The sequence below is a fragment of the Arthrobacter sp. Y3221114 genome (assembly GCF_059092625.1).
On the sequence record NZ_JBNHHW010000004.1, the window covers coordinates 339,750 to 395,056 of the forward strand.

Consider the following 55,307-nt stretch of genomic DNA (forward strand, 5'->3'; position numbering starts at 1 on the left):
GGTGCACGCGGACAAGACCCGCGAGGCCTCCGACGGGTTCGACGGCTCCTGGGTGGCGCACCCGGATCTGGTCCCGGTCTGCCGCGAGGTGTTCGACGGCGTGCTGGGTTCGCGGCCCAACCAGCTGGACCGCCAGCGCGAGGACGTGACGCCCGACGACGGTGCCCTCCTGAACGTCGCCGGCACCGAAGGGACCATCACCGAGACCGGCATCCGCACCAACCTGGAGGTCGGCATCCAGTACATCGAGTCCTGGCTGCGCGGCAACGGCGCGGTGGCCATCCACAACCTGATGGAGGACGCGGCGACGGCGGAGATCTCCCGCTCGCAGATCTGGCAGTGGATCCACGCCCACGCCGTGACCGACGACGGCGAGATCATCACCCGCGAATGGGTCCGCGAACTGCTGGAGGAAGAGTTCGCCGCCCTGCCGCGGTTCGACGGCGACCGGTTCGACGACGCCCGCGAGATCTTCGAAGAGGTTGCCCTGGGCGAAGAGTTCCCGGCCTTCCTGACGATCCCCGCTTACCAGAACTACCTGCTGGAGAAGCCGTCGTCGGTCAGGGAGCCCGCCGTCGTCTGATCGTCCGGCGGCGGGCCGGGGTCAATAGCCAGCCCCGGCCCGCCGGCACCAAAAACTTTCCGCAGGGCCGCCAGGTCCACGCTACTTTCGCCACAAGCAGCCCGACGGTCGGGCGGACCGGCGGCCTTGCGGAAGCACAGATGAACCAAAACGCCGGGTGCGGCTCTACGTATAGAGCCACACCCGGCGTTCTTGCAACGTCCCTTCGACGTTTCGGCCCTCAGTGGCCAGCAGAGGGCGCGGCTGTGGGGACGTCTTAGGCGTCGTCCCCGTGCGTCGTTCCGCCTTCGCCTTCCCATGTCTCCAGGCGCCGGATCTTGGTGGCGTTGAATTTGCGGCGCACACCGTACCCGCCGTGGTCGTCGTCGGCTATGAAGTCGACGCCGAACCTTTCCAGGGCGCGGCGCAGCTGCTCATTCTGCTCGGGAGTCAACGCTTGGTTGCCCTTTTCGAAGTCTCGAACCTGCTTCTTGTCCAGGTTCGCTGCCTTGGCGATCACCTTGGATGAGACCTGCGTCAAAGCGCGGGCCGCGCGGGCCAAGTCTGAAGGGATGAACGTCACTGGAATGGTCATACCCTGATCATCCCAGTCTTCGGGCAAAGGTCCAGTGGTCCAGTCCGGTTGCCGTCGCGCAGGCGCAGCATCTTGGTAGAAGCGCGGCGTGGACTTGCCGTCCGGCGGGATTTCACCGGAGGCATGCCCTAAGTTGGAGCCATGATCGTGCAGCAGGTTCCGGAACCGGTCGAGGTGGTCGTCCGGGCCGATGACCCCAACGTGTGGGACGTTCTCGCCTCCCTCGGTCCACTGGCGATTCTCGTCGCCGCCCTCATAGCCGCCTACATCGGTTGGCGCAGCATGCGGGCGCAGGCTGAGGCTGATCGTCGTTCTCAGTGGTGGGCGCGGGCCGAGTGGGCGCTGGACGCCTCGATGTCCACGAGCATGGATCGGAAAGTCATCGGGCTCGGCGTGTTGGCGCTCCTCGCCGAAAGCAATCTCGCCGGCGAAGAAGAGGCAAGGATCCTACGGGTCGCCTCGACCGACAGCTTGAGTCAGAGCGTCTCAGCGCTGGAGGATGTGGAGGCCAAGCCACCCTCCCCCACTTCCACGGCCCTCAGCCAGGAGCATGTCAGGGTCGAAGCCGCCAAGCTCCGGGTGGTGACGGACAAGAAGTTGGGGCAGCGGACACCTCAGTGGATTTTCGAGCTGGCCCGGACGTGACCTACACGTACGACATCGAGATCCTTAACCTGCTGGTGTCACCGGGCCATGCCTACTTTGGCCGGGCCAAGGACGGTGCGGCGGATGTTCCCACCGCTGATCTTGACCGGGTTGAGGTGGTGGCGGGCAAGGGCATCGTCGGAGACCGGTTCTTCGGCAAGGCCGCCCACATGGATGCAGCGGTGACGTTTATGGCCGTGGAGTCGCTCGAGGCGATTGCCTCGGATCTGGGCGTTCCGCCGTTTGACCCGCTTCTGGCCCGGCGCAATGTGGTGTTGCGGGGCGCACAGTTGGCGCCGCTCATCGGCGAGGAGTTCGAGGTGGAATCCCGCGGCCAACGGGTGCGGTTCAGGGGCGGCCGGCACGCACACCCGTGCGCCTGGATGGACCGAATGCTTGCGCCCGGTGCCCATGCCGCGATGCGCGGACGCGGAGGTCTGCGCTGCCAGCCGCTCTCGACCGGCGCCCTGTATCGGGGACCCGCGCTCTTGATCAGTCCGGTACCGCTCCAGCCGGAAGAGGCTGGAGCAGCGGTTCGGGTCCGGCCCGGGCGGCTCCCGTGACGATCGGGGCACTAGTCGTCCGTTCGTCTCCCGGCCACGTGAGAAGTAGTGGGGCAGCCGCCGGGCGAACCAGGGTAGACGGCCAATGATGCTGAAGCGAGCGCCGCCGTCGTTGTTTCCTAGCTCCGGAAGAGTCCGCTGTAGGCGTTGAGGGCCGGCTGGCCGCCGAGGTGGGCGTAGAGCACGGTGCTCTCGGCCGGGATCTGCTTGCTGCTGACCAGGTCGATCAAGGCGGCCATGGATTTTCCTTCGTAGACCGGGTCGGTGATCATGGCTTCGAGCGAGGCGCTCAGCCGCATGGCTTCCAGGGTGGATTCGACCGGGATGCCGTAGAGGTCGCCGGCCCAGCCTTCCAGCACGGTGATCTCGTCGTCGTGCAGTTCCCGCTCGAGTCCGATGAGCTGCGCCGTATTCCGGGCGATGCGGCCGACCTGTTCGCGGGTCTTGGACAGGGTGGCGGAGGCGTCGATGCCAATCACGCGGCGCGGCCGGCCGCCGGCGTCCTGCAGGGCGGCAAACCCGGCGATCATGCCGGCGTGGGTGGAGCCGGTGACAGTGCAGACCACGATGGTGTCGAAGAAGACGCCGAGCTCCTCCTCCTGCTGCTGCACCTCGTACGCCCAGTTGGCGAATCCCAGCCCGCCGAGCTCGTGCTCCGAGGCGCCGGCCGGGATCGCGTAGGGCTTGCCGCCGGCCGCCTCGACCTCGGCGATGGCGTTCTGCCAGGAGTCGCGGATGCCGATGTCGAAGCCGGCCGGGTCGAGCCGCACGTCCGCCCCCATGAGCCGGGAGAGCAGGATGTTGCCGACGCGGTCTGTGAGCGGATCCGGCCAGTCCACCCAGTTCTCCTGCACCAGCACGGCCTTCAGGCCGAGGGTCGCGGCCACTGCTGCCACCTGCCGGGTGTGGTTGGACTGGAAGCCGCCGATGGACACGATGGTGTCCGCGCCCTCGGCGAGGATGTCCGGGACGATGTACTCGAGCTTGCGGGTCTTGTTGCCGCCGTAGGCCAGACCGGAATTCACGTCCTCCCGCTTGGCCCAGATCTGCGCTCCACCCAAATGTTTGCTGAGCCGCGGCAGGTGATGGACCGGGCTGGGGCCGAAGGTCAGCGGGTAGCGGTCGAATTCCGTGATGGCCATGTAGTCCCCGTTCTGTCGGCTGCCGTTTACCGTGCTGCGTCGGCGTTTTCGGGGCCGGTGATGTTGACCATCCAGCTCACGCCGAACTTGTCCTTGAGCTGTCCGTAGTAGTCACCCCAGGGCGCCTTTTCCAGCGGCATCTCGACGGTCGCGCCGTCGCTCAGGCGCTCCCAATAGGTCCGCAACTTGGTCTCGTCGGCCGGGTCCTCTCCGCTGGAGCTGAGGCATATGGAGCCGTTTCCGGTCGCAGGCATCTCGGGCGGCGCGTCCGCGGCCATCAGCAGGAAGCCGCGGTCCACGAACACCGACGAGTGCATGATGTTTGCGCCGGTCTCGGGGTTATCGTCTCCCATTCCCTCGGCGTAGGTCATCTTTTGCAGCTCACCGCCGAACACGGAGTGATAGAACTCGATCGCCTCCGCGGCGTTGCCGCTGAACTGCAGGTAGGGGTTAAGGTCCAGTGCCATGGGTCTGCCTTCCGTAGTGGATGCGGCGCGTTCCGTGCCGCGTTCATTCTTGCGCCTTGAACCGCGCGCGGGAAGGGGTGGCGAGCCATGGCTGCACCTGACCTGAAAGTGGAACGTCCAACCTCGACCTATCATCCGCTTCCGCGCTTCTGCAGCGAGGTCATGGTCAGAAAGAAAGGGTCAGTATGTCCGCTCGACGCCGAACTCCAGCGGGGGCAGCGCAGCTCGACGACGGACCAGGTCCTGGGCGTGGGCTGCCAGCCGCCGGTCTTCGTCTGAACGCAACACCAGTTGCGGAACCTTGGCGGCGTGGCCCGCGTCGTCCCGGGTGACGAAGACGGTCATGCACTGGGTGGTGTCCCGCCAGTCGCCACCGCGCGGATCGCGTGCCCGAACATGGACGGCGATGTGCATGGAGTGCGGTCCGGTGTGGATCATCCGTGCGGAGAGTTCCACCAGATCCCCGATGTGGACCGGGTTCAGGAAGTGAATGCCGCCGGAGTAGACCGCCACGGCGTCGGCGCCGCACCAGCCCATGGCGCAGGCCCTGGCCACCTCGTCGATCCAGCGCATCACGATCCCGCCGTGGGCGTGGCCGCCCCAGTTCACGTCCGTGGGGGCGGCGAGGAAACGAAAGCTTTCGGAGGGCGTCGTCCCCGCATCCGTGTAGGCCTGGGCGCTCATTACCTCGCGGATCTCGCGCCGGGCCTCCAGCCGGCCGGCGACCCCGCGGGCAAGCCGCTCCGACGCGTCGTCGGTCGGCGCCCACGCCGGAACGGGCCGGGGCCGCCGCTGCTCGTCCACCGCGACGAACACCAGGATGCAGTCCATGGCCGGCCGGAACTGCCGCGAGCGCACATCCGCGGCGTCGACGGTGACGACCACCTGCATGCTGGAACGGCCGGTGTGCGCGATGCGGGCGCTGACCTCGATCAGGTCGCCGTTGCGGATGGGTCGGGTGAAGTGCACATTGCCGACGTACGCGGTGACGCAGTAACCGCCCGAGTACCCGACGGCGCACACGTACCCGGCCTTGTCGATCCATTCCAGGACCCTCCCGGCCTGCACCGTGGTCCCGTCGGCCGCGACGTCGGTGGGCGCGGCGAGGAAGCGCAGCGTGATCGAATCTTCCATGGCGCCCATCGTAGCTGCGCGTGCAGGTGGCAGCCGATGCCGGCTTGCGCGGCATGGGAGGCTCTGAGGGACAGGGGCTGGGCTGCAGAGGGACAGAAACAGAAACGTCCGCTCCCCGGAGACCGGGAAGCGGACGTTTCTGTGAAGCTGGCAGCCGGCTCCGCTAGCGCGAGCCGGTCAGGGCGTCCTCGCGGCCTTCGAGCGCCGCCTTCTCCTCGGCGACCTTGGCGTCGTGGGCGGCGCGGATGGCGGTGTGCTCCGGGTTGCGGCGCAGCAGCAGGTAGCCGATGCCGAGCGCGACGAACCAGACCGGGGTGAACAGCAGCGCCGTCAACGTGTCCGGCTGGGTGGTCAGCGCCCACAGGATGAAGGCGAAGAAGGCCATGACCACGTAGGGCATGAACGAGCCGCCCGGCATCTTGAACTTGCTGGCCTCGTGCAGCTGCGGCCGGCGGCGGCGGTACACGATGTAGCTCACCAGGATGATGGTCCAGACGAACATGAAGCAGAGCGCCGAGACCGTGGTGACCATGGTGAACGCCTCGGACACGCTGCCCTCCGCGTAGAGCAGGACCACGCCGGCGAGCAGGAACATGCAGGAGAACAGCAGCGCGCTGCGTGGCACACCGCGGCTGGAGAGCTTGCCGAAGCGCTTCGGAGCATCGCCCTCCAGCGAGAGACCGTAGATCATGCGCGACGTCGAGTAGATTCCCGAGTTCGCCGACGACGTCGCCGAGGTGAGCACCACGAAGTTCACGACGCCGGCCGCGCCGACGAGGCCGGCGAGGGCGAACATGCCCACAAACGGGGATTCGTCGGCGTTGAAATTGGTCCACGGCTGGACGGCCATGAGGATGATGAGGGCGCCCACGTAGAAAATCAGGATGCGGATCGGAATGGAGTTCACCGCCCGCGGCAGGTTCTTCTCCGGGTCCTTGGTCTCGGCGGCGGTAGTGCCGACCAGTTCGATCCCGACGAACGCGAACACGGCGATCTGGAAGCCGGCCACGAAGCCCATGAAGCCGGTGGGGAACATTCCGCCGTGCTCCCACAGGTTCCCGAAGGAGGCGCGGGCGCCGTCGTGCTCGAAGCCGGTGATGATCATGACCAGCCCGACGACGATCAGGGCCATGATGGCGACGATCTTGATCAGCGCGAACCAGAATTCGGTTTCACCGAAGGCCCGCACGGTGGGCAGGTTCAGCGCGAGCAGCAGCAGGATGCAGGCGAGCGCCGGGATCCACAGCGGCAGGTCCGGCCACCAGAACGCCACGTAATGGGCGATCGCGACGACGTCGGCGATGCCGGTGACCACCCAGCAGAACCAATACGTCCAGCCGGTGAAGAACGCCGCCCACGGTCCCAGGATGTCGCCGGCGAAGTCGCCGAAGTTCTTGTACTCGGTGTTGCTCAGCAGCAGCTCGCCCATCGCCCGCATGACGAAGAAGAGCATGAAGCCGATGATCATGTACACGAAGATGACCGAGGGGCCGGCGACGGAAATCGTCTTGCCCGAGCCCATGAAGAGCCCGGTACCGATCGCGCCGCCGATGGCAATCAACTGGATGTGGCGGTTGGACAAGGACCGCTGGAGGTGCGGCTCGTTGGTGGTGCTGGCGGTGCTCATGTGTTCCTTAGGGTGGGACTGCTCATCTGCGGAAGTTTCCGTTGGACGGCCGGGCAATGGCTCCATCGCCATCCGATCAGGCCGCTTGCAGGCTCCCCTCGCCCGTAAGGGCTGGCTGGTGAGCTACGCCACGAAAACCTATCCGGCGCGCCTCCCGCGGGTCAAATCGAGCACAACGTAATGCGGGTTCTCTCTGACGAAGGCATTCCAGTCCGGCCGGGTTCACCAGGCCGAGGCGAGAATCAGCGACTGCTGACCCAGCGAGCAGGTCAAGGTCAGGGCGGTGCCCGGCCGCTCCCCGGAATCCGGAGTGCGGTAAACGGTCAGCGTGAGCGGGCTGGCATCGATGGTGGTGACGCTGCCCTCGGTGGCGGGCACCGCCGTCGTCGTGGTGGGGACGATGCCGCCGGGACCGCCGCTGCCGCGCACCGGGAGGGCGCCGGTTGCCGGCTCGAGCTTCCCGTCCACGTCGCGGAACACCTCCGCGCCCGAACCGCCCCGAATGATGACCGTGGCCAGCGCGACGGCATAGACCGGGTCGGCGCAGGCGTCGTAGATCCAGCGGTCGCCGAGCACCGAGTGTTCCATGGTCCCGGCCAGGAACTGCTCGGCGCCGGTCAGGGGCGCGCCGCGGTACGTCAACGGAACGTGCAGCACCGGTCCGTCGCCGGCCCGGACCAGGTGGGTTTCCATGCCGACTTCCCCGTCCGGATCGTCGAAGCGGAAGGCGCCAAGGTGTTCCAGCTCGGCGGCGTCTGCCCCGAGTTCCTGGAACCACGGCTGCCCCGGCAACCAGGCGGCCAGTAGCTCGAGCTTGGTGGGTTTCAGCACTGCGTCGTAGATGATGGCCATGTTCGTAGCCTACGACGCCGGGGCGTCGCCCGGGTGGTGCCACCGTTGGCGAGCAGGACGAAGGCCGGGTGCGGCTCCCGTAGCAGGAGCCACACCCGGCCTTTAACCTTTCGGAACTAGGAGGCGGTGACCTGCCAGAGGTGATCGTCAGGATCGGCGAAGACGGCCGAGTAACCCCACGGCTGCCGGCCAGGTTCCATGACGACTTTCGCCCCGGCCTGGCGGGCCGCGTCGATTGTCGCGTCCACCTCCTCCGGCGAGGTGACCGGCAGGCCCAACAGGCATTCCGTCTGGTCGCCGGCGGCCATCGGCCGGTTGGCGGTGACCCAGCCGAAGCCTCCGTGCGGAACAAACATCAGCCGCAGGCCGGCGTTCACCTCGAACTGCAGGGGCTCCGGGATGCCGTCGTCGGCGGGTTCACCGACGGCAGTCAGGCCGAGTGCCCGGTAGAAATCGAACGATGTGCGGCGGTCCGCCGTCGGCAAAGCCAGGACGGCGGGCTGGCCGGATGGCACGAGTGACACGGGTGCTCCTTCCGCTCGTGGAATGCCCGGGCTCAGACGGACGCGGGTTCGGCGAGGATGGCGTCGATCTGGCCCATGGCTCCCTGCATGCCCTCGACCATCCCCATCTCGAGCATCTTCTCCAGCTGCTCCGCGGACTCGAACCTGGACTCGGTGGTCATCCGGGTGCGGCCGTTGATGGATTCCAGCGTCACGGTGGCGTAGGTGGTGCCCATGTCCGCCACCGGCTCGCCGTCGTCGTTGGCAAACCCGTCCTCGAAGGTCAGCCGGTGCGGAGCCTCGATCGCGGTGATTTTCCACCAGCCGCCGGCCGTCTCGCCGTCCGGCCCGGTCATGTAGTAGCTGGCCCTACCGCCGGGAGTGAACTCGTGCTTGTCGAAAGTGGCGGGCCACTCCGGCGGTCCCCACCAGCGTTCCAACTGGCGCGGATCTGCCCAGAGCTGCCAAACGCGCTCGACGGGTGCGTCGAACTCGGCCACGATGGTGAACTTCAGGCCCTCGACGTCCTGCTTGGTGTCGGTAATCGGCATGACGGTGTCCTTCCTATCCCTTGGCGAGAATGTCCTGGATCCGGTCAACGCGTTGGCGCCAGAGCATCTCGTATTCGTCGAGCAGGCGACGCGCTCTCCGCACTCCTTCAGGATGAGGCCGCACGATCTGCTCCCTTCCGCGCTTCTCCTTAACCACCAGGGAAGCCCGTTCCAAAACCGCGACGTGTTTCTGTACCGCGGCGAAACTCATCCTGTACCCCGCCGCCAGACCCGACACCGAGAACTCGCCGGTGAGCACCCTCGCGACGATGTCGCGGCGGGTAGCGTCGGCGAGCGCCTGGAAGAGGCGGTCCAACTCGAGGTCACTGACTTGATCTACAACCATTTGGTTGCAGGTTAGTCCTGGTCGGACATAGGGTCAAGGGTTTGGCGTAAATTCTCTCGCGGACGTCGGAGCACGGCTCGCCGAGTCCGGCTCAACGCCCGACTCGGCGAGCCCACCGCGGACTGGAGCAGCCTCTCCCCTATGCAGCTTCAGGTCCCCGGCTGCCCTGCCGCTTCAGGCGCGGGTGCTTCGGCTGTCGTCGCGGATCTGTCCGACGAGCTCTTCCAGCATGTCCTCGAGCGTCACAATGCCGTACGGGCGGCCGGAGCCGTCGATGGCAAGCGCCAGGTGTGCCCCTTCGCGCTGCATGCGGTGCAACGAGGAACGCAGCGCAGCGTTCAGGTTCACCTGCGGCAGGGCGCGCACCAGGCTGGCCGGCAACGGCCGGTTCCTGGCCGTGGCGTCGAGCTTGAGCAGGTCCTTGACGTGGACGTATCCGTCCAGTTCCCCTGTGGCGGACTGAACCGGGAAGCGGGAAAAGCCGTTGGCGGCAACCTGTTCGATCTGCTCCGGGGTGCATCCGGACGGCAGGGTGGTGACCTTGCTGAGCGGGATCACGATGCTCTCGACCGACCGTTCTTCGAACGTCAGGGCGCCGAGCAGGAGCCGTTCATCCTGCTTGTCCAGCAGCCCGCCCTCGCGTGATTCCTCGACCAGGCCTGCCACCTCGTCGCGGGTGAAGGTGCTGGCGACCTCGTTCTTGGGTTCCACCTTGAACAAACGCAGAATCCCGTTGCCGATGGCATTCATGCACCACAGCAGCGGTTGCAGGATGCGTACGACGACGACGAGCACCGGGCCCAGGACAAAGGCCATCCGCTCAGGTCCGGCCAAGGCGATGTTCTTCGGCACCATCTCGGCGAGGACCACATGCAGGAACGTCACGACGCTCAAGGCAATGGCGTAGGCGATCGGGTCGATCAAGGCGGCCGGGACTCCCCAGGCGCTGAAGGGCCCTTCGAGGGCGTAAACCACCATGGGTTTCGTGACGTAGCCCAGCGCCAGGGAGCAGACGGTGATGCCCAACTGCGCGCCGGCCATCATGAGCGAGACGTTCTCGATGGCCCACAGGGTCATTTTGGCGGCCCGTCCGCCTTGTTCTGCCCGGGGCTCGATAATGCTTCGGCGTGCGGCGATGAGGGAGAACTCGGCGCCGACGAAGAAGAAGTTCGCGGCGAGCAGGACGATGGTCAGAATGATTCCGGTGGCATCCATTTAGCGGCCCTCTTCTTCGGTTCCAAGGGGCGTGGCGGTGGCCAGGAGCTTCGAAATCCTTGCACCGTCCATCTCCTCGACGCGCAGCTCGATTTTGGCTGCCGGGTGGCCATGGGACTGCTCCGTCGCCAACTCGACGGTGTCTCCGGCCTCGGCGATACGGCCCAGGTGGAGGGTAAACAGGCCGGCGATGGTGTCGTACTCGGTGCCGTCCGGAATGGCGTGACCCAAGATCTCTGTCGCCTCATCGGGGCGCAGCGCGCCGTCGAGACGCCACACACCGAAGGGCAGCCGTTCACTACTGCCGTCGTCGGGGTCGTGTTCGTCCAAGACTTCACCCACGAGCTCCTCGACGAGGTCCTCCAAGGTGATCAAACCAGCGACGTCACCGGTCTCATCGATCAAAATTGCCATCTGGAGGCCGCCGGCCCGCAGCGTGTCCATCAGGTCGTCGAGTTCAACGGTGTCCGGGATCAGCGTAGGGGCATCCATGATCTCGGTGACGGTGCGGCGGCCGCGGTCGGGAAAGGGCACGGCCAGGCCGCGCCGGATATGCACGATACCCAGCACCTCATGGGAACCGGGCTCCATGACGGGGAAGCGTGAGTGGCCGCTGGCAGCGGCGATGTCGAGCATCTCCTGAACGCTCTGATCGGGGGCGACAGAAACTATCCGCGTTCGGGTAGTCATGGCGTCGTGGCCACGGCGGGCCCCGAACGCGAACGACCGGCGGACCAGTTCGGCGGTCTCCACCGGCAGTACACCCTGCCGGGCCGAATGGCGCACCAGAACGGTCAGCTCCTCGGCGGAACGGGCGGACGCGAGTTCTTCCTGCGGCTCAATGCCCATCGCCCGGACCAGTTTGTTGGCCGTGCCATTGAAGAAAACGAGCAGTGGCTTGGTCGCGGCGCTGAATCCGCGCTGGAAGCCTGAAACGGCGCGTGCGGTGGCCAGTGGTTTGGCGATCGCCAGGTTCTTCGGAACCAACTCGCCGAAAACCATGGTCAAGACCGTTGCCAGAACCAAGGCGATAGTGATGGAAACGGAGCGGGCTGCCGGCTCCGCCAGCCCTGCATCCATGAGCGGGCCCAATACGAGGACGGCAATCGCCGGTTCGGCGAGGAAGCCGATGCCGAGGTTGGTCAGCGTGATGCCCAATTGGGCGCCGGACAGCTGGGTGGACAGCGTGTTCATCGCCTTCAAGACACCGACGGATTTCTTGTCACCGGCGGCTGCGGCGTCCCTGACCGCGTTGCGGTTGACCGTGATCAGGGAGAACTCGGCCGCAACGAACAAGCCACAGCCAGCTATCAGGAGGAGGCCACCGAGGATCGACATTAGTTCCACTTACAAACACCCCCTGCTGCGTTTCTCGGAGTATTTTCGAGGGTCAGCAGGGGGCATGGACTATGCCCCGGACTGTCACCGGGAGTGGACATCAGATCCTCTCAAGATCAAAGACAGAAAAAGTCCGCGACCTGACGTCGTGGACAGCATAATTCTGCCATTGCCGACCCGTCCACTGCAAAAGGACCGCACCCTGCCGACCGTGGAAGCGGGGTGCGGGTGGAACCGGGGGTGGCCCACGGAGGTTGCGGGCCGGGCGTAGAATTGATTGGCCGCATTTTCTGACCGGCCGTCTCCCTCCAGCAAGGTAGTTTCTCCGATGCCGCAATTCGCGTCCGCGCTCGCGCGTGGCCTGACTGTCCGCCACATCCGCTTCATGGCCCTCGGCTCCGCGATTGGCACCGGGCTGTTCTACGGCTCCGCCGCCGCGATCCAGGCCGCCGGCCCGGCCGTGCTGCTGGCCTACGCCGTCGGCGGGGCCGCGGTCTTCCTGGTCATGCGGGCGCTGGGCGAGATGGCCGTGCGGCACCCGGTCTCCGGATCGTTCGGCCAGTACGCCAGCCGCTACCTGGGGCCGTTCGCCGGCTTCATCACCGGCTGGACGTTCGCGTTCGAGATGGCCATTGTGGCGATCGCAGACGTGACGGCGTTCGGCATCTACATGGGCTTCTGGTTCCCCGAGGTGCCGCGCTGGATCTGGATCCTCGCCGTCGTGTTCTTCATCGCCGCCCTCAACCTGGTCAGGGTCAGGGTGTTCGGCGAGACCGAGTTCTGGCTGTCGCTGGTCAAGGTCGCGGCGATCATCGCGATGATTGCCGGCGGCGCCGCGATCATCATCTTCGGCTTCGGGCTGCCGGACGGCGCCAACCCGGGTCTGGAGACCATGCTGGGGTCCGGCGGCTTCTTCGCCAACGGGTTTTGGGGGCTGCTGGCCTCCTTCTCCATTGTGATGTTCGCCTTCGGCGGAATTGAGACCATCGGCATCACGGCCGGCGAGGCAAAGAACCCGAAGAAGGCGATCCCCGGCGCGATCAACACGGTGCCGGTGCGGATCCTGCTCTTCTACGTCTGCACGCTGGCTGTGCTGATGATGATCGCGCCGTGGGACCGGATCGACGGTTCCACCAGCCCCTTCGTGCAGATCTTCGACATGCTGGGCATCCCGGCGGCCGCGCACATCCTCAACGCCGTGGTGATCACCGCGGCCATTTCCGCGATCAACTCCGACACGTTCGGCGCGGGGCGGATGATGTACGGGTTGGCCGAGCAGGGCCACGCGCCGAAGGCCTTCGCGAAGATTTCCCGCCACGGGGTGCCGTGGATGACGGTGGCGACGATGGCCGCGGTGCTGCTGGCCGGCGTCGTGCTCAATGCGCTCCTGCCGGAGTCCCTGTTCCTGATTGTTGCGTCGATCGCGACCTTCGCCACCGTGTGGGTCTGGCTGATGATCCTGCTCTCGCACATCGCGATGAAGCGGGAGATTGCCCGGAAGGGGCTGCCGGCGTCGGAATTCCCGGTGCCGTTCTGGCCCGTCGCGTCCTACCTGGCGCTGGGCTTCATGGTGTTCATCGTGGTGCTGCTGGGCATCATGCCGGACACCCGGGTGGCGCTGCTGGTGGGCTGTGCGTGGATCGCCCTGCTGTTCGTGGCCTACCGCTTCGGCATCAAGGGCGCCGGGCGGCGCCGCGCGGAGCTGGTGGACGAGACCGGCGTGGACGTGGCCGCGGAACCGTCGCGGACGCCGGCGGAGCAGTAGCTCAGGCCCCGATGACCAGGGAGCGAGGGGCGGCCTGCTCGGGGAACAGGTAGGCGCTGATGGCGTGCGCGATCTTGCGTCCGCCCTGGACGGAGGGTTCGATCGGATTCGCGTAGTCGTCGTCTTCGGGACAGATGAGCCTCAGGTCCACCAGCGCCAGCCCCCGGGCGAAGACGGCCCGGGTGATGTGGTCGTTGAACAGGGCGGCGGCCGCCCTGATGATCCGCTGGTCGGGGCCTGAGGGCGGGGTGTCGTAGATGGTGCAGGCTGCCGTCGGCAGGCCGGTGGCCGCCACCGCATCTAGCATCCCGGCATAACCAGCGCCGAACTTGTCCTGGGCATCGGCGAACATGGCCAGGGCCTCGGCCGCCCACACGGCCGGTTCATTGAGCAGGTAGGCGAATCCCAGGGCGTCGTTCCCGCCGACGCTGATCACCAGGTGCGTGGCGTCCCGCGGGAGGGAGCGGAGCTGGCCGGCGACCCCGCTGATGACGGCGCCGTCGAGAGCCAGGAGCGTGGCCTGCCACCCGCGCGGCAGCAGCCCCCGAAGCTGCGTCACGACGTCGGGGCCCCCGGCAACATAGGCAGCGTTGTCGAACACCGAATCGCCGAGCAGCACCACGTGGCCGGTGCCGCCTGGTGCGTCAGATGCCATGTCGCCCTCCTGATCCAGAGTCGGTGGGCAGGTATTTGGCCGGCGAGCAGGCACTCGGCCGGTGAGCACACTTTATCCCCCGTCCGGCCTCAGCCGAAGGGCCGCATCTCCTTCCGCTCCCGGGATCAGCCGCGAGCTGGACCGGCGGAATAGCCGGCCCGCACTCTTTGTTGACGTGTCCATGAAGATTGAGATCTGGTCCGACATTGCCTGCCCCTGGTGCTTCATCGGCAAGCGCCGCTTCGAGACGGCCCTGGAGGGCTTCGAACACAAGGACCAGATCGACGTCGAATGGCGCAGCTACCAGCTGGACCCCACGCTGCCGGAGCACTATGACGGCACCGAGACCGACTACTTGTCCCGGATCAAGGGCATGCCCCAGGACCAGGTCAAGCAGATGTTCGGCCACGTCACGGCGCAGGCCGCCGGCGAGGGCCTGAACTACGACTTCGACTCCGTGGTGGTTGCCAACAGCTTCACCGCCCACCGCTTCCTGCACCTGGCCAAGGAGCACGGCGTGATGGACGGGGCCAAGGAAGCCCTGCTGTCCGGCCATTTCGAGCAGGGCAAAGACATTGGCGACGCCGAGTACCTGGTGGGCATCGGCGTCGAACTGGGTCTTCCCGCAGCGGAGATCCGCGAAACCCTGGCGGGCGACCGCTTTGCCGCGGAGGTCCGCGCCGACATCGCCGAGGCGCGCGAGCTCGGCGTGAACGGGGTGCCGTTCTTCGTGCTGGACCGCAAGTACGGGATCTCCGGGGCGCAGCCCGCCGAGGCGTTCGCGCAGGCGATCCGGCAGGCGTGGAACGAGCGCAGCCCGTTGACCGTGCTGCCGCAGTCGAAGACCGACGACGGCGCGGTGTGCGGTCCCGACGGCTGCAACTGACCTGACCGACCGGAACCGGCGGGCTGCCTTCCTGAGCGGCCCGCCGGTTTTCTTGTGTGCTGTGAGGGACGGTTGCCGGGCTCCCGAAACGATACGTTGCTGAAGGGTGCACCGGGGCCCACGCTTGGAGTTCCCCGTGTCGAAGCTCATATCGCTGCCCACCAGCGTGAAACAGGGACCCGCAGTAGAGTGAAAAGGCTTGGCACCTCGTCGCCGAGGATTCTGCCACGGACCCTTTTGCATCGCCTGGCGGCACACCGCCGTCCCGCGATGGTCCGCTCCCCTTAACTGTGGCGACCGCGTCCCCTGGACGACCGCGGCGAAGCACCCCTGGCTGCGCACTGCGGTTCCATCCGCGTGCGCAGGTGCATGTACTGGCAATGGCTGGCCGAGGCTTCGGCCCGATTGAGAGAGGACTGATAGCGGGATGGATCAGCAACCGACGAGGCTGTGGACCAAGAACTTCATTCTGGCCATCGTCGTCAACCTGTTCATCTCCCTGGTCTTCTACATGCTGATGACCACCATGGCGCTCTACGCCGTGGACCGGTTCCAGGCCTCCGACACCGCCGCCGGTTTCACGTCCAGCGCGTTCGTGCTCGGTTCGGTCATCGCGCGGATCTTCGCCGGCCGGTTGCTGGACGTCGTGGGCCGCCGGAAGATGATCCTGGTGACCATGGCCGTGTTCGTGGCCGCCTCGCTGCTGTACATTCCCACGGGTTCACTGGCCTGGCTGCTGGTGCTCCGCATCGTGCACGGCATGGCCTTCGGTGCGGGCACCACCGCGGTGGCGGCCTCGGCCCAGACCCTCATCCCCCACACCCGGCGTGGCGAGGGAACCGGGTATTTTGGCCTGTCCACCACGCTCTCGACGGCGGTGGGCCCGTTCGTGGGCGTGCTGCTGGCGGGGCTGGGCAACTACGACGCCATGTTCTACTTCTGCGCCGCCGCCTCCGTGGTTGCCCTGGTGGTGGCCCTGTTCCTGCGAGTGCCGGAGTTGCCCGCGGCGAAGCGGTCCGGCCGGTTCCGGATGAGCCTGAGCGACATTTTCGAGACGGCGGCCCTACCCATTTCCTGCATCATCCTGCTGGCCGGGGCCTCCTACTCCGGCATCCTGATCTTCCTGACCTCCTACGCCGAGTCGCGGGGCTCCACCGCCGCGGCCAGCGTCTTCTTCCTGGTCTACGCCGGGGCGGTGCTGGTCTCCCGCCTGTTCGCCGGCCGGATCCAGGACCGCCGCGGCGACAACAGCGTCATGTACCCCACCCTGATTTCCTTCGTGCTGGGGTTGGCGCTGCTGATCCCGGACCCCACCCTCCTGACCATCATCGGCTCGGCGATCTTCAGCGGCATCGGCTTCGGCACCGTCATGTCCGGCGCGCAGGCGATTGCCGTGAAGGTGTCGCCGTCCATACGCATCGGCACGGCCACCTCCACCTTCTTCCTGATGCTCGACGTCGGCTCCGGGCTCGGACCCATCATCCTGGGCACGCTGGTTCCGGTTCTCGACTACCCGGGCATGTACGCCCTGCTGGCCGGGGTGATGGTGCTGACCACCGTGCTCTACTACTTCGTGCACGGCCGCCGGAAGGGTGCCACCGGCGCCGTCGGCGCCTAAACGACCCGTCGCGGCGGTGAGGCGGGCACCCAGGCCAGGCACCGCCGTCGTGCGTGAAGCGCTACTCCTGCTCCGCCGGTTCGCTGGCGTCGGGCGACAGCCGCGGGCAGCTCAGCGTCCCCGGTGTCTGGTCCACCCGGTTGGCCGGCACGAGTTCCTTGTAGCCGGCGCCCACCACCACGTCCACGCTGTCGTCGGTGCGGTCATCGGCCACATATTCCGAGTCAGGGATGTTCCGCTGCAGATTGAAGGCGTTGGCTTCGCCGGCCTTGCCCGACACGACGACGGCGCTCATACCGTAGACGCTCAAGGTTTTGTTGCCGACGGAGCCGATGTCGTAGCCGCGGTCGGACAACGCGGCGGCCACCTTGCTGCCAAGGCCCTCCAGCTGAGTGCCGTTGTAGACGTTGAGCCGGAACGAACCGTTGTCCGGGTAGTCGTAGGTGCCGGTGGGGCAGGTGACCGGTTCCGGGGGCGGCGGCGGACCCCAGCCGGGGACCTTCAGGTCGCCGCGGGCGACGGCCAGGGCCGCGAGCACCGCGGCGATGACCAGGCCGACCAGCAGCACCAACACCACCCCGTGCAGGATCCGCCGGTAGTAGACGTGCGGTCTCTCCACATTGCCGTCGTCAACGAAGACGCGGTCCAGATCCTCTTCGGTGATGACGCGCTGGCCCTGCCAGCTCAGTATCTGCTTGGGCTTGCGTCGGGGTGGCGGCGGAACGCTGGGTTCAGTCATCGACCACCAGGACCCGGGCATGCAGCACGGCCCTCTGGTGGAGCGCCGTGCGGACCGCGCGGTGCAGTCCGTCTTCCAAATAAAGGTTCCCCTGCCACTGCACCACGTGCGGGAACAGGTCCCCGAAGAACGTGGAGTCCTCGGCCAGCAGGGCATCGAGGTTAAGCGTTGACTTGGTGGTGATCAGCTCGTCCAGGCGCACTTGGCGCGGCGGCACCTCGGCCCAGTCCTTAGGGCTGACGTGGCCATGTTCGGGGTAGGGGCGGCTATCGCCCACGGCTTTGAAGATCACCAACCCAGCCTAAGGAAGTCGGCCCGCGAAGGAAACGTGCGTCCCAGCGTGCCGCGGACCCGTAGCCAAAAGGTTACGGACCGCGTGCTGCACGTGTTGGGGTGTCTGGCGCCTCCACGCGGGTCAGGCCGCGGTGATGGGCACTTCGCGGACGCCCACGGTCTCGGCGGTGATCCAGTCCTCCCACTCGACCCGCAGCCGGTACTCCCCCCGCTCCGGCGGATGCAGCATCACGTCGTACCGCTCGGCCGCCCCGAAGGCCAGCACGTCGGTCATGAGCGGGTATCCGGACTCCCGACAGGTCGGTGACGGCGCACCGGGGACGGAGGTGTCACGGAACGGCCGGCCGTCGTGGGCGATGAGCTCGGCCATCCGCACGGGCTCCCCGTCCACGGTCGTGAAGTACATGCGGTTGGGCAGGTAATTGGCGTTCAGGATGCGCAGCAGCGTTGGCTTCTTCTCACCGCCGGCCACGTTGGCCCGCAGCGCCGACAGGCTCCACACCCGGTTGTCGCCGGAGCGCCGGCGGATCAGCTCGCCGCCCATCAGGTAGAAGTGCCTGGGCTCGTACCGGTTCAGCCCCACGTCTTCCCCGGACAGCCCGGCCGCGTGGTGCATCTCGTGCCAGCGCGGATCCACCGAGTACGGAATCAGCATGGACTCGGTGTCGATGTCGTACTCCGGCCCGTCCACGAACGCCCGCCGCGCCCCCGGCGTCACCGGATAGTCGGGGTGCACCACCGGATCCACGATCACGGGGCCGAACATCCCCATCTGCGCGTGCAGCACGGTGTTGACGTGGCAGTGGTAGAAGTAGGTGCCGGCCGCGCCGTAGTTGGGATCTCCGGGCCGGCCCGGTTCCGGCGCCCACTGGTACGTGTACGTGCCGCCGATCTCGAATGAGGTGTGGCCGACGCCGTCGTTGCGCGGGTCAGGTTCCAGCCCGTGCCAGTGGATGGTGTGCGGCCCCATAGAGGGATGCACGGTGGCGTGGAAAATCTGCCCCTCCAACGGCCGGATCAACGGGCCGGGAAAGCCGCGGCCCGACTCCCTCGAGTCAAAGCTCCACATCTCAAACTGCGCGCCGTCGTCGAACCGCAGGTCCCGGTTAAAGACCTCCAGGTAGACAGACGAATGCGGCGTCTGCCGGAACTCGGTCACCGGGCGGTCCAGATCCAACTGGTCCGAGCTGAAGTCCACCTGGCTCCGGAAGCGGTGGCGCGGGCGGTCGTCGTCGCTCGTGGGACGCGGGCTCGGCGTCGGCTGCCCGGTGGGCTGGGTCGGTTCCCCGGTGGGGGACGACGTCGGTGCCTCCGTTGGTTCGTTGGTTGGCTTCGGCGTCGGTGCGGCGGTGGGATGGCCCGTGGGCGAGGTGGTCGGTTCCAACGTGGGCGCCGCCGTCGCCGTGGGACGGGGTGTCGCCGACGGCTTCGGGTTTGCGGTCGGTTTCGGCGTCGCGCTCGGTTTCGGTTTCGGCGTCGCGCTCGGTTTCGGTTTCGGCGTCGCGGTCGGTTTCGGCGTCGCGCTGGGCGTGGACCTGGCCCCGTCTTTGCGGTTGTCCGCCGTCTTCCTGTTCCGTTGTTCGGCTTCCCGCTTCTTCCGGTCCTCCTCGCGCCGACGGGCAGCTTCGTCCTGCTTCCGCTCGGCCTCGGCCCGCTTGCGCTGCTCTTCGGCCCGTTTCGCGGCTTGGCTCTCGGCGCGCAAGGGGACTCTCGGGTTGCTCATCATCCCTCCCCGGGAATCGGTGCCTTCAGGTTCCAGTGCGCCACCAGCCCGCCCGGATACATGCCGCCGGCGGCGGTTTGCGAGGGCTCGGCGTGGCAGTGCATCGGGTACTCCCAGTCGGTGGTCCGGGCGAACCAGACCGGATCCAGGGCATCCGGCGGCCGCTTGACCGGCATGATGCAGTCCTTGCGGTCCATCGGCTGCAGCTCCACCACGTCCTCCCACTGCTGCAGCACCACGTGGCCCTGCTGGTCCACGTACCCGTCGCGCCGCGGCCAGTGGTAGTTGTTCCGCCGCACGGTCCACAGGTGGTTGCCGTGGAAGTGGATCTGGTGGTACACGATTCCGGGGTTGATCAGCCGCACCAACTGGCCGCCGCGGAGGGTGCCGGCGGCGGTGCCTTCGCCGAACTGGCGCACATCGAGCTGGCGCGGATACCCGGAGACCAGGGTTTCCTCGTCGCTGGCCAGGTTGAGCGCCTCGTTCCGGGTCATCGCCAGCGACTCGTAGCCGCTGCGCCCGTTAAGCGTGAAGTACCGCGGTACCGCCTTGGTCTGCAGCGGGTCAACGGTGCCGCCGGCGGCCTCGATGGCAGCCCAGTTCGACTCCACCGCGTGGCAGATCCAAACCCACTGCCGTTCGAAGCTGGCCCTGCCGGGCGTGATGTCCCACTGGCGCACGGGATCCATCACCACGAGCGCGCCGAAGAGCCCGAGGGTCCGCTCAACCGGCGCGTTGGTCGGATCGCTGTAAATGTACGAGCCGGCCGGCGGGCAGGGCAGCTCCAGCAGTGCGCTCCCACCCGGCGCAATCGGACCGGTCCGGGCGTCCGCGTGGCCTGGTCCGACGTCGTGCAGGACAAACTCATGGTCCTTGGCCAGCCGATTGTGCACCCGGAAGCGCAGCGTCGAACCGACCTCGGCGATGATGCTGCGCGCGGGGAAGTAGCTGGCCCAGTGGTTGCGGCGGATGAAGTACTGCCCGGGGTTCGCCGGGTCCGGGCCGTATGGCTGCGGGGTGCCGCGCGGCGGCAGCGCCGCGCCCAGCGGATAGCTCCGCGACTCCACCAGCCGCCCGTCGGCGGTGAACACCTTGGGCGTCACGGCCAGGCTCGGCGAGGCGTCCCGCAGGCCTGTGGGGCGGTCGCCGAAACCGCGGTGGTAGACCAGCGAGTCATCCACCATCTTCAGGTAGCCCTCGTTGATGTACAGGTCCAGCACGCCTGGGATGGGCACGACGGCGGAGCGCCGGGTTGGGGCGCGCCGCACACCTGCCAGCGGCGCAGCGGCGGCGGCTGCCGGCGCCGGTGCCGCGGCGGCACTCGCGGCCTGCGCCGCAGCGGCGGCATTGCCCGTCCCGCCGAGGGCAAGCGCGCCGAGTCCGGCTGCTGCCCCGTATTTCAGGAAATCCCAGCGCCCGACGCCGGATTTCCCGGCACCGATCTGGCCCAAGGTGTCCTCGCCCACGCTGTTCGGACTCACGCTGTCCCGGCCCGCGCTGTCCTGGCCCACGCTGTCTTGGCCCAAGGCGCCGCGGTCCGGCTCCGGCACGTGCTCAGTCATGATGGCCGCCCTCGTTCAGCCACCCGGGCCTAATCGCCACCCGCGGCAGGCCAAGCTGCAACGGCGCCGCATGCAGCCACGGATCCGTGAACTCCGCGGAGAAGCGCTGCGCGTCCGCCGGCACCAGAAAGCTGATCCAGAAGCGCTCGGCGCTGACGGGCGCCAGCGCCACGGCGTCCCCCGAGTCCCGGTTGGTCACCGTCGGGCCGCCGTCGCCGACCCTCAGCCGCAGCTGTCCAGGGGCGAACAGCACCTCGTCCTCCGAGGCGTTCTGCACCTCCAGCTCCACCAGCAGGTGGTCGCCCCACGTCATGTTTGCCGGCTGCGGGGCCGCCGCCACGATGGCACCGTGGCCGGCGTGCCCGAATCCACCCGGGTCAGTGCCCCGACCCGAAGCAGCGCCGGCCGCTGCCGGCCGCGCCGCAGCGGAGGACTCCGCGCCCGTGGCGGGAACACCGCCGTCGTACGCCATCCGATGCTGGCGCTCCGCGGACACCAGTCGCACGCTCCCGAAGGACGTTTCCGCGCCTCCCGAACCCAGGTTGCCCGCCCGCAGGTGGCTGGCCGTGAGCAGGCCTGCACCCCCCGCCACGCCCGCGACGCCGGCTCCAACAAGTACCCCAAAAACACGGCGCGAAAGGCCGGACGGCAGGCTCGCGCTGCTGTCCGGCCCCGGCACGACCGCGCTATCCCCATAGAGCGTCGTCATTGCTTTACCGCTTCCCGTCCCCCATGCCTGTAGGCACTCATCCTTGCCGCGCGGGCTTGGGAAAAACTGGTGGGATGCAAACGGCCCTGCCGCCCCGTCATACTGGGACCATGAGCCTCACAGCCGGTCTCCCTGCCCGCCCGGACCAGCCGCCCATCGGACTGCTGCTGGACGTCGACGGCCCGGTTTCCTCGCCGGTGACCCGCACGGTGCCCTCGGAGATCATCCACTCGCTGCTGGTGATGGCCAAACGCGGCTGGCCGATTGTGTTCAACACCGGACGGTCGGACCTGTTCATCCGGGAGCAGGTGATGGAGCCGATGCTGGCCGCCGGGATGCCGCCGGGGGTGCGCTGCTATGCGGTGTGCGAAAAGGGCGCCGTCTGGTTCAGCTTCACCGCGGCCGGCCCAGGCACCGTCCACGTGGACCATTCGCTGGCCCCGCCGCAGGAGTTCGCCGCCGAGGTGCGCAAGCTGGTCAGCTCCGGCTACTCCAGCCACATGTTCTTCGACGAAACCAAGCGGGCCATGGTCTCCGTGGAGCAGGTGGTGGGAACGGAAAACCGGGAGTACCGCCAGGTGCAGGAAAAGTTCGACGCCGAGGTCCTGGCTCTGATGAGCAGGTTCGGCATGGGTGCCACCCGCCTGGATCAGCACCTGCCGGACAGCGACGACCGGATTGACTACCGGGTGGACCCGAACATCATCGCCACCGACATCGAGTCGGTGCAGCTGGGCAAGGACCTGGGAGCCGAGCGGGCGCTGGAAATGCTGGCCGCGGACGGCGTGGTGCCGCACGCTTGGCGGACGATGGGCGATTCGCGCACCGACTACGCGATGTCCGACCTGCTGCACCACAACGGGCACGCGGTGCTGCACGTGGATGTCCGCCCGGACGACGGGGTCCCGCAGAAGCCGTACCCGGTGCTGACCGCGGCGCACCTGGGCTTCCCGAAGGCCGTGCACGAAGAGGCCGGCGCGGCGTTCCTGCGTACGTGGGCGGCAATCGCCCAGACGCTGTAGGGGCGTAACACGGCGAAATACGGGGCGCATTCCACGCCGATTTCGCTTGCGAGTCAAGCGAAACTTCGCGGCCGCAGCAAAACGTAACGTCCGTAACAATTGACTCCGGGCCCGGTGCTAGTCTGCCTTCCATGAACGCACTTCAGGGGAGCATTCCAGTACTCGACATGAGCACCGCCCGGTTGGCGGACGGCAGCTTCAACCCGGACTTCATCGACCAGCTGCGCGACGCCGCGCACCGCGTCGGGTTCTTCCAGATCACCGGCTACGGCGCTGCCGAGGGCCAGGTGGCGGAGCTCTTCGACGCGATCAAGCGCTTCTTTGAGCTGCCGCTGGAAGAACGGCTGAAGCTGGACAACCGAAACTCCCCGCATTTCCGCGGCTACACCCGCATGGGCACCGAGCGGACGCAGGGCCGCGCCGATGCCCGCGAGCAGCTGGACTACTCGCCCGAGAGCGAACCGGTCGCCGACTACCCCGAGGACCAGAAGTACTGGCTGCTCCGCGGCCCGAACCAGTGGCCGGATGCCGTGCAGCCGGACCTGCGCGAGAAGGCCATGGCCTGGGCCGAGCTGATGTCCACGGTGGGCCATGACCTGCTCTCGGCCATCGGCGTCGGACTGGGCCTGCCGAAAGACTACTTCGACGAACCGTTCGCCGGCACGCCGCACTGGATGGGCAAGCTGGTGCACTACGTGGGCGGCGTCGTGGAGGAAGCCGGCGACCAGGGCGTGGGCGTGCACGCCGACTACGGCTTCGTCACCCTGCTGCTGCAGGACATGGTCGGCGGGCTTGAAGTGCGGCCGCCAGAGTCCGACGAGTGGCTGCCGGTCGAGCCGATCGAGGGTGCCCTGGTCGTGAACCTGGGCGAAATGCTGGAGGTGGCCACCGACGGCTACATCACCGCCACCGTCCACCGCGTGCAGGCTCCGCCGCCCGGCGTGGACCGCTACTCCGTGCCGTTCTTCTGGTCTCCGCGCCTGGATGCCGTGATCGACCCGGTCCCGCTGCCGGACGAGCTCAAGGCCGAGTCCCGCGGCCGCACCGACGACCCGACCAACCCGATGCTCTCCAGCTTCGGCGCCAACATGCTCAAGGGCCGGCTCCGCGCCCACCCGGACGTGACCGAGAAGTACTACCCGGAGCTGCTCGCCAAGAAGTAAGCGCGCAAGCTCGGGTCGGGCTGCCGGGCTGCTTTCCGGGGGCTCGGGCCGCCGAGCCGGGCCTTCGGCTGCGTGCCTTCCGGGGCTGCAAGGCTCCGGACCCCCGGGTTTCCCGAGCTTCCGAGCCTCCGGGCTGATGTCCCCCATGGTGTGTGCGAAGTCGACTTCGCACACACCATTCTTTTGAGTGCAGGCTCTCCCCACCCCCAGTGCGCTGCCGTTCCCGCTCACCCATAATGGGCTGTGTGGGCAACATCCTGACCCGCTGGCGCGGCGAACTGCGCGGCACATTTTCCGGACAGAGCGACACGGTCCCGCAGTGGGAGCTGGATCTGGAGAACGGCGACGACGAGGGCTACTTCGCGCCCGATTCGGCCGTCTGGGCTGTCCACGGCTCGATGCCCACGCTGGTTGCCGGCATCCGTTCCCTGCTCACCCAAACGCTGCATCCCGGCGCGTTGGCCGGAGTGCACGACTTCTCCGCCTACCGCGAGGATCCGCTGGGGCGCCTGGCCAACACCATCCGGTGGATTTTCACAGTCACCTATGGGGACACCGCGGCGGCGCGCTCCGCCTGCGACCTGGTGCTGCGCCTGCATGAACGCGTCCGCGGCACCTACACCGACTCCACCGGCGGGCAGCAGCCGTACTACGCCAACGATCCCCATCTGCTGCGCTGGGTGCACCTGACCTTCACGGACGCCTTTGTCACCGCGCATCTGGCCTACGGCCGAAGGCTCCCAGGTGGTCCGGACCGCTATGTGGCCGAGTGGGCGAAGGCTGGTGAACTCATGAACGTCACGGATCCGCCCCGAACTTACGCGGAACTGCGCACCCAACTGGCCGGCTTCGCCCCGGAGCTCGCCGCGTCGCCCACTATGAAAGAGACGGTGGAATTCGTCCGGCGGCCACCACTGCCCCGCTCTCAACGGCTGGGTTACCGCATCCTGTTCGCCGCCGCCGTCGAAACGCTGCCCGAGGAGTACCGCCGCCTGCTGGGGCTGCGGCCGACCACCCCCCTGCCGCTGCGGATCCTCATCAAGCCCGCCACCCAGATCGTCCTCGGCGTCGTCCGGCTGGGCCTGAGCAAGACCGGTCCCAGCGAATCCGCCGCGCGCCGCCGCCTCGCCCGGCTCCGGCAGCAGGCCTGACGGCGCGACTCACGGGTCGCAACTGTCCATGTTTAAAACGGCCCTCGAATAAACCCGCAGGTCAGGGGCTTGTCGTTCTCCAAAACGTGGACAGTTAGGCCTAAACATGGACAAAAGCTGACTGATGTAGCCACCCCAACGCATCGCACGGCTCCGGCGCTTGCTCCATCCGTGCACTCAACCACGCCGCGCATTCCTTGCCGGAGCGGAAAGTCATTCTGTAGACTTTCCGTTATGGAAAATAACTTTGACGGGCACCCGTCGGTCGAGGAGGCCGCTGCCAGCCTCCGCAACCTCGCTTCCGACCGTCAGGCACTGGCCGACGGCGTGCGCGTTCCCAAAACACTGCTGGCCGCACTCGGGGGCGTGGCGGCCTGGTGGGTGGCAGGAGCCGCGACAGCCACCCCCGGGGAGAACTACGAGCCCCCGGCTTCCGGCTGGTTGGGCCTGGTCGCCGTTCTAGTGATTGTTCACCTGATCCGCCGCGAAACCGGAATCCGATTCCGTAAGATGGGCCCACGCGCCGTGATGGCTGGGATCGCGGTCCTCTTGGTTTGCCTAACTCTTTTCTCGGTCTCACTCGGCCTGGTTTCCTTGGGCGTCGGCTGGGCCGTGGCGCTGGCCAGCCTGTGCGCCTTTGGCCTGGTTACGTGGCTCGCAGGAATTGCCTACCGCTCGGCGCTGGAACAGCTGCGTCGTGATTAGGGCCCGGTTCGACGACGTCATCCACGCGCCGCTACGGTTACGGATTTGCGGAGTACTGCGGCCTGTGGAGCAGATGGACTTTGCTGTGCTGCGTGACACGCTGGACGTCTCGGACGCCACCCTCTCGAAGCACCTGAAGACCCTGGCCGAGGCCGGATACGTCAGCCTGACCAAGGCCGCATCGGCGGCGCGCAAGGATGCGCGCCGCCTGACTTGGGTGACTCTCACCCCAGTCGGGCGGAACGCCTTCGACGGGCACGTGTGTGCACTGAGGGAAATAGTAGGCACTGCCCACTGAACGCCGATCCGACTCGCGAGCCCACTCCTATCAGGGGTCCGGGAGTTCCTGCGAGGCAAAACAAAAGCGGCCCTGCCTAGGTTTTCCCTAGTCAGAGCCGCTTTCTTGCTGGCGGAGGATGGGGGATTTGAACCCCCGAGGGCGTGAACCCAACACGCGTTCCAGGCGTGCGCCATAGGCCGCTAGGCGAATCCTCCAGATGTTTGCTCACAAGAGCAGATACCAGAGTACCCGAAAGCGGCCCTATGTGCCGAATCGGGCGGGAGCCCCGGGGCTGAGCCTAGGAGTTCAAGGAGCTGGAGCTCGGGAGTCCACGGGGCTGCGGCGCGGGAGTCCGAAGAGCTCGGTCGCGCGCTGCCAAGGGGCTGGGCGGGAGTCCAAGGGGCTGGGGCACGGCAGTCCAGTGGCTGAGGCGGGGCGATCAAAGCTCACCGGAGACGGTCGCAACCCGGACCGGGACGCGCTCAAAAATTGAATCCGAGACCCGGCGGGCACCTCCGCCCTTTAGCTCTGGAAGGCTGCGACCGGCAGTGGCAAACTTACGCCATGGGTGAGGTGAAGGGCTGGGGGCAGGCCCTTTTCCAAGGGGACTGAACAACATGGCCACCGGTACAGAGTCAGCGGTAGGCAGCGTGCCACCGGCACACATCTTGGACTGGCTGCTGGCCGGGGATGCGTCAATCCGGTTCCAGACCCTGCGCGATCTCTGCGACGCGCCGGAAGGCGAAGTGGCGGCCGCGCAAGCCCAAATCGCCGGCTCCGGCTGGGGCGCGCTGCTGCTGCAGGCGCAAGACCCGGACGGCAGCTGGGGCGGCGGCCTCTACAACCCCAAATGGACCTCCACCATGTTCACCTTGCTGCTGTTGCACTGGCTCGGGCTGCCGCCGGGGCACCCGCAGGCCGTGGCCGGCTGCCGGAGGCTGCTGGACGGGGCAGAGTACTTCGACGGCGGGCTGACCTTCGGCCGGCATCAGGACCGGGCCGAGAACTGCATCACTGCCATGGCCGTGCTGGTCGGCTCCGAGCTGGGCCAGCGGCTCGACGGCGATCCGCGGATCGACAAGGCAGTGTCGTGGCTGCTGGCCGAGGAACTGGACGACGGCGGCTGGAACTGCGAGGCCCACAGCTCACCGGCCAAGCACGCCTCGTTCCACACCACCATCAGTACGCTGGAGGCGCTGTCGGCCTACCGGCACAACGGCGGCTCGGTCAGGGTGGACGTTGCCGAGGCCCGCGGCCGCGAATTCCTGCTGATGCATTCGCTCTACCGGTCACACCGGACCGGGGCGGTGGCGCATCCTTCGCTGTCCCAGTTCCGGTTCCCGCCGCAGTGGCACTACGACATCCTGCGCGGCCTGGAGTACTTCCGGGCCGAGGGCTGCCCGCACGATGACCGGATGGCGCCCGCCATCAAAGTGGTGGCCCACGGACGGCGCAGCCCGGGCAGCTGGGGCGGGTACCGCCCGTATCCGGGGCGGATGTGGTTCCGCTGGACGGCCGAGGACATTGGCCGTTGGGCCACGCTGCGATGCTCCCGCGTGCTGCGCTGGTGGGATGCTCCCGACGCCGCCCCCAACACCGCCGCCGGCTCCCCGACGAGCCCCGGCAGTGATTTCGGGCCGCCGCCCGAAGTCGGGTAGACTGTTCGTCGGCCCCTCATGCGGTGTCATCCTGTGAACTCCCCCAGGACCGGAAGGTAGCAAGGGTAAGCGGGCTCTGTCAGGTGCATGAGGGGTCTTTACTTACCCCCATGCTGCCTATCCCCAGCCCGGCCGTTTCGGCGTGCACGGGCCCAGTTTCAACCGATAGGGTTTGATCGTGAGTACAGCCCTTTACCGTCGCTACCGCCCGGACACTTTCGCGGACGTTATCGGGCAGGAACACGTCACCCACCCGCTGATGGCGGCGCTGCAGAAGAACCGCGTCAACCACGCGTACCTGTTCTCCGGCCCGCGCGGCTGCGGCAAGACCACCTCGGCCCGCATCCTGGCCCGCTGCCTGAACTGCGCCGAGGGCCCCACGCCCACCCCCTGCGGCACCTGCGACTCCTGCGTTGAACTCGGCCGCGGCGGACCCGGCAGCCTTGACGTCATCGAGATCGACGCCGCGTCCCACGGCGGCGTGGACGACGCCCGCGACCTGCGCGAGCGGGCCACTTTCGCCCCGGTACGCGACCGCTACAAAATCTTCATCATCGACGAGGCCCACATGGTCACGTCGGCCGGCTTCAACGCCCTGCTCAAGATCGTCGAAGAGCCGCCGGAACACATCAAGTTCATCTTCGCCACCACGGAGCCGGACAAGGTCATTGGCACCATCCGCTCCCGGACCCACCACTATCCTTTCCGACTGGTCCCGCCGGAACCGCTGATGCAGTACCTGGAACTGCTGTGCCGGCAGGAGAACGTTCCGGTGGCCCCGGGTGTCCTCTCGCTCGTGATCCGGGCCGGCGGCGGCTCGGTCCGCGACTCGCTCTCCGTGCTGGACCAGTTGATGGCCGGTGCCGGACCGGACGGGCTGGACTACGAACTGGCCGTTTCCCTGCTCGGCTACACCCATGCCTCCCTGCTCGACGACGTCGTCGACGCCTTTGCCGCGGGTGACGCTTCCACCGTGTTCAGCGCGGTGGACCGCGTGGTGCAGACCGGCCACGATCCGCGCCGCTTCGTCGAGGACCTGCTCGAGCGCTTCCGCGACCTGATCATCGTGCGCGCCATGCCGGAAAGCGCCCACGCGATCCTGCGCGGCGTCCCGGAAGACCAGATCGCCCGGATGCAGACCCAGGCCAACCAGCTGGGCGCGTCCGAACTCTCCCGGGCCGCGGACATCACCAACCAGGCGCTGACCGAGATGACGGGCGCTACCTCCCCGCGCCTGCACCTTGAACTGCTGTGCGCACGCATCCTGCTGCCCGCCGCAGACCAGGGCGAGCAGGGCGTCGCGGCCCGGGTGGACCGGATTGAGCGCCGGCTCAGCTACGGCGGGGCCCCGGTTTCCTCCCCGGCAGCCGGCCAGGGGCAGGCGCCCCCCGTGCATGCCGCCGCGGAGCCCCCGCTCTCCGGGCCCGAGGCTGCGCGCGCCGCGCTCCGGGGAGCCAACGCCCACAAGGCCGAGCCCGCCCGACCGGACGCGGAGCGCGTCACTCCCCCGCGGGTGAGCACCACCGACTGGCCACGGGAAGACCAGCAGGGTCCCGCTGCTCCCGCCGCCAACAACTCCCAGCCCGCAGGCCAGCCTGCCCAACAGCACGACGGCGGAGCTCCCGCTGGCTCCGGGGGGACGGCACCTGCGTCGGCCGGAAGCTCCGGATCTCCGGCTGCGGCCGGCTCCGAGGCCCAAGCGTCTTCCGCCCAGCCGCCTTCCGCTCCGGCATCCGCCGCCGACCCCGGCCGTCCGACCGTCCCGTCGTCGGTGTTCGGGAACCCGCGCGACGGCAGCAGGCAGGACGCCGGCGTGCAGGTCACGTCCGGCGCGGCCGGTCCGCAGGAAGCTGCTGCAGGATCCTCCGGCGAAAGCTCGGCGGACTGGGGTGGCAGCTGGGGCGCCATGCCGGAGCAGGCTCCGGCGCCCGAAGCCCCGCGACCCGCTCAGTCGGCTGGCAGCCAGGCTCCTGCATCGGGCCAGCCGACTCAATCTCCCCGGAACACGGCAGCGCCGACAGCGGCGTCCGACCAGCGGCCCCAGGCACAGGACCAGTCCCCGGCGCAGCAGCCCGGAACGCGGACGCAGGGAGCACCGCAGGCTCCGGCGCGCCCGGAACCAGTCGCACCCCGGGCGCAGGCCCCGGCCCAGCAGCAGACACCGGCACGGCAGGAACCGGTTGCACCACACGGGCAGGCTCCCGCCCAACAGTCTCCGGCGCGCCCCGAACAGGCCGCGCCACCGGCACAAGCTCCGCACCAGGGCCAAGCCGGTCCCCAGGCCTCCGGGCAGATCGAGATGATCCGCCGCGCCTGGCCGGAGATCCTGAACACCCTCAGCGGCATCCGCAAGGTGACGTGGATGAACGTCAGCACCAATGCCTCGCCGCTCAGCCTCGACAACACGGCGCTGACGCTCGGTTTCAAGAACCAAGGTTCTGCCACCAACTTCAACAACGGCGACCACGCGGACAACGTGCGTCAGGCCATCCAGCAAGTGCTCGGGATCGACCTGCAGATCCAAACCGTCGAAGACGCGTCGGTGACAGCGGGTGAGTCAAACCCAAAAGTACCTACTAGCCGGCCGCAGCCGGCAGACGGAGGTTGGTCCGCCAACGCCGCGACGGTAGGTGCGCCCGCGCCGGTTTCGGAACCGGTTGGGCAAGCCATTCATCAGCAGCCCGCACCGGCCGCTGCCGGGATGGCCGGTTCCACGGCCGGCCCCGGCTCGGCGCCTTCTGCGCCTTCTGCTGAACCGGCGATTCCGGGTGCCCCGGCCACGCCGGTTGGCTCGGCGATGTCGGCTGGCTCCGCCTCCGGCTTCTCGGGTGGCTCTGCGTTGTCTGGGAGATCCGGCGAGTCCCCTGCTTCGACTGTTTCCGGTCCGGCTGCCCCCAACGGGGTCCCCGCGCCTGCGGGCCTTTCGGCAGCAAGCGGGATGTCGGCGCCCACCGCGGCTTCAACCGCCAGCGCTATCTCCGCGGCCTCAAGCTTGTCGGCGCCCACCGCCGCTTCAGCCCCCAGCGCTATCTCCGCCGCCTCAAGCTTGTCGGCGCCCACCGCGGCATCAGCCCGCAGCGGTATGTCCGGGGCAACCGCCGCGTCAGGGGCATCAGCACCCAGCGGCATGTCCGCAGCCACCGCCGCGTCAGCGCCGTCGGCCGAGTCGCCGAACAGCGCCTCCGGCAATGGCCAGCGACCGCCGGCCCTGCCCGGGGAGAAGCCGGTGTTTGCGAAGTTGGCCGAGCGGATGGCAGCCCCGGGGGCTCCAACCGCTGTCCCCGTGGCAGCCGGTGCACCATCGGCTTCGAACCACTCCGGTCCGGCGCTGGCCGGCTTCCCCGCCCCCGCAGTCCCAGCATCTTCCGCAGTCCCAGCAGCGGCGGTGCCCGGGGCTGCCGCCCAAACGAACACGCACCCCACCGGCCCCCTGTCGGCGCAACCAAGCACGTCCGCCCCCTCCGCTCCGGTACAGCCGTCTCCGTACGACGACATCCCGTATGCCAACGACGAACCGCCTGCCGAGGAATGGGAAACGACGCCGGACCGGCACATGGCCGGGCAAAAGCGCAGCCGCTACCAGCAGTTGCTGGACCAGGCGAAGGCCACGCAGGCAACATCGGCCGCCGCGGCGCCGTCCCCGGCAGCCCGTGACCTAAACTTGAAGTACGTCGAGGACATCCCCAGCGAAGACGACGAGGCCATCGAAGATTCCGGACTGGTGGGCCGCGCTGCCATTGAAAGGCTCCTCGGCGGACGCCTGATCGAAGAACGAAGCCTCGACGGTTCCTAACCGCCCGCGGAGATTGAAGGTTCAGTGTACGAAGGTGCTGTCCAGGAGCTGATCGACGAGCTCGGCCGCTTGCCTGGAATCGGCCCGAAGTCCGCCCAGCGAATCGCGTTCCACATTCTGGAGTCCGATCCGGCCGACATGAAGCGGCTCGTTGACGCCGTGACACACGTCAAGGAGCGGGTGAAGTTCTGCTCCATCTGCGGGAACGTCTCCGAACAGGACACCTGCAACATCTGCCGTGACCCGCGCCGGGACCCGACGGCCATCTGCGTGGTGGAAGAGTCCAAGGACGTCATCGCGATTGAGCGGACCCGGTCCTTCAAGGGCCGCTACCACGTGCTCGGCGGCGCCATCAATCCGATCGGCGGCGTCGGCCCGGAGCAACTGCGCATCCGTGAGCTGCTCAGCCGCCTCTCGGACGGGCAGATCGAGGAAATCATCATCGCCACCGACCCGAACCTCGAAGGCGAGGCGACGGCGACCTATCTGGGCCGGATGCTCAAGACCATCGGCATCCCCGTCAGCCGCCTGGCGTCCGGCCTGCCGGTCGGAGGCGACCTCGAGTACGCGGACGAGGTTACCCTGGGCCGCGCCTTCGAAGGCCGCCGCGCCCTCACCTGACACCCGCCCGGCACCGTCGTCGTTGTTACCCGGGCCAGTCATACTGCCCGCCCGCATTCTCTGCAGCACCCCCTGCGGCGCTAGAATGGCGGTTGCCGCGCGGTGCGCAGCCGGGACCCGCGGCAGCAATCCATGAGCCCGGCGGCGCGCCCCGAGCGGCCGCAGTCCGGGCCCCAACCCAGGAGTTGTTTAGAGAACACATGAGCCTGATAGTGCAGAAGTTTGGCGGTTCCTCAGTATCGGACGCGGAGGGGATCAAACGCGTGGCACAACGCGTCGTCGACACCCAGGCCGCCGGCAACCAAGTTGTCGTCGTCGTGTCCGCCATGGGAGATACCACCGACGAACTGCTTGACCTGGCCGACCAAGTCTCCTCCAACAGCAGCGCCCGCGAAATGGACATGCTGCTGTCCGCCGGCGAACGCATCTCCATGTCGCTGCTGGCCATGGCCATCCAGGAGTTCGGCTCCAAGGCCCAGTCCTTCACCGGCAGCCAGGCCGGCATGGTCACCGACGCCATCCACGGCCGGGCACGGATCATCGACGTGTCGCCGCACCGGGTGATGACGACCATCGAAAAGGGCGAGATCGCCATCGTGGCCGGCTTCCAGGGCATCAGCCGGGAGAGCAACGACATCACCACGCTTGGCCGCGGCGGTTCCGACACCACCGCGGTGGCACTGGCGGCCGCTCTGGGCGCCGACGTCTGCGAAATCTACACGGACGTCGACGGCATCTATACCGCCGATCCGCGGGTGGTGCACAGCGCCCGGAAGATCGATACCATCTCCAGCGAGGAGATGCTGGAAATGGCGGCCTCCGGCTCCAAGATCCTGCACCTGCGCTGCGTCGAGTATGCGCGCCGCTTCGGCGTGAAGCTGCACGTGCGCTCGTCCTTTAGCACGAACGAGGGAACCTGGGTACTGCCCGACCCCGACGACAAGATCAAGATTCAAGAGGGAGAACCCTTGGAACAGCCCATCATCTCCGGCGTTGCCCACGACCGCTCCGAAGCCAAGGTGACCATCCTGGGCGTGCCCGACATTCCCGGCAAGGCCGCGGAAATCTTTGGCATCGTGGCCGGCGCGCACTCGAACATCGACATGATCGTGCAGAACATCTCCACCCGCGGTACCGGCAAGACGGATATCTCCTTCACGCTGCCCATGGTGGAGGGCAAGGAAGCGCTGGAAGCGCTCAACGCGGCCCAGGACGTGGTGGGCTTCGAGGGCATTCTCTACAACGAGAACGTCGGCAAGCTCTCGCTGATCGGCGCGGGCATGCGCTCCAACCCCGGCGTCTCCTACAAGTTCTTCGAAGCCCTGCACAAGGCCGGCGTGAACGTGGACATGATCTCCACCTCCGAGATCCGCATCTCGATTGTCACGCACGCCGATCTGCTGGACACCGCGGTCCGCGCGGTGCACGCGGCCTTCGACCTGGACACCGATGAGGAAGCCACGGTCTACGGCGGCACCGGCCGCTGACGCCGTACCGGCGGAATCGTGAAGGGGCTGTCAGCAGTTGGCTGACGGCCCCTTCGTCGTGTGTCAGGCCTTGCGCGGCCTGCGGTATGCGTAGGCGTGGCCGGGACCGCGCTCCACTTCGATCTCTGCCAGTTGTTCCTCCGACGCCTTCTCGGCCGCGTCGTGCCGGTGCACCACCGGGGAGTCAGACTCGATCCGATCGGCAGGGCCCCAGACCTTCGCCGCCTTCTCCGTGGCGCGCATGAAGCGGTCCATGAAACGCCCATTTCCAGCCATCTGAATCACCTTCTTGCTCAGAAGAATCCGTGGCATCAGTTTAACGAGGACCGGTACGCAAGAATAGAGCGCGCCTAGGCCGGCTTCTTCGGCACGATGTAGGTGCTGCCGTCCGCCCGCGTGACCGTTTCCCACTGCGACGCTTCTGCCTCGCGCTGCTTGAGCAGGGTTTTGTTCTCCTCGGTCATGGGATGGTCCACGCCGCTCTTCTGGGCCGGGCCGAAGACGATGCGGAACTTTCCGGTCGCCCGCATGAACGCGTTGACGCGGGACTTCTTCTCGGCCATGTGCGTGATCCTTCTTCCGGTGCCCGGTGGACTATGTGGGCGCTTAACCCCAGAATAGGGCATGAACAATTAGCGCACGAACCTATGGAGAGTGATGGCCGTGACAGCGACGGCGGGGACGACGGACGACCTGCTGCTGGAGCACCAGCTGTGCTTCGCGCTGTCGGTGGCATCGCGCAGCGTGGTGGCCTCCTACAAGCCGGTGCTGGAGAAGCTGGGCCTCACGCATCCGCAGTACCTGATGATGCTGGCTTTGTGGGAGCAGAGCCCGCGGATGGTCAAGGATCTGTCCGAGGCGCTGCAGCAGGAACCCGCCACCCTGTCCCCCATGCTCAAACGGCTGGAGCAGGCCGAGCTGGTGACCCGGGAGCGCGTGGAAGGCAACGAGCGGGCGCTGGCCGTGGGCCTGACCGACGCCGGAGAGGCGCTGCGGGAGGAGGCCCTGGCCGTGCCCGGCACCATGCTGGCGCGTTTAGGGCTCGAACGGGAGCAGTTGCGCGAGCTGAACGCCTCGATGCATGCGCTGATCAAGGCCGCGCGGGCGGCCAAAGACTAGCGCCGAGGCACGGTCCCTGCCGGTAGATGCGGCGGGAGGGTGGCCGGTGGACGTTTCCACCGGCCTCCCTCCCGTTTGTTCAGGTGTTGTCAGCGGCCAGGACCGCGTGTTCCGCTAACGACCCGAGCGCTGCCCGGGCTGGGTCGAGACGCTGCCGTCGACTATCACGGCGGCACCTTCAGCTGCCGGCGCCTGCGCGGCGGCCCCGTTGCCGGAGACGTTGACAGTCACCGCCGTGGAGGAGCCGTCGCCGAACTTCACCAGGCCAACCCAGCTGCCGGCGGTCAGGCCGGACCAGGCGGCGGTTACCGTGCCGGTCTCGCCGTTGGCCAGCTCCAGTGGATCCGGGCTGACCGCCAGGTTGCCGGCGTCACCGCTCAGCGCCACCGTGTCGATGGTCCCCTTGCTCGCCTTGCCGTCCGGGCTGCTGTACAGGTGCGCGATGGCGTAGTAGGTGCCCGGTGCCGGATTGTTGATGACCAAGGACTCGCTTGCCGAGGCCGTGGCCGCAGAGATCACGGTGCCCGCGGGGGTGAAGACGTACAGATCCCAGTCTGCCCCCGGGTCGGCCGCGGTGATGGAGAACTGCGCCAGCGTGGCACCTGCCGGCACCGCCTGCGGGGCATATCCGGTGCTGCCGTTGGAACCGATCACGGCTGGCTGTCCGGGGACCTTCTCCACCTCGGTGGCGTTGGCCTTGGCCAGGCCCTCGACCGCCAGGTCGATCGGCGAGTTGGTGCCCGAAGTGACCTCGATCGAACCGGTGCCGTCACCGCCATCGGAAGCGAACGCCACGCTGGCGGGTGCCACCGCTGTGACCGGCCGGACGGCGATGGGTGAGGCAACCACGTGCTGCCCGCCGCCCCGGGCGGCGCCGGGCTTGCCGGCCTTGCCCTCTTCGGTCCAAACCAGCTCGCCCATGGTGAACTGGTCCAGCGGCGCGTCCGCGTTCTCGAAGGTGACCTTGAACGTGCGTTCCTGGCCGGCCTTCTTGAACGTCAGCTTCGCGGGCGAGACCTTCACGTTCACACCCGGCAGGTCCACGTCCGCCGTGTAGGTGCCGGGCTCCAGGGCGGTGAGCGTGCGCTCCACGGTGACCTTGCCGGCCAGCTTCCCGAGGGCGAACGACGGAACGTTGATGTCCTTGGATTCGACGGTGTCCCGCTTCTTCAGACCCAGGTCCACGCCGGTGCCCTGGATGAAGCCCAGCCAGTCGTTGACATCGGCGTCGTAGGCCAGGCCGGGATCGCCCATGCGGGCGGTATCCACGTGGCCGGCGCCGGTGGCGAAGCGGTCTTCGTTCACCGAGCCGTCCTCGGTGACCAGGTCGCCGGCGGTGGTCATCATCGCCGACTTCACGGTGGCCGGGGACCACTTCGGGTTCTTGGCCAGCAGCAGCGCGCCGAGGCCGGCCACGTGCGGTGCGGCCATCGAGGTGCCGGACATGAAGCCGCTGGTTTCGCCGCCAACCACCGGGGAAACTCCGGCGAGCACGTTCACGCCGGGGGCCGCAACGTCCGGCTTCAGCAGGTTCGAGTCCACCGCGGTGGACGGACCGCGGGAGGAGAACTCGGCGACCTGCGGGACCGGGCTCTGGGGCAGTCCCGTGGTGTCACGGTCGCGCAGCGCCGCGGTCAGCGACGGATCTGCCGCAACCTTCTCCTTGATGGACGGGTCGTCGATGTGCACGGTGGGGACGGCGTGCAGGTCCAGGTCGAGCGACCCGGGCGTCACGTTGACCAGCACCATGCCGACACCGCCGGCCTGCTCGACGGCCACCGACTTGTCCGCGCGGGCGATCACGCCGCGGTCGCAGATGACGATCTTGCCTTCGACCTTGGCCGGATCTAGCTTGCCGGGGTAGCACAACCGTGCCTCGTCCCCGGTGGCACCGGCCGCACCCGCCTGGGCGGAAAGGATCAGCGCCGTCTGCGGAACCTCTCGGTTCATGATGGACGTGCCGCGGTATTTGGTGCCGTCCGAGAGTTCAACGGTGCCCTGCAGTTCGTTGGAGAACGTGCTGGCGGCCACCGTGGTCACCCAGGGCGCGCTGTGGTTGACGGTGGCGGGAGCCGGGCCCGAGTTGCCGGCGGAGGCGGAGACGAAGACGCCCACTTCGGCCGCGCTCAGGAACGCCACCGACACCGGGTCCAGCACGGAGTTGTTGTTGCCGGAGATGGAGTAGTTCAGCACGTCCACGCCGTCGAGAATGGCCTGCTCGATCGCGGACACGGAGGCCGAGGTGTAGCAGCCGCCGGTGGCGTCGTCGTTGTCCTCCCAGCAAATCTTGTAGACGGCAACCTTGGCGGCCGGAGCCACACCGTTGCCGGTGCCGAAGTCGCGGCCGTCAACCGTCTGCGTCACGCCGCTGTTGCCGGCGGCCGTGGTGGCGGTATGGGTGCCGTGGCTGGCGATGTCCAGCGGGGAGATGGACTCCTGCGGGTGCCTGTCTCCCGGCGGGACGTAGGCCAGGAAGTCGTCGGCGTAGTAGCGGGCGCTGAGCACCTTGGAGTTGCATTCGGTGCCGTCGAAGCCGGAGCCTTCCTGGCCCGGCTGGCATTCGCCCAGGAACGTGCTGCCGTCCGCCTTGAGCATGGCGATCTTGCCGTCCGGCGTCAGGTAGGGTTCGCCGACCTTGGCCTTGCCGCTCAGCGGCTTGACCTCCTCGCCGGCCAGGAAATCGCTCTCCGGGTAGTAGCCGGTGTCGATCACGCCGACCACGGTTCCCTTGCCGGCGTTCTGCGCGCCGCCATACTGTTCGGCCCAGACGCCGTTGCCGCCGGGCAGGTCCAGGAAATCAGTGCTGGAGTAGTCCGGGTGGTGCTGCTCGTCCGGAGCTACCGCCGCCACGCCCGTCTTCTTGGCCAGCTCGGCTGCCTGCAGCCCGGTCAGCTCCGCCGCGAAGCCGTTCACCGCCGTCGTAAAGCTCTTCCCGATCTTCACGCCCTCGGAGGCAGCGACGTCGTTCTGCTGCTCCTGCAGGTGTGCCCGGTACTTCTTGGCGTTGGCGCTGTTTGCGTTCAGCTTCTCGCCGGGCGCGGGCTTCGTTGCCGCGATGCCGGACACGCCGCCCTCATAGGTGGCCAGCGGATCGCCCGAAAGCATCACGATGTAGCGGCCGTCCTCGTAGACGGCCTGCTGCCCGTCCGGATTCGAGGTGATGGTGCGCGCAATGTCGGCGGGTGCGGCCGCCGCCGGGCCGGCAAGCCCGGAGAGGATCAGCGGTATCCCCAGTGCGAGTGCTGCGGCAGAGCGCAATCCCTGCCGGTGCACAAAGCTGCTGCTTTGCTGTGTCATGAGAAGGAAATGCCTTTCATCCGGTGGACCGACCGCTTTGGACGGCCCGCAGACGCAGCCGAATGCCTATCCTGTGGGCCGTACGGCCCACAGGGTATTGGATTTCCCCGGCGTGCGAGGCCGGCCCCATCCCCAACTGTGACAACAGCCACATTGGTGCGTCTGTGGGATCAAAGTACCGCACCGGGAGGTCTGAAAGAACCGTTTCACCCTAGTTTTCTGTGCCGCGGCGGAAATCTCCTGCGGGTACTTCCCTGCCGAGGCCGGCGGTGCTATAAGCCGGGTGCCAATCTGCCCCGTCGGCTGGAACAATGGAACTATGGCGCGGCAGGTCCTCCTCGACCGGCTCCGGGTGCTCGAACCGGAGCAGTGGCTGCCGCGCGCCCGGGCCCACCGCGAGCGCGCCCGGCGCTTCACCCAGCCGTACCTGCAGCGCCGTTCGGCCGGGCTGAAACACCCGGTGGAAGACTTCCTCTTCACCTATTACAGCCTCAAGCCGGGCCAGCTGTTGCGCTGGCATCCCGGCGCGGGCGTGGTGTTGACCGGCGCCGACGCCGGCGAGCGCCGCGGGTGGAAGTTCTACCGGGCGCTGAACGCCGCGGAGTGCCGCACGGCGGGTGTGGAGCACGACGCCGGTGCCGTCACCTTCGACGCGGAGGCTTTCCTTGCGGCGCGGGGAACCGCGGTGGCGTTCACGCGGGAAATCCTGGCCGGTGCGGCGTCGCGGCCGGCCCGGTTCGGCTGCTTCGGGCTGCACGAATGGGCGATGGCCTACAAGTCGCGGCTCAACGGCGTCCGGCACGACTACCTGGACCTGCGGCTCGGCGCCGATGGGACGGACCGCGTGGTGGACAGCAGCCGGATCAACTGCTCGCACTTTGATGCTTTCCGGTTCTACACGCCGCAGGCCGTACCGCTGAATACGCTGCAGCCCACCCGCGAGAACCAGCGGCAAATGGAGCAGCCCGGCTGCCTCCACGCCAACATGGACCTGTACAAGTGGGCTTACAAGCTGGCCCCGGCGCTGCCCAGCGAACTGGTGATGGACTGCTTCGAGCTGTCCTGGCGGATCCGCGAGCTGGACATGCGGGCCTCGCCCTACGACCTCTCGGGCTGGGGCTACGAACCGGTCAGGATCGAGACCACCGAGGGCCGCGCGCAGTACGTGGCGGCCCAGCGGGCGTTTGCCGACGAGGCCCAGGTGCTGCGCCTGCGGCTCCTGGAAGCGCTTGATGCGCTGGAGGCGCTTGATGCGCCTGACCGTGGGACGGAGGGGGACTCGTCGTCGCACCGTGCCGGCGCGCGGCACACCGCTCCGGGAATTATCCGAACGGAGGACTGATCATGGCGGTTGAGGCGAAGCGTCCGGGGCCCGAGCGGGCACCCCGTCAAGCGGCCGTGCTCCTGTCCTGCCTGCTCTTCCTGCCCTGGCTGGCGGCCTGCGCCCAAGACGGCCAGCCGCAACCTTCCCCCGGCATCGAGGTTCCCGCGTCCCCCGGCGACGGCGGCACCTCTTCCCCCTCGGAACCCGCCACTTCGAAGCCCGCCCCGTCGGAACCCGCACCCTCGAAACCGGCCCCGTCGGAACCTGGCCCATCGGAGCCCGCCCCGACAGACGACCAGAAAGGAGTGGCCGTGGACGCCGAACTATCCATCATGCTGACCTCCGCGGACAGCACCGCCCGGTTTGAGCAAGTGCTGGTGTGCCGGGATTCCCGTCCCGCCGCAGGTTCCACGGTCAGCGACGCGGAGGCGGCGTGCGCGGCGCTGGCCAAGCACGGGGACAAGGTCTTCTTCGAGCTGCCCGATCCCAACCGCCTCTGCACCCAGCAATACGGCGGTCCGCAGCAGGCCCACGTCACCGGCACCTTCAACGGCCGCGAGGTGAACAAGCATTTCTCCCTCACCGACGGGTGCAAGATCTCAGAGTGGAACGCCATGGCCGCCCTGCTGGGCAGCCGCGCCGGCGAAGCCTGAGCCTGGCAGCGGCACCCGGCTGCCCGCCCAAGCCCGGCTCGACGTATTGATGTTCGACGAGGGCGGTGTCAGCCAGCGCAGCCTCGACCAGGTCAGCGCCGGCCGTCGCGCATGATGTCGCTCACCCGGCGGTCAAGATCCTGGCTTGCGGCACGGGCGGTCCGCCGGTCTTCGCGCTTCGTTTGGATGACCATCCGCCCAAGGCCGCCCAGCACGACGGCGGCCAGGATGGGCAGCAGCATGGATTGCGGCTTTTCAGTCATAGAGCCATGCTACGAGCCCCGCTCGTCAACGGCACGGTTTTTGCCGGGTTCCGCCGTCGTCGTCCCGTAAAATCAGCACCCCGTGATGCCGGTAGAATGGTGCTGCAAGCTCGCGGAGCGCTGGGTCAGCGTGAGACGGCACCAATTGTTGGATTGACACTGCACTGAGTTCCGCGCGCCTCGCTTCGTTTGAAGAGCACAATCCAAGCACAGGAGTGGCCGGATGCCCCGGATCGTTGTTGATGTCATGCCCAAGCCCGAAATCCTTGATCCGCAGGGCAAAGCCATTGCCGGCGCGCTGAACCGCCTGGGCCTGGCCGGCTTCAGCGAAGTCCGCCAGGGCAAGCGTTTCGAACTGACGGTTGACGGCGAGGTGACCGAGGAACTTCTGGAACAGGCCCGGCATGCTGCCGCCACGCTGCTCTCCAACCCCGTGATCGAAGACGTTACCCGGGTGGAGGTCATCACCGAGGCGACCATCGGGGCCGGCGAATAATGACTGAGACTCCCCTGATCGGCGACTTCTCGCCCGCCCCCGATGCCGGCCTCTCGGGCGCGCGCATCGGCGTCGTCACCTTCCCCGGCACGCTGGACGACCGCGACGCGGCCCGTGCCGTGCGGATTGCCGGCGGCACGGCGGTCAGCCTGTGGCACGGCGACCATGACCTGCAGGGCGTGGACGGCGTGATTATCCCCGGCGGCTTCTCCTACGGCGACTACCTGCGCGCCGGCGCGATCTCCCGCTTTGCCCCGCTGATGGAGCAGGTCGCCGATGCCGCCAACGCGCAGCACGATCCGCTGCCGGTGCTGGGCATCTGCAACGGCTTCCAGGTGCTGACCGAGGCACACCTGCTGCCCGGCTCGATGATCAAGAACAACCACCTGCACTTCCTCTGCCGCGACCAAAGGCTGCGCGTGGAGAACAACACCACCGCCTGGACCAGCCAGTACGAAGCGGGCGCGGAGATTGTGGTGCCGCTGAAGAACCAGGACGGGCAGTACGTCGCGGACGAGAAGACCCTGGACGAGCTGGAAGCGGAGAACCGCGTGGTGTTCCGCTATGCGGACGGGAACCCGAACGGGTCGCGCCGCGACATCGCCGGAATCAGCAACGCCGCGGGCAATGTGGTGGGCCTGATGCCGCACCCCGAACACGCCGTGGAGGCCGGCTTCGGCCCGGACTCCTCCGCCTTCGGTGACGTCGCGCTGCGCGGCGGCACCGACGGCCTGGGAATTTTCACCTCCGTTTTGACGAAGATTGTGGCAGGTGCCAAGTAAATGACCGAGACCAATCCGACCAGCACATCAGTGGATACCCGGCTGGAAACCGAGGCCGAGGCCCGCAATGAGCACGTGCAGAGCTACGGCGGGGCCGCCGACGCCGTCGAACGCGTCGAGGGGCGCCAGTTCAACATCGACACCGTGGAGCATGCCGCCCAGACTCCGGACACGGAATTGCCCTGGGCCGAGCTGGGCTTGAAGCGCAACGAGTTCGACGAGGTCGTCAAGGTGCTGGGCCGCCGCCCGACCGCCGCCGAGCTGGCCATGTATTCGGTGATGTGGTCCGAGCACTGCTCCTATAAGTCCTCCAAGGTCCACTTGCGCCAGTTTGGCGACAAGGTCACCGAGGACATGAAGAAGCACATGCTGGTGGGCATCGGCGAGAACGCCGGCGTGACGGACCTGGGTGACGGCTGGGCCGTGACCTTCAAGATCGAGTCGCACAACTCGCCGACCATGGTGGAGCCGTACCAGGGCGCCGCGACCGGCATCGGCGGCATCGTGCGCGACATCATTTCCATGGGCGCGCGTCCGGTGGCCGTGATGGACCCGCTGCGCTTCGGCGCGATCGACCACCCGGACACCGCCCGCGTGGTCCACGGTGCGGTCGCCGGCATCGGCGGCTACGGCAACTCCCTGGGCCTGCCGAACATCGGCGGCGAGGTCGTCTTCGACTCCGTCTACCAGGGCAACCCGCTGGTGAACGCACTGGCCGTGGGCGTCATGCGCCACGAGGACATCCGGCTGGCCAACGCCTCCGGCAAGGGCAACAAGGTGGTGCTGTTCGGCGCGCGCACCGGCGGCGACGGCATCGGCGGCGCCTCCATCCTGTCCTCGGAGTCCTTCGACGACACCAAGCCCTCCAAACGCCCCGCAGTCCAGGTCGGCGACCCGTTCGCCGAGAAGGTGCTCATCGAGTGCTGCCTGGAACTGTTCAAGGGCTCGCTGGTCGAGGGCATCCAGGACCTGGGGGCCGCCGGCATCTCCTGCGCCACCTCGGAACTGGCCTCCAACGGCGACGGCGGCATGGACGTTGAGCTGACATCGGTGCTGCTGCGCGATCCGACCCTGACGCCGGGCGAAATCCTGATGTCCGAGTCGCAGGAACGCATGATGGCGGTCGTCTCCCCCGAAAACGTCGAGGCGTTCGAGGCCGTCATGGCCAAATGGGCCGTGGAATACTCCTGGCTGGGCGAGGTTACCGACACCGGCCGCCTGGTCATCAAGTGGGACGGCGAGACCATCGTCGACGTCGATCCGCGCACCGTCGCCCACGACGGCCCGGTCTACAACCGCCCCTACGCCCGCCCGGAATGGCAGGACCGGGTCCAGGCCGGCAGCTTCCGCGCCTCCGTGGCCAGCGCCAACCCCCCGGCCAGCGCCGAGGACCTCAAGGCAGCGGTGCTGGAACTGATGGCATCCCCGAACATGTGCTCGAAGGACTGGGTGACCAACCAGTACGACCGCTACGTGGGCGGCAATACCGCACTGGCCATGCCCGACGACGCCGGAGTGGTCCGGGTGGACGAGGAAACCGGTCTCGGCGTTGCCCTGGCGACCGACGCCAACGGCCGCTACACCTACCTGGATCCCTACCAGGGGGCGCAACTGGCTCTGGCCGAGGCCTACCGGAACGTCGCTACCGTCGGTGCCGTGCCGATGGCCGTGTCCGACTGCCTGAACTTCGGCTCCCCGGAAGACCCGGACGTCATGTGGCAGCTGGCCGAAGCGGTCCGCGGCCTGTCCGACGGCTGCATGGAACTGGGCGTCCCGGTCACCGGCGGCAACGTCTCGCTGTACAACCAGACCGGCAACACCCCGATCCACCCGACCCCGGTCGTGGCGATGCTCGGCAAGCTCGACGACGTCGGCCGCCGCACCCCGTCGGGCTGGCGCGAGGACGGCCAGGCGATCTACCTGATGGGCACCACCCGGGACGAGCTGGACGGCTCCGAGTGGGCCAACCTGCGCGGACACCTGGGCGGCAAGCCCCCGGTCTTGGACCTGGCCGCCGAGAAGCTGCTGGGCGAGCTGCTGATCAACGCCTCCCGGGACGGCATGATCGACGCCGCCCACGACCTCTCCGAAGGCGGCCTGGCCGCCGCCCTGGCCGAGATGGCGCTGCGCTTCGGCGTCGGCGCCCGGATCGGCCTGGGCGAGGTCTGCGAGCGTGACGGCGTGGACCTGTTCACGCTGCTGTTCAGCGAATCCCAGGCACGCGCCGTCGTGTCCGTTGCGCGCAGCGAAGAGGTCCGCTTCAAGGACATGTGCGGCGCGCGGGGCTTCCCGTTCATGCGCATCGGCGTGGTGGACACCGAGAACGGCGCGCTGGACTTCCAGAGCGAATTCTCCGTGCCGCTGGCCGAACTGAAGGAAGCCCACGAGGGCACCCTGCCGAAGTACTTCGGGTAGGTTCCGCCCTGCCCAGGGGCGGGCGCAAGAGGGATGTTCCCAGCACCGCGGTGCAGGGAACATCCCTCTTCGTCTTCCCCTCGAGGACCGGCCCCGCAGCGCTGCCGGATATCCGTATCTGTATGCTGTGCCCATGACGGCACCGCAGATCTATATCAGTTTCCCCGGCACTGCCCGCGAAGCACTGGGTTTCTACGCAGAGATCTTTGGCGGCGAGCTTTCCCTCCACACCAACGAGGACTTCGGTAACAGTGAGGGACCGCCGGGGCACATAGCCCATGGAATGCTGAACGGCGTGGTCGCCCTGGCCGGATCGGATGCGGCACCCGGCGAGAAGAGCGTCCGGCTCGAGGGCGTCATGCTCTCGTTGCTCGGGACGGCCGAGCCCGAGGTGCTGCACGAGTGGTTCGACAAGCTCGCCGTTGGCGGCCGGGTGGTCGATCCCCTTGCCCCGAAGCCGTGGGGCGCCTCCGATGGCCAGGTGATCGATCGTCACGGGCTTCACTGGCTCGTCGGCTACGAACCAGTAGGCCCATAGGGAAAGCAGCAGGCGGCCACCGCCGGTGACCGCCTGCTGCCGACTACGAACAGGTCACTTCAGTATTTTCTCGCTCTCGAGGTTGGCGTCGAGCTGTTCCGGGTAGAGGTTTTCCGTCTTGCATTCGAAGTCCGCGTACATCTGCAGTTGATCAGCGTAGTGCGGGGACTTGGTGCCGTCGGGAGCGATGAAGCCGCTTTGGCCGGGCGGGGCGACGGTGCACATCTGGGCCTGCGAACCGAAGAGCGAGACGATGTCGTTCTGGGAGCCGCGGTTCATGTAGTCCGGCCCGGTCAGGTTCTCGTTCGGGTTCGCTTGGGGGACGCCGATAAAGTTCTTGTAAGAGAACTCATGCTGGGGCGTGGGCGCGGTCCAGTTGTTGCGGTCGGTGCCCTGTTCGGCCTCGAGCTTCTCCAGCGCCTGCTGGTAGGTGTCCAGCAAGACTTGCTTCTTGTCCGCGCCATTGAAGAAGTCGACGTGCTGTAAAATGCCGGCGTCTTTGCCCAACAGGGCGTTGTAGACGAGCTTGCTGCCGTTTGCGGGACGGGCGAGACCGGTGCCCTGCGAGTAGCTGGCAAAAACGGAGGCCGGCAGGTCGTCCTTGAGCACCGCCTCGAACAGGATCGGCAGCCAGGCGTTCATGATCGCTGCCTCAGGGCCGTCGAGCTTGCCGTCGCCGTCACTGTCACGGCGCTGGCCATCCCATCCTGTCAGAAGCCGGACATCCTGGACCACCGGGTCCTTGGCGGGCAGCGTTTTGACGGCTTCCTCGAGGAACGGGCGGAAGTAGCGGATGTTCAGGTCCGCGAACGAGGTTTCTTCGTTGATGTTCCAGATCTCGTCGGTCGTGAACTTCTGCTGGTCCTCAAGCCGCTCAATGATCTCGTTGACGCGGTCCACTGGCGACCAGTTTCCTGAGCCTGCGTTAAAGCCGGCACCGGACTGGTTGTTCCAGTTCACGATATAGCCCTGCTTGGGGTTGTAGACCTTGGGGTTTTCGGAGAAGTCCCTGATTCCCTTCCACTCCATGGACCCGTCGCCGACGGCGGGGAGCCGCGGGTCGTGCCCTTCGGCGCGGATCGGCAGCTTGCCTGGGGAGACGTAGCCAATGTTGCCTTTTTTGTCGGCGTAGTACCAGTTGATCGTAATGCCCACCTTCTCCGCCTGGGCCAGGTACTCCTCCCAGTTCTGGGCCTTCATGATCTTGATCCAAGCCATGAAGGACTGGATTTCGGTGCCGGTCCAGCTGCGTTTCTTTGAGTAGGCCGTGTTGTTCGCTTCGTCAAAGCTGGTCACGAAACCGTGGATGGTGGAGTAAACCTGCTGTTCGATCGGTTCCTGCCCGGCGACCTCGATCTTTTCGGTGCGGACCTCCATCGGTACCCAATCGCCGTCGTACTTGTACTCGTGAGGGTTTTCCGGGTTTAACTGCTCCTGGTAGACGTCGTTGACGTCCAGCGGTCCGGCGGTGGATCCCCAGCTGATGTTCTTGTTGGTGCCGAAGAGGATAGTGGGGTGAGCGAAGGGTGTATTGCCCGTCACATCGTAACCGGCCCCGTGCAGGCCGATGCCGTAGACGTAGGAGGGATTGAACCAGGAGAACTGGGGGCCGTTGAGCAGCACCGAGCCTTTCTCCTTGCTCTTCTTGCCGCCGACGATCCAGAGATTGCTGGCCTCGGGCTGTAGGTTCGGCCAGTCGCCGCCGCCGAACTGCTTCATCCGCTCCAGGCCGTCATCCTTCAGATCCTGGGAAACTTTGTTGAGCTTGGCCATCTGCGAGGGGCTGTCCGAGGCCAGCTGGTTCGGGCGCTTTTTATCCTCGCGCGGCACGGTGGTGGGGGCGGTAGGATCTTCGATCCACTGCAGCTGATCGAAGAGGAGCTGGCCCTGCTCCGCGCCGTGTTCGGCGGTGAGCTGCTGGAGGACCTGCAGGCTGGAGAGCTCCCCTGCGCTGTCCGAGAATCGGTTGGCCATGGTGCCGACCCAGATCATCGCCACGTCGTACCCCGACCAGCGGGAGGGCTCGAAGCCGTAATCGGTGAACTGCTTCGGCAGCAGGGCGCCTGGATTGTCCATCACCTCGGCAATGCGCTTGTTGAAACCGGCCGCGTAACCGTCGAGGATGTCCCGGTCTTCGGCGGGCAGGGCCGAAATCTGCTCCCTGATGGCTTCCGGGTCGAAGGAGGCACGGGAGCGCTTGTCGATCTCGACGTAGTCCGGGCCCAGGACTTCGGCAGAGGTGCCCAGAACGGCGCGTTTGGCCATTTCCAGTTGGAACGTCCGGTCCTCAGCAACGGAATAGCCGTAGCCGTAGAACAGATCGCGGGTCGTGTCCGCGTAGACGTGCGGGACGCCGTAGGTGTCCCGCTTGACGGTGATAGCACCCGATCCGAGGACCTTTTCACTGCTTTGCTGCACGGTCTCCGTGGTGTCGGCCGCCGTAGCACCGGGGGCGGCAAGGCCTCCCGCCAACCCGGCCGAAAGAACCAATGAAAGTGCCATGAGCGCTGGTTTCGTCTTCTTCACCTGACTCCTCGTCGAATCAATTGCGATGGAACTGCATGCGAATGCCGTCGGCAGCCCCTACCTGAACGGCACTGGTTGCTTGGCGGCAACTTAGTGTCACAGCGCCGCTAGGGGGCTGGCAATGGTTGCTGGTCTTAATTCCCGTCCAAACGTTCATTTTGTATCGACGTGGGAATCGGGCGCCTTCGCGCCCGTGTTTCTGCCGGGATTGCTGCAGCCATAGGCTTATAATCGCCGTCGTGTGCACCGGCGCGGGCGGCCTTGTCTGCCCTCGCGCTTGCAGGAGCCCGAGGTGGTTTCCTACACCTCGCCAGTCGTGGCTGCCGACGGCGGCGACCTCGCGGGATTCGCCGGGTCTGGCCAGTGGGATGCCGGGGCGGTCGATGCTGTGCGTGCCCTCGTCCTCGTTGCCGGTCACGGTGGTGGCAATCTCCCCCCGCGCGACGGCGTTCATCGTGATGCCGTGCCGGCCCAGCTTGCTCTCACCAAGGACGACGGCGCGGCGCACCTTCCGGTGCACCGCGCCGTTCGTTTGTACGTCGCGTTAGGTCTCTGGACGTCAGGCGCCAGCCCGCAGACGCTCCACGTCTGCCAGTCGCGGGTACGCGGCCTGGGTTCCCTTTTTCGTGGCAGCCAGGGCAGCAGCGACCGAAGCGAACGCCGCCGCCTCGGCCAGGGTCTCCCCTGCGGCAAGCCGTGCCGCGAGGGACCCGGTGAAGGCGTCGCCGGCGCCGGTAGTGTCCACGGCGTCAACCTGGGTGGGGGCGATCCGGGTGAAACGGCACCCCTCCTCGGCATGCGAATCCAGCACGATGGAGCCGGCGGCGCCCAGGGTGACCACGACACGGTCCAGCCCCTTCGCCGCAAACTTCAAGCGCACCCGCTCCCAGTCGGCAACGGCGGCGTCGGCGCAGGGCATTTCGGCGCCGCCGAGGAACTGCGATGCCTCGTGCGCGTTGACCAGCAGGACGTCGATGAGTTCGGCCAGGCTTCGCGGCACGGGCGCGTAAGGCGAGAGGTTAAGCAGCACCGTTGCTCCGGCGTCGTGCCCTGATCTTGCTGCCGCCTCTACGGCGTCGAGGCCGACCTCGAGGCAGAGGCAGACCACGGCGGCGCCATCGAAAACGTCCCCGGCTGTGACTACGTCGTCGGGAACTACGGTGCCGTTGGCGCCAGGGGATATGACGATGCTGTTCTCCCCCGCGGTGTCAACGGTAATGACGGCGACGCCGGTCTCGACGTCGGCGGCGCGGCGCACGCGGGAAACGTCCACGCCGGCCCCTGCAACGGAGGCCAGCAGCATGTCCCCGTTGGAGTCCTCGCCCACGGCGCCGATCAGGGCTACGTTGCCGCCGAGCCGGCCGGCGGCCACGGCTTGGTTGGCGCTCTTGCCGCCCGGGTTCACGGCGAAGCCTTCGCCGTGGACGGTTTCGCCGGGGTTGGGCAGCCGCTCCGTGTAGATCGTCAGGTCCGCATTCAGTGAACCCACGACGACGATGCGTCCGGCTTGCGGACTCACTTTTTCACCTCGGCATCGACGGGCTTGGGGATCAGCAGCGAGGCGGCGAAGGCCGCGACCGTGATGACCAGGCCTACCACCACCGTCGTGAGGTAAGAGGTGCGGTCGCCCAGCGCCGAGGTGCCCACGAGCACCGCCGGCAGCACCAGGAAGCTCAGCCCGGCGCCGAGGTTGAAGGCTCCGGCGTTCATGCCCGGCAGGAAGCCGGGGTTGCCCGGGGGCGAGAGGACCACGCCGAGCCCGTTGAGCATGATGTTTGCGGTGCCGGCGTACATGATGCCGAGCAGTGCAGTGGCGGCGACCATCAGCGGCAGGCTGTCCAGGCCGAACAGCACAATGATCACCAGGGAGACGATGCTGCCGATCATGCCGATGCGCAGCACATTGGTGTAGCCGAGTACCGGGGCGAGCCGTCCGCTGATCGGGCCGAAGATCCAGCCCAGCAGCGCGTAGGGGGTCAGGATGAGCAGCGCCGTTTCGGTGGGGCCGATGCCGAAGCCGGGTGCGGCGGCCTGTACGTAGGCGGGGACAATCCCGTTGATGACGGCGAAGATGCCGGTCATGGTCAGGACCGTGGTCAGCAGTGGCGCCCACGTGGAGCGCTGGCGCAGATGGACAATCTCCACCATCGGCTGCTTCGCGCGCTTTTCGGTGACCCAGAAGGCGGCGAACGCGGCGGCGGCCACGGCGATCAACACCAGCGAGAGGACCAGGGTTTCCGTGGAGAACGCGCCGACCAGCTTGGCGGCCTCGTTCAGCGCGGTGAGCAGGGCACCGACTGCGACAACAATAAAGACGACGCCGGTCCAGTCCATCCGCGTCCCGGCCTGCGGTTTGCTCTCGGGCGTCAGGACGGCGACGAGAACAGCCGCGATCACGGCGAGGACCACCATGAACCAGAAGATGCTGCGGAAGCCGTAGTGCTCGGCCATGTAGCCGCCGAGGAAGGCATCGACGCCGGCCACGCCGCCGTTGACCGCGAGGATCACGCCCATCAGCGTGCCGTAGGTGCGCAGGTTGGGCACGGCGGTGCGCAGCATGATGAGGCACAGCGGCACGGTGGGGCCGCTGACACCCTGGATGATCCGGCCCACGAATAGCCACGTAACGTCCGGGGCCAGCGCGGCGATCACGGAGCCAACGGCCGTCAGCAGCATCATCCCGACGAGGATCCGCTTGCGGCCGACAATATCGCTCAGCCGGGGCAGGAACAGGGAGAACAGCGCGGCTGTGGTGAAGAACCAGGTCTGGGACAGGCCGATCGAGGCCTGGTCGGTCTGCAGTTCCTCGCCCATGGTGACCAGGGCGGGGCTGAGCATGGAGGCATTGAGCTGGAAGGCCACGCAGGCCGCCAGCAGGGCGACCATCAGGGCGGTGGTGCCGCCGCGGGTTGCCTTGGTCTCGTTCAGAACGGCGCTCATTTCGCTGCCATCCCGGAGGTCTCGGGCGCCGCGGAGGGGGGCGCCGCCGTCGTTGTTGTCGTGGCGGTTCCGAGGTCTACCTCGCCGATCCGGACCAGTGCATCGGTCACCAGGTTCCAGAACTTGGTGCGGTCAAGGTCCACGGCCACCGAGGTGTGGCAGTCGTCCGGTGCGGGGGCGCGGAAGTCAGCGACGGTCATGCCGAGGGTCAGCTTGCCCTGCAGTTCGATGTCGACCGGGACCTTGCGGGTGGTCATCACCGTGGGGTCGATGACGTAGGCGACGGCGCACGGATCGTGGACCGGCGGGTGGTCGAAGCCCTGTGCGTCCTTGTAGGTTTGGGCGAAAAAGTCCATCAGTTCGCGGACAAAGCGGGCCGGACCGGTGCCGACGGCTTCGATCTGCTCGACGACGTCTGGGGTGGCCAGCGCCTGGTGTGTGAGGTCCAGTCCCACCATGACCACCGGCCACTTCTCGTTGAAGACGATGTGGGCGGCCTCGGGGTCGATCATGATGTTGAACTCGGCCACGGCGGACCAGTTGCCCACGTGGTAGCCGCCGCCCATCAGCACGACTTCCTTGACCCGCTCGACGATCCGCGGCTCTTTGCGGGCGGCCATCGCGATGTTGGTCAGGCCGCCAGTCGGGACCAGGGTGACGGTGCCGGGTTCGTGCCCCATGATCGTGTCGATGATGAGATCAACGGCGTGGCGCGGGTCCAGCTCAATGCTGGACTCCGGCTGCGCGGGGCCGTCCATGCCGGACTCGCCGTGGATGTCCGGCGCGGTTTCGATGGTGCGCACCAGCGGGCGGTCACAGCCGGCGGCGAACGGGACCCCGGTGATTCCGGCGATCGTTCCCACCGCCAGAGCGTTCTTGGTGACCTTCGCCAGGGTCTGGTTGCCGACAACGGTGGTCACGGCAAGCAGTTCGATGTCAGGGTTGCCGTGGGCCAGGAGCAGCGCCACGGCGTCGTCGTGCCCCGGATCGCAATCCAATATGATCTTTTTCGGTCCAGGCGTCGCGGAAGTGGCGTCCATGTTTTTCTCTCCACGTCATCGGGGTCCGCCGCAGCGGGGATTCAGTCTCAGGAAGTGTGACACCCCCTTCCCGTTCACGTCAAACGCTTTACGTAAAAAGCGTCAAGCGCTTGATGCACTGTGGTGCTTGATCGCGCTTATCATGGGCTCATGGATTCCGCCCGCCCTCCCCAGCACCCGCCGCGCGTCGGTGGGCGGGTGACCGCGGCGATGGTGGCCGCCCGCGCCGGCGTCTCCACGGCGACGGTTTCTCTGGTGGCCAACGGCAAGACGCGCGGGCGGGTGTCTGCGGACAACATCTCGCGGGTCAGCCAGGCCATCGCCGAACTCGGATACGTGGTGGACAGCGTGGGCAGTTCGCTGGCCAAGGGGGTCAGCTCCATTGTGGTTCTGGTGGCGCCGGACATTTCCAACCCGTTCTTCGCCAAGGTCGTTGCCGGCGTCCGGAAATCCCTCGGCGCGGACTTCCAACTGCTGCTCTCCGTCACCGAAGCCGGTGAATTCCCCCGCGCGGATGACATCCGCCGGATCCTCGCCCTGCGCCCGGCGGGCCTGTTGGTGGATGCCCCCGATGCCGCGTTCCTCGAGGACCTCTCCGCCACGGGCCCCTTGGTGCTGCTCGACGCGCCCGGGCTGGAGGCTTATGCGCCGTCCGTCAACCTCGATGTGGCCCACGGCGCCCGCGAACTCGCGGCGCATCTGGCAGCCTCCGGCCACCAGCGGGTGGCGTACCTGGACAGCGTGACCGGCACAGCCACCTTCACCATTCGCCGGATGGCCTTCCTGGCGGAGGCGGTCGCGCGCGGGATGACCGTGGACCCGGCCCACCTGATCAGCACCACGATCGACGTCGGCGCGTCGGCCGAGGCGTTTGCCGCCGCCTGGCCCCGGTGGCAGCGATCCGGTGTCACCGCCGTCGTCTGCGCCACCGATACCCACGCGTACGGCGTGCTGCAGCAGGCGCGCGTCGCCGGCGTGCGGATCCCGGACGAACTCGCCGTCGCCGGCTTCGACGACCTGCCCTACTCCGCCACTAGCAACCCCGGCCTCACCAGCGTCCACCTTCCCGCCGCCCGCCTGGGCCTCAAGGCCGGCGAACAGCTGCGCGGCCTGATCGAAGGCCGCGACCTCGAGCAACCGCAGCTCACCTTGGAGGCCTCGCTGATTGTGCGCGGCTCCACGGAGCGGATCGCCGCCAACTAACCAGCGACGGCGCGGCTACACCTTGCGCCAGTCGTGGCCGGTCACGGCCGCCCCGGCCTGCGGTCCCATCTGCAGCATGCCGCCGTCCACCACCCACGACGCCCCGGTGACGTAGCCGGCTTCCTCGGACGCCAGGAAGGCGATCACGGCGGCGACCTCGCGGGCGTCGCCGGGCCGGGCCAGCGGTATGCCGGGGCGGTCGATGCGGTGCGGGTCTTCGTCCTCGTTGCCGGTCATGGCGGTGGCGATCTCCCCCGGCGCGACGGAGTTGACCGTGATGCCGTGCCGGCCGAGCTCCAGCGCCATGTTCTTCACCAGCCCGCCGAGGCCATGCTTGGCGGCGTCGTAGGGGGCGGCCCCGATCATCGGCTGGTGCTCGTGCACGCTGGTGACGGCGATGATCCGGCCGCCGCGGCCGGCCTCCGCCATCCGCCGGGCTGCCCGCTGCATGCAGACAAACGCGCCGTCCAAGTCGGTGGCAACCACTCTCCGCCACGTCTCATAGTCCAGCTCCAGGAACGGCTCCGAGGCGCCCGTGCCTGAGTTGTTGACGAACACGTCCAGCCCGCCGAGCTGCTCCGCGAGCGCGTCGACTACGTCCCCGCAGCCGGGCAGGTCCGTGGTGTCCAATTGGACGACGGCGGCGCTGCGGCCGAGCACGCGGACCTCCTTCGCCGTGTCCTCGGCTCCGTCCCGGTCCGAATGCCAGGTGATCCCGACATTCATCCCGGCACGGGCCAAGGCGACGGCGGCGGCCCGGCCGATGCCGGAGTCGGAACCGGTGACAATGGCTGTGCGGGGTGTGAACTGTTCCATGCGCCCTATTGTGGCGAAGAACCTGCCGCTTGCCAGCCCCTCCGGCGGCCGGGCCCGCTACGCGACGGTCATTTCACCCATCAGGTCCCAGTCGTCGCCCTCGACCTGCCGGCTAATGATCCGCGGGGTCTCCTGCAGGTACTGTGGCTGCTCCTGCATGGCCTTCTGGAAGTGGTCGCTCTTCACGTGAGCTTCGGCCGCGTCGTCCCGGAAGGCCTCCACGAGCACGTAGGTGTTGGCGTCGTCCACGCTGCGTGACCAGTCGAACCACAGGTTGCCCGGCTCGGCACGCGTTGCCTCGGTGAATTCGCGCACGAGTTCGGGGAAGCTGTCGGCGTACTCGTCCTTGACCTTGAACTTGACCACAATAAATATCACGCGGCATCAGCCTTTCTTCTTTGGGATGTCTTTTCATCCTGTCATGCACCGCGTGGTCCGTCAGGTCAGGTGCGGCCAGGCAGGATTGGCCCAGCGTCAGTTGGCGTCGCCACCCGGCCTGTCCGCCAGCCCGCCGGTGCGTATCGACGGCCAGTCAGTTAGCGGCGCTGCCCAGGCCGGCCCGCCTGCCCGGCTTGTCCGCCGGCGAGCGCCCTGGCTGCCGAAATATAGCGACGCGTGACCAGCCGCTGGGCGGCTTCCGCCACCGGCGCGCCTGTCCGGTAGAACCAGTTGGAATGCCGGCTGAACGCGAACACCTCGAAGACCACCAGCCCGCTCCCCTCCAGCACAGCCACAAACCCTTCTTCCCCCGACTCCGGATGACCGGGCAGGGTGCCGTAGCCGAACCCCGTCCGCGTTGGCGTCCGTTCCGTCCACACCACGCGGCACGGGATGGCGAGCCGCAGCGGCCCGACTCCGAACCCGCACACCACCTCCACGCCTTCGGCGGCCACCGGCCCCGTGGCATCCACCCGCAGCCCGGCCAGCCGATGCACTTCCCACCCCATCAGCCCTTCGACCAGCCGATGAAAAGCTTCTTCCCCCTCACCGACACCGACCCGCTCGTCGACGACCCGGTATCCCGGCGGCGAGGTGCGTTCCCGGCTCAGCCCCACGCCGTCGTACGTCAAGCGCGCTCCGCCCAGGTTCTTGGCCTTCACCCTTCAGCCCTGCCGCGCATCTTCGCCCCTGGTTAGGCCCATCCAGCCCAGCATTTCGCGGTCGCGGCGCGGCAGTGATGCCACCACCAGATCGTAGGAGTCCTCGATCATGTCGCGCAGCATGTCGTCGGGCAGCCCACCGTCGCAGCGCACGCCGTTCCAGTGCGTTTTGTTCATGTGATAGGCACCCGTGATCTCCGGATGCGCCGCGCGCAGCTGCTGCGCCAGCACCGGTTCACACTTGAGGCTGATGCTCAGCTGCGGCGCCTGCAGGTCGGAGAGCGCGAACATCTTGGCGGCCCGTCCCGCCGCCCTGACCTTGAACACCGATACCTCGGGGCCAAACGGGAAATCTTCGAACGCCCCGGGCAGGGACAGGCAGAATGCGCGCAGCGCGGTTGCGTCCATAGGCATGAGCCTACTGCTCCCCGCCCGCGCCGGTCACGGTTCTGGGGAACCACGTGGCGGCCCGCGCCCATGCCCCGCGACCGCCCGAGTCCGCGCGGTGCGCGGCGGCAACTTCGGTGGCAGGATGGTTTCACAGTTGTTTCACGGGGAACGACGGCGGGGCTTCCGTGCCGCCGGCGGGTTTCGGAATGGGCCACGGCTTTGGAGAGGAGACCCATGGCAGACACGGGCAGGGAAGCGAAGCGGGCGGCCGGCAGGGCTAAAGACAAGACCGAGGACGCTGCCAATTCCAAGCTTTTCGAGCGGGTAGCGCGGTTCGGATACGTGGCCAGCGGCCTGCTGCACGTGCTGATTGGCGCAATCGCGCTCCGACTGGCGTTCGGCGGAGGTGGCGAGGCGGACCAGACCGGGGCCGCCTCAAGCCTGGCGCAGCGCCCGGGCGGATTGTTCCTGCTCTGGGCGGGCATGCTTGCCGCCGCGGCCTTGGCCTTGTGGCAGATCAGCGAAGCGGTGTTCGGGGGCCGCGGCCGCCAGGCTAAGAAGAAATGGGGCTACCGGGCTAAGTGCGTGGGACTGGCCATCGCGTACACGGTGGTGGCGGTGTCGTTCGGCAGCTTCGCGTTGGGCTCCGGCGCCGACAGCAGCCAGAGCTCCCAAGACGCGAGCACCAGGCTGATGCAATGGCCCGGCGGTGTCGTTGTCCTGTTCCTGATTGGCGCTGTCATCATGGGCGCCGGCGTCTTCTACGTGTTCAAGGGCCTGAAGAAGAAGTTCCTGAGCGACCTTAAAAGGCTCCCCCGGGGCAGCACCGGCACCGCCGTGACGTGGCTCGGCGTCGTGGGTTACGTGGGCAAGGGGCTGGCACTGTTCGTGTTGGGGCTGCTGCTGGCGGTGGCCGCGGTGCAGCACGACCCGCAGGAGGTCAAGGGGCTGGACGGGGCGCTCAAGGCGCTGCGCGACCAGGCCTTCGGCCCGGCCGCACTTGCCCTCGTCGCCGTCGGCCTGATTTGTTACGG

Annotated in this window: 54 protein-coding genes, 1 tRNA gene and 1 other RNA gene (2 of these 56 cut by a window edge); 25 read left to right on the forward strand and 31 right to left on the reverse strand. The window is 67.5% G+C overall.

From position 1 onward, the window contains the following. On the forward strand, positions 1-583 hold the 3' portion of the coding sequence (gene aceB / locus AC5RV3_RS11145; protein WP_494122187.1) for a malate synthase A. The gene continues 1,061 nt to the left of window position 1, outside the view; only the last 583 of its 1,644 coding nucleotides appear in the window; the start codon falls outside the window, past its left edge; it ends in the stop codon at positions 581-583. A 256-nt stretch (positions 584-839) separates the two neighbouring features. Here aceB and AC5RV3_RS11150 read toward each other — a convergent pair whose 3' ends face one another. After that, complete coding sequence (locus AC5RV3_RS11150) at positions 840-1,157, reverse strand: helix-turn-helix domain-containing protein (RefSeq protein WP_494122188.1); 318 nt, start codon at positions 1,155-1,157, stop codon at positions 840-842. Between the two features lie 141 nt (positions 1,158-1,298). Between AC5RV3_RS11150 and AC5RV3_RS11155 the strand changes: the two genes are divergently transcribed. Next, positions 1,299-1,802: a hypothetical protein gene (locus AC5RV3_RS11155; protein ID WP_494122189.1), complete on the forward strand. Its 504-nt coding sequence runs from the start codon at positions 1,299-1,301 to the stop codon at positions 1,800-1,802. Beyond that, positions 1,775-2,365: an MOSC domain-containing protein gene (locus AC5RV3_RS11160; protein WP_494122190.1), complete on the forward strand. Its 591-nt coding sequence runs from the start codon at positions 1,775-1,777 to the stop codon at positions 2,363-2,365. Before AC5RV3_RS11155 ends, AC5RV3_RS11160 begins: the two co-directional genes overlap by 28 nt. A gap of 119 nt (positions 2,366-2,484) precedes the next feature. Here AC5RV3_RS11160 and AC5RV3_RS11165 read toward each other — a convergent pair whose 3' ends face one another. The 10 genes from AC5RV3_RS11165 to AC5RV3_RS11210 form a co-directional block, all read right to left on the reverse strand. After that, the gene (locus AC5RV3_RS11165; RefSeq protein WP_494122191.1) at positions 2,485-3,507 is read right to left on the reverse strand and encodes a 1-aminocyclopropane-1-carboxylate deaminase; all 1,023 of its coding nucleotides are present in this window, start codon (positions 3,505-3,507) and stop codon (positions 2,485-2,487) included. Between the two features lie 26 nt (positions 3,508-3,533). Then, positions 3,534-3,974 (reverse strand): VOC family protein, encoded by a 441-nt coding sequence (locus AC5RV3_RS11170; RefSeq protein WP_494122192.1) that lies wholly within the window; start codon positions 3,972-3,974, stop codon positions 3,534-3,536. Positions 3,975-4,154: 180 nt separating this feature from the next. Next, positions 4,155-5,108, reverse strand: coding sequence for an acyl-CoA thioesterase (locus AC5RV3_RS11175; RefSeq protein ID WP_494122193.1), 954 nt, complete (start codon positions 5,106-5,108; stop codon positions 4,155-4,157). 163 nt (positions 5,109-5,271) lie between these two features. Further along, positions 5,272-6,735 carry a D-serine/D-alanine/glycine transporter gene (gene cycA, locus AC5RV3_RS11180; RefSeq protein WP_494122194.1) on the reverse strand — a complete coding sequence of 488 codons (1,464 nt, stop codon included), beginning with the start codon at positions 6,733-6,735 and terminating at the stop codon, positions 5,272-5,274. Between the two features lie 222 nt (positions 6,736-6,957). Further along, positions 6,958-7,587 (reverse strand): CG0192-related protein, encoded by a 630-nt coding sequence (locus AC5RV3_RS11185; protein WP_494122195.1) that lies wholly within the window; start codon positions 7,585-7,587, stop codon positions 6,958-6,960. Positions 7,588-7,703: 116 nt separating this feature from the next. Beyond that, complete coding sequence (locus AC5RV3_RS11190; RefSeq protein ID WP_494122196.1) at positions 7,704-8,111, reverse strand: VOC family protein; 408 nt, start codon at positions 8,109-8,111, stop codon at positions 7,704-7,706. 32 nt (positions 8,112-8,143) lie between these two features. Further along, positions 8,144-8,641, reverse strand: a complete 498-nt coding sequence (locus tag AC5RV3_RS11195) for an SRPBCC family protein (protein ID WP_494122197.1) — start codon at positions 8,639-8,641, stop codon at positions 8,144-8,146. Between the two features lie 13 nt (positions 8,642-8,654). Then, positions 8,655-8,987: an ArsR/SmtB family transcription factor gene (locus AC5RV3_RS11200; RefSeq protein ID WP_494122198.1), complete on the reverse strand. Its 333-nt coding sequence runs from the start codon at positions 8,985-8,987 to the stop codon at positions 8,655-8,657. A 174-nt stretch (positions 8,988-9,161) separates the two neighbouring features. Beyond that, a complete protein-coding gene (locus tag AC5RV3_RS11205; protein WP_494122199.1) occupies positions 9,162-10,202 on the reverse strand; it encodes a hemolysin family protein in 1,041 nt (346 codons plus the stop codon). Next, positions 10,203-11,549 (reverse strand): hemolysin family protein, encoded by a 1,347-nt coding sequence (locus AC5RV3_RS11210; RefSeq protein WP_493988613.1) that lies wholly within the window; start codon positions 11,547-11,549, stop codon positions 10,203-10,205. It abuts the gene before it with no gap. Between the two features lie 319 nt (positions 11,550-11,868). Between AC5RV3_RS11210 and AC5RV3_RS11215 the strand changes: the two genes are divergently transcribed. Continuing rightward, positions 11,869-13,305, forward strand: a complete 1,437-nt coding sequence (locus tag AC5RV3_RS11215; protein ID WP_494122200.1) for an amino acid permease — start codon at positions 11,869-11,871, stop codon at positions 13,303-13,305. Between the two features lies 1 nt (position 13,306). Here AC5RV3_RS11215 and AC5RV3_RS11220 read toward each other — a convergent pair whose 3' ends face one another. Beyond that, positions 13,307-13,960, reverse strand: a complete 654-nt coding sequence (locus tag AC5RV3_RS11220; protein WP_494122201.1) for a GDSL-type esterase/lipase family protein — start codon at positions 13,958-13,960, stop codon at positions 13,307-13,309. A gap of 181 nt (positions 13,961-14,141) precedes the next feature. Between AC5RV3_RS11220 and AC5RV3_RS11225 the strand changes: the two genes are divergently transcribed. Together AC5RV3_RS11225 and AC5RV3_RS11230 are read left to right on the forward strand one after the other, a co-directional pair. After that, complete coding sequence (locus AC5RV3_RS11225) at positions 14,142-14,846, forward strand: DsbA family oxidoreductase (protein ID WP_494122345.1); 705 nt, start codon at positions 14,142-14,144, stop codon at positions 14,844-14,846. A gap of 427 nt (positions 14,847-15,273) precedes the next feature. After that, entirely contained in the window at positions 15,274-16,464 is a 1,191-nt protein-coding gene (locus tag AC5RV3_RS11230) for an MFS transporter (RefSeq protein WP_494122202.1), read from the forward strand. A 61-nt stretch (positions 16,465-16,525) separates the two neighbouring features. On the opposite strand, the gene AC5RV3_RS11235 is transcribed toward AC5RV3_RS11230, so the two are convergent. The 5 genes from AC5RV3_RS11235 to AC5RV3_RS11255 form a co-directional block, all read right to left on the reverse strand. Next, positions 16,526-17,203, reverse strand: coding sequence for a LytR C-terminal domain-containing protein (locus AC5RV3_RS11235; RefSeq protein ID WP_494122203.1), 678 nt, complete (start codon positions 17,201-17,203; stop codon positions 16,526-16,528). Further along, the gene (locus AC5RV3_RS11240) at positions 17,196-17,495 is read right to left on the reverse strand and encodes a type II toxin-antitoxin system VapB family antitoxin (protein WP_493977152.1); all 300 of its coding nucleotides are present in this window, start codon (positions 17,493-17,495) and stop codon (positions 17,196-17,198) included. The genes AC5RV3_RS11235 and AC5RV3_RS11240 overlap by 8 nt, the downstream gene beginning before the upstream one ends. A 123-nt stretch (positions 17,496-17,618) precedes the next feature. After that, on the reverse strand, positions 17,619-19,220 hold the full coding sequence (locus AC5RV3_RS11245) for a multicopper oxidase domain-containing protein (protein WP_494122204.1): 1,602 nt from the start codon (positions 19,218-19,220) through the stop codon (positions 17,619-17,621). Next, positions 19,220-20,782 carry a multicopper oxidase domain-containing protein gene (locus AC5RV3_RS11250; RefSeq protein WP_494122205.1) on the reverse strand — a complete coding sequence of 521 codons (1,563 nt, stop codon included), beginning with the start codon at positions 20,780-20,782 and terminating at the stop codon, positions 19,220-19,222. The genes AC5RV3_RS11245 and AC5RV3_RS11250 overlap by 1 nt, the downstream gene beginning before the upstream one ends. Continuing rightward, complete coding sequence (locus AC5RV3_RS11255) at positions 20,775-21,491, reverse strand: DUF4352 domain-containing protein (RefSeq protein ID WP_494122206.1); 717 nt, start codon at positions 21,489-21,491, stop codon at positions 20,775-20,777. The genes AC5RV3_RS11250 and AC5RV3_RS11255 overlap by 8 nt, the downstream gene beginning before the upstream one ends. A gap of 110 nt (positions 21,492-21,601) precedes the next feature. Between AC5RV3_RS11255 and AC5RV3_RS11260 the strand changes: the two genes are divergently transcribed. From AC5RV3_RS11260 to AC5RV3_RS11280, 5 genes are all read left to right on the forward strand, one after another. Next, entirely contained in the window at positions 21,602-22,513 is a 912-nt protein-coding gene (locus AC5RV3_RS11260; protein WP_494122207.1) for a hypothetical protein, read from the forward strand. 131 nt (positions 22,514-22,644) lie between these two features. Then, positions 22,645-23,676 carry an isopenicillin N synthase family dioxygenase gene (locus AC5RV3_RS11265; protein WP_494122208.1) on the forward strand — a complete coding sequence of 344 codons (1,032 nt, stop codon included), beginning with the start codon at positions 22,645-22,647 and terminating at the stop codon, positions 23,674-23,676. Positions 23,677-23,912: 236 nt separating this feature from the next. Continuing rightward, positions 23,913-24,827 (forward strand): oxygenase MpaB family protein, encoded by a 915-nt coding sequence (locus AC5RV3_RS11270; RefSeq protein WP_494122209.1) that lies wholly within the window; start codon positions 23,913-23,915, stop codon positions 24,825-24,827. A 234-nt stretch (positions 24,828-25,061) separates the two neighbouring features. Further along, positions 25,062-25,532: a hypothetical protein gene (locus AC5RV3_RS11275; protein WP_494122210.1), complete on the forward strand. Its 471-nt coding sequence runs from the start codon at positions 25,062-25,064 to the stop codon at positions 25,530-25,532. Next, complete coding sequence (locus tag AC5RV3_RS11280; protein WP_494111125.1) at positions 25,525-25,830, forward strand: transcriptional regulator; 306 nt, start codon at positions 25,525-25,527, stop codon at positions 25,828-25,830. The genes AC5RV3_RS11275 and AC5RV3_RS11280 overlap by 8 nt, the downstream gene beginning before the upstream one ends. 109 nt (positions 25,831-25,939) lie before the next feature. Here the strand turns inward: AC5RV3_RS11280 and AC5RV3_RS11285 are convergent. Then, a tRNA-Ser gene (locus AC5RV3_RS11285) sits at positions 25,940-26,027 on the reverse strand. Between the two features lie 402 nt (positions 26,028-26,429). Here AC5RV3_RS11285 and AC5RV3_RS11290 point away from each other — a divergent pair. The 5 genes from AC5RV3_RS11290 to AC5RV3_RS11310 all read left to right on the forward strand — a co-directional run bounded on the left by AC5RV3_RS11290 (position 26,430) and on the right by AC5RV3_RS11310 (position 33,371). After that, complete coding sequence (locus tag AC5RV3_RS11290) at positions 26,430-27,470, forward strand: prenyltransferase/squalene oxidase repeat-containing protein (protein WP_494122211.1); 1,041 nt, start codon at positions 26,430-26,432, stop codon at positions 27,468-27,470. Positions 27,471-27,477: 7 nt separating this feature from the next. Next, positions 27,478-27,573, forward strand: an RNA gene (gene ffs / locus AC5RV3_RS11295) — signal recognition particle sRNA small type. Positions 27,574-27,648: 75 nt separating this feature from the next. Next, the gene (locus tag AC5RV3_RS11300; protein ID WP_494122212.1) at positions 27,649-31,263 is read left to right on the forward strand and encodes a DNA polymerase III subunit gamma and tau; all 3,615 of its coding nucleotides are present in this window, start codon (positions 27,649-27,651) and stop codon (positions 31,261-31,263) included. 24 nt (positions 31,264-31,287) lie between these two features. After that, positions 31,288-31,884 (forward strand): recombination mediator RecR, encoded by a 597-nt coding sequence (recR, locus tag AC5RV3_RS11305; RefSeq protein WP_493988596.1) that lies wholly within the window; start codon positions 31,288-31,290, stop codon positions 31,882-31,884. Positions 31,885-32,084: 200 nt separating this feature from the next. Then, positions 32,085-33,371: an aspartate kinase gene (locus AC5RV3_RS11310; RefSeq protein ID WP_494111122.1), complete on the forward strand. Its 1,287-nt coding sequence runs from the start codon at positions 32,085-32,087 to the stop codon at positions 33,369-33,371. 63 nt (positions 33,372-33,434) lie between these two features. On the opposite strand, the gene AC5RV3_RS11315 is transcribed toward AC5RV3_RS11310, so the two are convergent. Together AC5RV3_RS11315 and AC5RV3_RS11320 are read right to left on the reverse strand one after the other, a co-directional pair. Then, positions 33,435-33,647, reverse strand: coding sequence for a hypothetical protein (locus AC5RV3_RS11315; protein WP_494111121.1), 213 nt, complete (start codon positions 33,645-33,647; stop codon positions 33,435-33,437). 74 nt (positions 33,648-33,721) lie between these two features. Next, positions 33,722-33,934: a hypothetical protein gene (locus AC5RV3_RS11320; RefSeq protein WP_494111120.1), complete on the reverse strand. Its 213-nt coding sequence runs from the start codon at positions 33,932-33,934 to the stop codon at positions 33,722-33,724. A gap of 94 nt (positions 33,935-34,028) precedes the next feature. On the opposite strand from AC5RV3_RS11320, the gene AC5RV3_RS11325 reads away from it, so the two are divergent. Then, positions 34,029-34,490, forward strand: coding sequence for a MarR family winged helix-turn-helix transcriptional regulator (locus AC5RV3_RS11325; protein WP_494122213.1), 462 nt, complete (start codon positions 34,029-34,031; stop codon positions 34,488-34,490). 114 nt (positions 34,491-34,604) lie between these two features. Here AC5RV3_RS11325 and AC5RV3_RS11330 read toward each other — a convergent pair whose 3' ends face one another. Continuing rightward, positions 34,605-37,787: a S8 family peptidase gene (locus tag AC5RV3_RS11330; RefSeq protein ID WP_494122214.1), complete on the reverse strand. Its 3,183-nt coding sequence runs from the start codon at positions 37,785-37,787 to the stop codon at positions 34,605-34,607. Between the two features lie 319 nt (positions 37,788-38,106). Here AC5RV3_RS11330 and AC5RV3_RS11335 point away from each other — a divergent pair, with 319 nt between their 5' ends. Together AC5RV3_RS11335 and AC5RV3_RS11340 are read left to right on the forward strand one after the other, a co-directional pair. Continuing rightward, on the forward strand, positions 38,107-39,129 hold the full coding sequence (locus AC5RV3_RS11335; RefSeq protein ID WP_494122215.1) for a 3-methyladenine DNA glycosylase: 1,023 nt from the start codon (positions 38,107-38,109) through the stop codon (positions 39,127-39,129). A 2-nt stretch (positions 39,130-39,131) separates the two neighbouring features. After that, a complete protein-coding gene (locus AC5RV3_RS11340) occupies positions 39,132-39,764 on the forward strand; it encodes an SSI family serine proteinase inhibitor (protein WP_494122216.1) in 633 nt (210 codons plus the stop codon). 92 nt (positions 39,765-39,856) lie between these two features. Here AC5RV3_RS11340 and AC5RV3_RS11345 read toward each other — a convergent pair whose 3' ends face one another. Next, entirely contained in the window at positions 39,857-40,027 is a 171-nt protein-coding gene (locus tag AC5RV3_RS11345; RefSeq protein ID WP_494122217.1) for a hypothetical protein, read from the reverse strand. Positions 40,028-40,250: 223 nt separating this feature from the next. On the opposite strand from AC5RV3_RS11345, the gene purS reads away from it, so the two are divergent. The 4 genes from purS (at position 40,251) to AC5RV3_RS11365 (ending at position 44,258) form a co-directional block, all read left to right on the forward strand. Further along, a complete protein-coding gene (purS, locus tag AC5RV3_RS11350; RefSeq protein ID WP_494002056.1) occupies positions 40,251-40,523 on the forward strand; it encodes a phosphoribosylformylglycinamidine synthase subunit PurS in 273 nt (90 codons plus the stop codon). Continuing rightward, a complete protein-coding gene (gene purQ / locus AC5RV3_RS11355; RefSeq protein WP_494122218.1) occupies positions 40,523-41,305 on the forward strand; it encodes a phosphoribosylformylglycinamidine synthase subunit PurQ in 783 nt (260 codons plus the stop codon). Before purS ends, purQ begins: the two co-directional genes overlap by 1 nt. Continuing rightward, positions 41,306-43,720, forward strand: coding sequence for a phosphoribosylformylglycinamidine synthase subunit PurL (gene purL / locus AC5RV3_RS11360; protein ID WP_494122219.1), 2,415 nt, complete (start codon positions 41,306-41,308; stop codon positions 43,718-43,720). 133 nt (positions 43,721-43,853) lie between these two features. Next, positions 43,854-44,258: a VOC family protein gene (locus tag AC5RV3_RS11365; protein ID WP_494122220.1), complete on the forward strand. Its 405-nt coding sequence runs from the start codon at positions 43,854-43,856 to the stop codon at positions 44,256-44,258. 54 nt (positions 44,259-44,312) lie between these two features. Here the strand turns inward: AC5RV3_RS11365 and AC5RV3_RS11370 are convergent, their stop codons facing one another. The 5 genes from AC5RV3_RS11370 to uriH are packed head-to-tail and all read right to left on the reverse strand — an operon-like array spanning position 44,313 to position 50,764. Then, positions 44,313-46,760 (reverse strand): penicillin acylase family protein, encoded by a 2,448-nt coding sequence (locus tag AC5RV3_RS11370; RefSeq protein WP_494122221.1) that lies wholly within the window; start codon positions 46,758-46,760, stop codon positions 44,313-44,315. 40 nt (positions 46,761-46,800) lie between these two features. Continuing rightward, complete coding sequence (locus tag AC5RV3_RS11375; protein WP_494122222.1) at positions 46,801-47,304, reverse strand: hypothetical protein; 504 nt, start codon at positions 47,302-47,304, stop codon at positions 46,801-46,803. 39 nt (positions 47,305-47,343) lie between these two features. Then, entirely contained in the window at positions 47,344-48,303 is a 960-nt protein-coding gene (locus AC5RV3_RS11380; RefSeq protein ID WP_494122223.1) for a ribokinase, read from the reverse strand. Further along, positions 48,300-49,724 carry a uridine transporter UriT gene (uriT, locus tag AC5RV3_RS11385; RefSeq protein WP_494122224.1) on the reverse strand — a complete coding sequence of 475 codons (1,425 nt, stop codon included), beginning with the start codon at positions 49,722-49,724 and terminating at the stop codon, positions 48,300-48,302. Before uriT ends, AC5RV3_RS11380 begins: the two co-directional genes overlap by 4 nt. Beyond that, positions 49,721-50,764: a uridine-preferring nucleoside hydrolase UriH gene (gene uriH, locus AC5RV3_RS11390; RefSeq protein ID WP_494122225.1), complete on the reverse strand. Its 1,044-nt coding sequence runs from the start codon at positions 50,762-50,764 to the stop codon at positions 49,721-49,723. Before uriH ends, uriT begins: the two co-directional genes overlap by 4 nt. A gap of 210 nt (positions 50,765-50,974) precedes the next feature. Between uriH and AC5RV3_RS11395 the strand changes: the two genes are divergently transcribed. Further along, positions 50,975-51,967: a LacI family DNA-binding transcriptional regulator gene (locus AC5RV3_RS11395; protein WP_494122346.1), complete on the forward strand. Its 993-nt coding sequence runs from the start codon at positions 50,975-50,977 to the stop codon at positions 51,965-51,967. Between the two features lie 15 nt (positions 51,968-51,982). Here the strand turns inward: AC5RV3_RS11395 and AC5RV3_RS11400 are convergent, their stop codons facing one another. The 4 genes from AC5RV3_RS11400 to AC5RV3_RS11415 all read right to left on the reverse strand — a co-directional run bounded on the left by AC5RV3_RS11400 (position 51,983) and on the right by AC5RV3_RS11415 (position 54,291). Beyond that, positions 51,983-52,783, reverse strand: coding sequence for an SDR family oxidoreductase (locus AC5RV3_RS11400; protein WP_494122226.1), 801 nt, complete (start codon positions 52,781-52,783; stop codon positions 51,983-51,985). 57 nt (positions 52,784-52,840) lie between these two features. Then, positions 52,841-53,161, reverse strand: a complete 321-nt coding sequence (locus AC5RV3_RS11405; RefSeq protein ID WP_494111105.1) for a putative quinol monooxygenase — start codon at positions 53,159-53,161, stop codon at positions 52,841-52,843. A 158-nt stretch (positions 53,162-53,319) separates the two neighbouring features. Further along, entirely contained in the window at positions 53,320-53,883 is a 564-nt protein-coding gene (locus AC5RV3_RS11410) for a DUF1990 domain-containing protein (RefSeq protein WP_494122227.1), read from the reverse strand. 3 nt (positions 53,884-53,886) lie between these two features. Beyond that, positions 53,887-54,291 (reverse strand): MmcQ/YjbR family DNA-binding protein, encoded by a 405-nt coding sequence (locus AC5RV3_RS11415; RefSeq protein WP_494122228.1) that lies wholly within the window; start codon positions 54,289-54,291, stop codon positions 53,887-53,889. A 216-nt stretch (positions 54,292-54,507) separates the two neighbouring features. On the opposite strand from AC5RV3_RS11415, the gene AC5RV3_RS11420 reads away from it, so the two are divergent. After that, a protein-coding gene (locus tag AC5RV3_RS11420; RefSeq protein ID WP_494122229.1) for a DUF1206 domain-containing protein crosses the window boundary here: on the forward strand, positions 54,508-55,307 show its 5' portion. 40 nt of this gene lie beyond the right edge of the window; only the first 800 of its 840 coding nucleotides appear in the window; its start codon is at positions 54,508-54,510; its stop codon lies beyond the right edge, outside the window.

Excerpts from the sequence above, each read along its gene's own strand:
- AC5RV3_RS11395 (WP_494122346.1), top strand. The coding sequence starts at position 50,975 with ATGGTGGCCGCCCGCGCCGGCGTCTCCACGGCGACGGTTTCTCTGGTG.
- AC5RV3_RS11325 (WP_494122213.1), top strand. The coding sequence starts at position 34,029 with ATGGCCGTGACAGCGACGGCGGGGACGACGGACGACCTGCTGCTGGAG.
- AC5RV3_RS11345 (WP_494122217.1), bottom strand. The coding sequence starts at position 40,027 with ATGACTGAAAAGCCGCAATCCATGCTGCTGCCCATCCTGGCCGCCGTC.
- AC5RV3_RS11335 (WP_494122215.1), top strand. The coding sequence starts at position 38,107 with ATGGCGCGGCAGGTCCTCCTCGACCGGCTCCGGGTGCTCGAACCGGAG.
- AC5RV3_RS11245 (WP_494122204.1), bottom strand. The coding sequence starts at position 19,220 with ATGAGCAACCCGAGAGTCCCCTTGCGCGCCGAGAGCCAAGCCGCGAAA.
- AC5RV3_RS11225 (WP_494122345.1), top strand. The coding sequence starts at position 14,142 with ATGAAGATTGAGATCTGGTCCGACATTGCCTGCCCCTGGTGCTTCATC.
- AC5RV3_RS11150 (WP_494122188.1), bottom strand. The coding sequence starts at position 1,157 with ATGACCATTCCAGTGACGTTCATCCCTTCAGACTTGGCCCGCGCGGCC.
- AC5RV3_RS11175 (WP_494122193.1), bottom strand. The coding sequence starts at position 5,108 with ATGGAAGATTCGATCACGCTGCGCTTCCTCGCCGCGCCCACCGACGTC.
- AC5RV3_RS11165 (WP_494122191.1), bottom strand. The coding sequence starts at position 3,507 with ATGGCCATCACGGAATTCGACCGCTACCCGCTGACCTTCGGCCCCAGC.
- AC5RV3_RS11320 (WP_494111120.1), bottom strand. The coding sequence starts at position 33,934 with ATGGCCGAGAAGAAGTCCCGCGTCAACGCGTTCATGCGGGCGACCGGA.
- uriT (WP_494122224.1), bottom strand. The coding sequence starts at position 49,724 with ATGAGCGCCGTTCTGAACGAGACCAAGGCAACCCGCGGCGGCACCACC.
- AC5RV3_RS11220 (WP_494122201.1), bottom strand. The coding sequence starts at position 13,960 with ATGGCATCTGACGCACCAGGCGGCACCGGCCACGTGGTGCTGCTCGGC.
- AC5RV3_RS11200 (WP_494122198.1), bottom strand. The coding sequence starts at position 8,987 with ATGGTTGTAGATCAAGTCAGTGACCTCGAGTTGGACCGCCTCTTCCAG.
- AC5RV3_RS11310 (WP_494111122.1), top strand. The coding sequence starts at position 32,085 with ATGAGCCTGATAGTGCAGAAGTTTGGCGGTTCCTCAGTATCGGACGCG.
- AC5RV3_RS11195 (WP_494122197.1), bottom strand. The coding sequence starts at position 8,641 with ATGCCGATTACCGACACCAAGCAGGACGTCGAGGGCCTGAAGTTCACC.
- AC5RV3_RS11250 (WP_494122205.1), bottom strand. The coding sequence starts at position 20,782 with ATGACTGAGCACGTGCCGGAGCCGGACCGCGGCGCCTTGGGCCAAGAC.
- AC5RV3_RS11315 (WP_494111121.1), bottom strand. The coding sequence starts at position 33,647 with ATGGCTGGAAATGGGCGTTTCATGGACCGCTTCATGCGCGCCACGGAG.
- AC5RV3_RS11230 (WP_494122202.1), top strand. The coding sequence starts at position 15,274 with ATGGATCAGCAACCGACGAGGCTGTGGACCAAGAACTTCATTCTGGCC.
- AC5RV3_RS11290 (WP_494122211.1), top strand. The coding sequence starts at position 26,430 with ATGGCCACCGGTACAGAGTCAGCGGTAGGCAGCGTGCCACCGGCACAC.
- AC5RV3_RS11215 (WP_494122200.1), top strand. The coding sequence starts at position 11,869 with ATGCCGCAATTCGCGTCCGCGCTCGCGCGTGGCCTGACTGTCCGCCAC.
- purS (WP_494002056.1), top strand. The coding sequence starts at position 40,251 with ATGCCCCGGATCGTTGTTGATGTCATGCCCAAGCCCGAAATCCTTGAT.
- AC5RV3_RS11170 (WP_494122192.1), bottom strand. The coding sequence starts at position 3,974 with ATGGCACTGGACCTTAACCCCTACCTGCAGTTCAGCGGCAACGCCGCG.
- AC5RV3_RS11340 (WP_494122216.1), top strand. The coding sequence starts at position 39,132 with ATGGCGGTTGAGGCGAAGCGTCCGGGGCCCGAGCGGGCACCCCGTCAA.
- cycA (WP_494122194.1), bottom strand. The coding sequence starts at position 6,735 with ATGAGCACCGCCAGCACCACCAACGAGCCGCACCTCCAGCGGTCCTTG.
- uriH (WP_494122225.1), bottom strand. The coding sequence starts at position 50,764 with ATGGACGCCACTTCCGCGACGCCTGGACCGAAAAAGATCATATTGGAT.
- AC5RV3_RS11265 (WP_494122208.1), top strand. The coding sequence starts at position 22,645 with ATGAACGCACTTCAGGGGAGCATTCCAGTACTCGACATGAGCACCGCC.
- AC5RV3_RS11370 (WP_494122221.1), bottom strand. The coding sequence starts at position 46,760 with ATGGCACTTTCATTGGTTCTTTCGGCCGGGTTGGCGGGAGGCCTTGCC.
- purL (WP_494122219.1), top strand. The coding sequence starts at position 41,306 with ATGACCGAGACCAATCCGACCAGCACATCAGTGGATACCCGGCTGGAA.
- AC5RV3_RS11205 (WP_494122199.1), bottom strand. The coding sequence starts at position 10,202 with ATGGATGCCACCGGAATCATTCTGACCATCGTCCTGCTCGCCGCGAAC.
- AC5RV3_RS11415 (WP_494122228.1), bottom strand. The coding sequence starts at position 54,291 with ATGGACGCAACCGCGCTGCGCGCATTCTGCCTGTCCCTGCCCGGGGCG.
- AC5RV3_RS11155 (WP_494122189.1), top strand. The coding sequence starts at position 1,299 with ATGATCGTGCAGCAGGTTCCGGAACCGGTCGAGGTGGTCGTCCGGGCC.
- AC5RV3_RS11235 (WP_494122203.1), bottom strand. The coding sequence starts at position 17,203 with ATGACTGAACCCAGCGTTCCGCCGCCACCCCGACGCAAGCCCAAGCAG.
- AC5RV3_RS11270 (WP_494122209.1), top strand. The coding sequence starts at position 23,913 with ATGGGCTGTGTGGGCAACATCCTGACCCGCTGGCGCGGCGAACTGCGC.
- purQ (WP_494122218.1), top strand. The coding sequence starts at position 40,523 with ATGACTGAGACTCCCCTGATCGGCGACTTCTCGCCCGCCCCCGATGCC.
- AC5RV3_RS11185 (WP_494122195.1), bottom strand. The coding sequence starts at position 7,587 with ATGGCCATCATCTACGACGCAGTGCTGAAACCCACCAAGCTCGAGCTA.
- AC5RV3_RS11400 (WP_494122226.1), bottom strand. The coding sequence starts at position 52,783 with ATGGAACAGTTCACACCCCGCACAGCCATTGTCACCGGTTCCGACTCC.
- AC5RV3_RS11275 (WP_494122210.1), top strand. The coding sequence starts at position 25,062 with ATGGAAAATAACTTTGACGGGCACCCGTCGGTCGAGGAGGCCGCTGCC.
- AC5RV3_RS11365 (WP_494122220.1), top strand. The coding sequence starts at position 43,854 with ATGACGGCACCGCAGATCTATATCAGTTTCCCCGGCACTGCCCGCGAA.
- AC5RV3_RS11330 (WP_494122214.1), bottom strand. The coding sequence starts at position 37,787 with ATGACACAGCAAAGCAGCAGCTTTGTGCACCGGCAGGGATTGCGCTCT.
- AC5RV3_RS11260 (WP_494122207.1), top strand. The coding sequence starts at position 21,602 with ATGAGCCTCACAGCCGGTCTCCCTGCCCGCCCGGACCAGCCGCCCATC.
- AC5RV3_RS11255 (WP_494122206.1), bottom strand. The coding sequence starts at position 21,491 with ATGACGACGCTCTATGGGGATAGCGCGGTCGTGCCGGGGCCGGACAGC.